At 74.0% G+C, this 57,671-nt stretch carries 47 protein-coding genes and 2 pseudogenes (1 of these 49 cut by a window edge); 33 read left to right on the forward strand and 16 right to left on the reverse strand.

The annotated features are described in order from the left end of the window. Positions 1–140, reverse strand: the 5' end (the start) of a protein-coding gene (locus AMK22_RS17135) for a SpoIIE family protein phosphatase (RefSeq protein WP_079186205.1). 1,927 nt of this gene lie to the left of the window's left edge; only the first 140 of its 2,067 coding nucleotides appear in the window; the start codon lies at positions 138–140; its stop codon lies beyond the left edge, outside the window. A 168-nt stretch (positions 141–308) separates the two neighbouring features. Beyond that, positions 309–1,949 (reverse strand): phosphoglucomutase (alpha-D-glucose-1,6-bisphosphate-dependent), encoded by a 1,641-nt coding sequence (gene pgm, locus AMK22_RS17140; RefSeq protein WP_073785917.1) that lies wholly within the window; start codon positions 1,947–1,949, stop codon positions 309–311. 182 nt (positions 1,950–2,131) lie between these two features. Between pgm and AMK22_RS17145 the strand changes: the two genes are divergently transcribed. Continuing rightward, positions 2,132–2,449 (forward strand): cupin, encoded by a 318-nt coding sequence (locus tag AMK22_RS17145; RefSeq protein ID WP_073785919.1) that lies wholly within the window; start codon positions 2,132–2,134, stop codon positions 2,447–2,449. Here the strand turns inward: AMK22_RS17145 and AMK22_RS17150 are convergent. Continuing rightward, positions 2,439–3,713, reverse strand: a complete 1,275-nt coding sequence (locus AMK22_RS17150) for an MFS transporter (protein ID WP_079186206.1) — start codon at positions 3,711–3,713, stop codon at positions 2,439–2,441. The genes AMK22_RS17145 and AMK22_RS17150 overlap by 11 nt on opposite strands. 79 nt (positions 3,714–3,792) lie before the next feature. Between AMK22_RS17150 and AMK22_RS17155 the strand changes: the two genes are divergently transcribed. The 7 genes and pseudogenes from AMK22_RS17155 (at position 3,793) to AMK22_RS17185 (ending at position 12,009) form a co-directional block, all read left to right on the forward strand. Continuing rightward, on the forward strand, positions 3,793–4,716 hold the full coding sequence (locus tag AMK22_RS17155; RefSeq protein ID WP_073785921.1) for a LysR family transcriptional regulator: 924 nt from the start codon (positions 3,793–3,795) through the stop codon (positions 4,714–4,716). Positions 4,717–4,878: 162 nt separating this feature from the next. Further along, positions 4,879–5,763 carry an ABC transporter substrate-binding protein gene (locus AMK22_RS17160; RefSeq protein ID WP_073785923.1) on the forward strand — a complete coding sequence of 295 codons (885 nt, stop codon included), beginning with the start codon at positions 4,879–4,881 and terminating at the stop codon, positions 5,761–5,763. Between the two features lie 91 nt (positions 5,764–5,854). Beyond that, complete coding sequence (locus AMK22_RS17165; RefSeq protein ID WP_073785925.1) at positions 5,855–6,832, forward strand: carbohydrate kinase family protein; 978 nt, start codon at positions 5,855–5,857, stop codon at positions 6,830–6,832. A gap of 161 nt (positions 6,833–6,993) precedes the next feature. After that, positions 6,994–8,295 (forward strand): beta-ketoacyl-[acyl-carrier-protein] synthase family protein, encoded by a 1,302-nt coding sequence (locus AMK22_RS17170; RefSeq protein ID WP_079186207.1) that lies wholly within the window; start codon positions 6,994–6,996, stop codon positions 8,293–8,295. Between the two features lie 25 nt (positions 8,296–8,320). Next, positions 8,321–10,422 (forward strand): annotated as a pseudogene (locus AMK22_RS17175) (acyl-CoA dehydrogenase family protein). Between the two features lie 88 nt (positions 10,423–10,510). Then, positions 10,511–10,789 (forward strand): acyl carrier protein, encoded by a 279-nt coding sequence (locus AMK22_RS17180; RefSeq protein WP_073785927.1) that lies wholly within the window; start codon positions 10,511–10,513, stop codon positions 10,787–10,789. Further along, positions 10,786–12,009, forward strand: a complete 1,224-nt coding sequence (locus AMK22_RS17185) for a beta-ketoacyl-[acyl-carrier-protein] synthase family protein (protein ID WP_073785928.1) — start codon at positions 10,786–10,788, stop codon at positions 12,007–12,009. The genes AMK22_RS17180 and AMK22_RS17185 overlap by 4 nt, the downstream gene beginning before the upstream one ends. A 255-nt stretch (positions 12,010–12,264) precedes the next feature. Here the strand turns inward: AMK22_RS17185 and AMK22_RS17190 are convergent, their stop codons facing one another. Continuing rightward, complete coding sequence (locus tag AMK22_RS17190) at positions 12,265–13,257, reverse strand: PRC and DUF2382 domain-containing protein (RefSeq protein WP_073785930.1); 993 nt, start codon at positions 13,255–13,257, stop codon at positions 12,265–12,267. A 348-nt stretch (positions 13,258–13,605) separates the two neighbouring features. Between AMK22_RS17190 and AMK22_RS17195 the strand changes: the two genes are divergently transcribed. Together AMK22_RS17195 and AMK22_RS17200 are read left to right on the forward strand one after the other, a co-directional pair. After that, the gene (locus AMK22_RS17195) at positions 13,606–14,400 is read left to right on the forward strand and encodes an adenosylcobinamide amidohydrolase (RefSeq protein ID WP_443333300.1); all 795 of its coding nucleotides are present in this window, start codon (positions 13,606–13,608) and stop codon (positions 14,398–14,400) included. Then, on the forward strand, positions 14,378–15,388 hold the full coding sequence (locus AMK22_RS17200; protein ID WP_079186208.1) for an NAD(P)-dependent oxidoreductase: 1,011 nt from the start codon (positions 14,378–14,380) through the stop codon (positions 15,386–15,388). Before AMK22_RS17195 ends, AMK22_RS17200 begins: the two co-directional genes overlap by 23 nt. Before the next feature lie 146 nt (positions 15,389–15,534). On the opposite strand, the gene AMK22_RS17205 is transcribed toward AMK22_RS17200, so the two are convergent. Next, entirely contained in the window at positions 15,535–16,443 is a 909-nt protein-coding gene (locus tag AMK22_RS17205) for an RNA polymerase sigma factor SigF (protein ID WP_073785932.1), read from the reverse strand. Positions 16,444–16,933: 490 nt separating this feature from the next. Here AMK22_RS17205 and AMK22_RS17210 point away from each other — a divergent pair, with 490 nt between their 5' ends. The 9 genes and pseudogenes from AMK22_RS17210 to AMK22_RS40910 all read left to right on the forward strand — a co-directional run. Next, entirely contained in the window at positions 16,934–17,659 is a 726-nt protein-coding gene (locus AMK22_RS17210) for an HNH endonuclease family protein (protein WP_073785934.1), read from the forward strand. Beyond that, positions 17,656–17,943 (forward strand): hypothetical protein, encoded by a 288-nt coding sequence (locus AMK22_RS17215; RefSeq protein WP_073785936.1) that lies wholly within the window; start codon positions 17,656–17,658, stop codon positions 17,941–17,943. Before AMK22_RS17210 ends, AMK22_RS17215 begins: the two co-directional genes overlap by 4 nt. A 271-nt stretch (positions 17,944–18,214) precedes the next feature. Continuing rightward, entirely contained in the window at positions 18,215–18,622 is a 408-nt protein-coding gene (locus AMK22_RS17220; protein WP_143203570.1) for a hypothetical protein, read from the forward strand. 124 nt (positions 18,623–18,746) lie between these two features. Further along, positions 18,747–19,664 (forward strand): NADP-dependent oxidoreductase, encoded by a 918-nt coding sequence (locus AMK22_RS17225; protein WP_073785940.1) that lies wholly within the window; start codon positions 18,747–18,749, stop codon positions 19,662–19,664. Further along, entirely contained in the window at positions 19,661–20,500 is an 840-nt protein-coding gene (locus tag AMK22_RS17230; RefSeq protein WP_079186209.1) for a GNAT family N-acetyltransferase, read from the forward strand. Before AMK22_RS17225 ends, AMK22_RS17230 begins: the two co-directional genes overlap by 4 nt. 225 nt (positions 20,501–20,725) lie before the next feature. Continuing rightward, complete coding sequence (locus AMK22_RS17235) at positions 20,726–21,382, forward strand: TetR family transcriptional regulator (protein ID WP_073785942.1); 657 nt, start codon at positions 20,726–20,728, stop codon at positions 21,380–21,382. Continuing rightward, positions 21,379–22,152 carry an SDR family NAD(P)-dependent oxidoreductase gene (locus tag AMK22_RS17240; RefSeq protein WP_073785944.1) on the forward strand — a complete coding sequence of 258 codons (774 nt, stop codon included), beginning with the start codon at positions 21,379–21,381 and terminating at the stop codon, positions 22,150–22,152. The genes AMK22_RS17235 and AMK22_RS17240 overlap by 4 nt, the downstream gene beginning before the upstream one ends. Before the next feature lie 67 nt (positions 22,153–22,219). After that, positions 22,220–23,260 (forward strand): NAD(P)-dependent alcohol dehydrogenase, encoded by a 1,041-nt coding sequence (locus tag AMK22_RS17245; protein WP_073785946.1) that lies wholly within the window; start codon positions 22,220–22,222, stop codon positions 23,258–23,260. Between the two features lie 116 nt (positions 23,261–23,376). Beyond that, positions 23,377–23,691 (forward strand): annotated as a pseudogene (locus AMK22_RS40910) (DUF6191 domain-containing protein); the annotation flags it as partial. A gap of 110 nt (positions 23,692–23,801) precedes the next feature. On the opposite strand, the gene AMK22_RS17255 reads toward AMK22_RS40910, so the two are convergent. Then, entirely contained in the window at positions 23,802–24,404 is a 603-nt protein-coding gene (locus AMK22_RS17255) for a phosphatase PAP2 family protein (RefSeq protein ID WP_073785948.1), read from the reverse strand. 437 nt (positions 24,405–24,841) lie between these two features. Between AMK22_RS17255 and AMK22_RS17265 the strand changes: the two genes are divergently transcribed. The 3 genes from AMK22_RS17265 to abc-f all read left to right on the forward strand — a co-directional run bounded on the left by AMK22_RS17265 (position 24,842) and on the right by abc-f (position 28,281). Further along, the gene (locus tag AMK22_RS17265) at positions 24,842–25,234 is read left to right on the forward strand and encodes a BlaI/MecI/CopY family transcriptional regulator (protein WP_073786035.1); all 393 of its coding nucleotides are present in this window, start codon (positions 24,842–24,844) and stop codon (positions 25,232–25,234) included. Further along, positions 25,231–26,172: a M56 family metallopeptidase gene (locus AMK22_RS41790; protein WP_073785952.1), complete on the forward strand. Its 942-nt coding sequence runs from the start codon at positions 25,231–25,233 to the stop codon at positions 26,170–26,172. The genes AMK22_RS17265 and AMK22_RS41790 overlap by 4 nt, the downstream gene beginning before the upstream one ends. Positions 26,173–26,592: 420 nt before the next feature. Further along, positions 26,593–28,281 carry a ribosomal protection-like ABC-F family protein gene (gene abc-f / locus AMK22_RS17275; protein WP_073785954.1) on the forward strand — a complete coding sequence of 563 codons (1,689 nt, stop codon included), beginning with the start codon at positions 26,593–26,595 and terminating at the stop codon, positions 28,279–28,281. 137 nt (positions 28,282–28,418) lie between these two features. On the opposite strand, the gene AMK22_RS17280 is transcribed toward abc-f, so the two are convergent. After that, positions 28,419–28,952: an NUDIX domain-containing protein gene (locus tag AMK22_RS17280; protein WP_073785956.1), complete on the reverse strand. Its 534-nt coding sequence runs from the start codon at positions 28,950–28,952 to the stop codon at positions 28,419–28,421. Between the two features lie 293 nt (positions 28,953–29,245). Here AMK22_RS17280 and AMK22_RS17285 point away from each other — a divergent pair, with 293 nt between their 5' ends. Continuing rightward, entirely contained in the window at positions 29,246–32,695 is a 3,450-nt protein-coding gene (locus AMK22_RS17285) for a phosphodiester glycosidase family protein (RefSeq protein ID WP_073786037.1), read from the forward strand. 72 nt (positions 32,696–32,767) lie between these two features. On the opposite strand, the gene AMK22_RS17290 is transcribed toward AMK22_RS17285, so the two are convergent. The 4 genes from AMK22_RS17290 to AMK22_RS17305 form a co-directional block, all read right to left on the reverse strand. After that, a complete protein-coding gene (locus AMK22_RS17290; RefSeq protein WP_073785958.1) occupies positions 32,768–33,178 on the reverse strand; it encodes a PTS-dependent dihydroxyacetone kinase phosphotransferase subunit DhaM in 411 nt (136 codons plus the stop codon). Continuing rightward, a complete protein-coding gene (gene dhaL / locus AMK22_RS17295) occupies positions 33,175–33,789 on the reverse strand; it encodes a dihydroxyacetone kinase subunit DhaL (RefSeq protein WP_073785960.1) in 615 nt (204 codons plus the stop codon). The genes AMK22_RS17290 and dhaL overlap by 4 nt, the downstream gene beginning before the upstream one ends. Positions 33,790–33,820: 31 nt before the next feature. After that, the gene (gene dhaK / locus AMK22_RS17300) at positions 33,821–34,813 is read right to left on the reverse strand and encodes a dihydroxyacetone kinase subunit DhaK (RefSeq protein WP_073785962.1); all 993 of its coding nucleotides are present in this window, start codon (positions 34,811–34,813) and stop codon (positions 33,821–33,823) included. Between the two features lie 208 nt (positions 34,814–35,021). Then, on the reverse strand, positions 35,022–35,387 hold the full coding sequence (locus AMK22_RS17305; protein WP_073786039.1) for a YybH family protein: 366 nt from the start codon (positions 35,385–35,387) through the stop codon (positions 35,022–35,024). A gap of 135 nt (positions 35,388–35,522) precedes the next feature. On the opposite strand from AMK22_RS17305, the gene AMK22_RS17310 reads away from it, so the two are divergent. The 9 genes from AMK22_RS17310 (at position 35,523) to AMK22_RS17350 (ending at position 50,657) form a co-directional block, all read left to right on the forward strand. Beyond that, positions 35,523–36,692, forward strand: a complete 1,170-nt coding sequence (locus AMK22_RS17310; RefSeq protein WP_073785964.1) for a DUF711 family protein — start codon at positions 35,523–35,525, stop codon at positions 36,690–36,692. 191 nt (positions 36,693–36,883) lie between these two features. After that, a complete protein-coding gene (locus AMK22_RS17315) occupies positions 36,884–37,900 on the forward strand; it encodes an LLM class flavin-dependent oxidoreductase (RefSeq protein WP_073785966.1) in 1,017 nt (338 codons plus the stop codon). 27 nt (positions 37,901–37,927) lie between these two features. After that, positions 37,928–38,116: a tautomerase family protein gene (locus AMK22_RS17320; RefSeq protein WP_073785968.1), complete on the forward strand. Its 189-nt coding sequence runs from the start codon at positions 37,928–37,930 to the stop codon at positions 38,114–38,116. A 21-nt stretch (positions 38,117–38,137) separates the two neighbouring features. Further along, a complete protein-coding gene (locus tag AMK22_RS17325) occupies positions 38,138–44,512 on the forward strand; it encodes a non-ribosomal peptide synthetase (RefSeq protein WP_073785970.1) in 6,375 nt (2,124 codons plus the stop codon). After that, the gene (locus tag AMK22_RS17330; RefSeq protein ID WP_073785972.1) at positions 44,509–46,992 is read left to right on the forward strand and encodes an amino acid adenylation domain-containing protein; all 2,484 of its coding nucleotides are present in this window, start codon (positions 44,509–44,511) and stop codon (positions 46,990–46,992) included. Before AMK22_RS17325 ends, AMK22_RS17330 begins: the two co-directional genes overlap by 4 nt. Then, entirely contained in the window at positions 46,989–47,792 is an 804-nt protein-coding gene (locus tag AMK22_RS17335; RefSeq protein WP_073785974.1) for an alpha/beta fold hydrolase, read from the forward strand. The genes AMK22_RS17330 and AMK22_RS17335 overlap by 4 nt, the downstream gene beginning before the upstream one ends. Positions 47,793–47,833: 41 nt before the next feature. After that, on the forward strand, positions 47,834–48,229 hold the full coding sequence (locus tag AMK22_RS17340; protein ID WP_073785976.1) for a RidA family protein: 396 nt from the start codon (positions 47,834–47,836) through the stop codon (positions 48,227–48,229). A 3-nt stretch (positions 48,230–48,232) separates the two neighbouring features. Further along, positions 48,233–49,600: a SagB family peptide dehydrogenase gene (locus AMK22_RS17345; protein WP_143203571.1), complete on the forward strand. Its 1,368-nt coding sequence runs from the start codon at positions 48,233–48,235 to the stop codon at positions 49,598–49,600. Between the two features lie 22 nt (positions 49,601–49,622). Further along, positions 49,623–50,657 carry a zinc-binding dehydrogenase gene (locus tag AMK22_RS17350; protein ID WP_079186212.1) on the forward strand — a complete coding sequence of 345 codons (1,035 nt, stop codon included), beginning with the start codon at positions 49,623–49,625 and terminating at the stop codon, positions 50,655–50,657. An 81-nt stretch (positions 50,658–50,738) separates the two neighbouring features. Here AMK22_RS17350 and pcaB read toward each other — a convergent pair whose 3' ends face one another. Genes pcaB through AMK22_RS17375 form a run of 5 tightly spaced genes read right to left on the reverse strand, consistent with a single transcriptional unit; the run spans position 50,739 to position 55,824 of the window. After that, positions 50,739–52,178 (reverse strand): 3-carboxy-cis,cis-muconate cycloisomerase, encoded by a 1,440-nt coding sequence (pcaB, locus tag AMK22_RS17355; RefSeq protein ID WP_073785980.1) that lies wholly within the window; start codon positions 52,176–52,178, stop codon positions 50,739–50,741. A 5-nt stretch (positions 52,179–52,183) separates the two neighbouring features. Beyond that, positions 52,184–54,154, reverse strand: a complete 1,971-nt coding sequence (locus AMK22_RS17360) for an FAD/NAD(P)-binding protein (protein WP_073785982.1) — start codon at positions 54,152–54,154, stop codon at positions 52,184–52,186. 3 nt (positions 54,155–54,157) lie between these two features. After that, a complete protein-coding gene (locus AMK22_RS17365) occupies positions 54,158–54,979 on the reverse strand; it encodes a class I SAM-dependent methyltransferase (RefSeq protein WP_073785984.1) in 822 nt (273 codons plus the stop codon). After that, entirely contained in the window at positions 54,976–55,617 is a 642-nt protein-coding gene (locus AMK22_RS17370; RefSeq protein ID WP_073785988.1) for a DUF2461 domain-containing protein, read from the reverse strand. The genes AMK22_RS17365 and AMK22_RS17370 overlap by 4 nt, the downstream gene beginning before the upstream one ends. Positions 55,618–55,623: 6 nt before the next feature. Beyond that, entirely contained in the window at positions 55,624–55,824 is a 201-nt protein-coding gene (locus AMK22_RS17375; RefSeq protein ID WP_107430570.1) for an MbtH family protein, read from the reverse strand. A 185-nt stretch (positions 55,825–56,009) separates the two neighbouring features. Here AMK22_RS17375 and AMK22_RS17380 point away from each other — a divergent pair, with 185 nt between their 5' ends. Next, positions 56,010–57,629 (forward strand): DHA2 family efflux MFS transporter permease subunit, encoded by a 1,620-nt coding sequence (locus AMK22_RS17380; RefSeq protein WP_073785991.1) that lies wholly within the window; start codon positions 56,010–56,012, stop codon positions 57,627–57,629. Positions 57,630–57,671: the final 42 nt, after the last annotated feature.

Genomic DNA, 57,671 nt, shown 5'->3' on the forward strand with positions numbered 1-57,671 from the left:
GTGAAGTGACGCCCCACCAGGTGCCCGGCGGCCCCGGCGCCCGACAGACTGACCGCCCGCACCAGGCGCAGCCGGGTGTCCAGCACGTGCAGCCCCACCGCCGACTGGGCGAACAGGGCGCGCAGGAGCGCCGCTCCCATGGCGTCGGGCCGTGCCGACGCTGGGTCCGGTGCACCGGCATCCGACACGGGTTCACCCCCACGAGACTCCGCCCCCGCGCGGACCGGAGGCTGGTGACCAGCGTCGGTCCGCTTCGCGTGCCTCGCCACCGGCGGGCGGTGTACGGGTGAACCGCCGGGGGCGAGGGCTCAGGCGTCCAGGGCCGCGGAGACCACGGCCCGGGCCTCCTCCTGCACCCGGCCCAGGTGGTCGGGGCCCAGGAACGACTCGGCGTAGATCTTGTAGACGTCCTCGGTGCCCGAGGGACGTGCGGCGAACCAGGCGTTCTCGGTGGTCACCTTGATGCCGCCGATCGGCGCGCCGTTTCCGGGCGCCTCGGTGAGCACGGCCGTCACCGGCTCGCCGGCCAGGGTGCCGGCGCCGACCTGCCGGGGGGAGAGCCGGGCGAGCACGGCCTTCTGCTCGCGGGTGGCCGGGGCGTCCGTCCGCGCGTACGCCGGCTCACCGAACCGGGAGGTCAGCGCCGCGTAGTGCTCCGACGGAGACCTCCCCGTCACCGCGAGGATCTCCGAGGCGAGCAGCGCCAGCAGGATGCCGTCCTTGTCCGTCGTCCACACCGAACCGTCGCGGCGCAGGAACGAGGCCCCCGCCGACTCCTCGCCGCCGAACCCGAGCGAGCCGTCGGCCAGCCCGTCGACGAACCACTTGAAGCCGACCGGCACCTCGACCAGTCGCCGTCCGAGACCGGCGGCGACCCGGTCGATCATCCCCGACGAGACCAGCGTCTTCCCGATGCCCGCGGCGGCCGGCCAGTCCTCGCGGTGCGCGTACAGGTAGTCGATGGCGACGGCCAGGTAGTGGTTCGGGTTCATCAGCCCGCCGTCGGGGGTGACGATGCCGTGCCGGTCGGCGTCGGCGTCGTTCCCGGTGGCGATCTGATACCGGTCGCGCTGGGCGATCAGCGAGGCCATCGCGAAGGGCGACGAGCAGTCCATCCGGATCTTCCCGTCCCAGTCCAGCGTCATGAACCGCCAGGTGGGGTCGGTCAGCGGGTTGACCACGGTCAGGTCGAGCCGGTGTTGCTCGGCGATGCGGCCCCAGTACGCGACCGAGGCGCCGCCCAGCGGGTCGGCGCCGATGCGCACCCCGGCGGCGCGGATCGCGTCCAGGTCGAGCACGGACGGAAGGTCGCCGACGTAGGCGTCGAGGAAGTCGTGCGTCCCGGTGGTCGACGCCGCACGCGCGCGGGCGTACGGCAGTCGGCGCACGTCCTTCATGCCCGCCGCGATGATCTCGTTGGCCCGCTCCTGGATCCAGCCGGTGGCCCCGGAACCGGCCGGTCCGCCGTTCGGCGGGTTGTACTTGAAGCCGCCGTCCCCGGGCGGGTTGTGGGACGGGGTGACCACCACGCCGTCGGCGAGGTGCGAGGTCCGGCCGCGGTTGTGGGCGAGGACGGCGTGCGACACCGCAGGGGTCGGGGTCCAGCCGTCGGCCGGGTCGACGAGCACGGTCACGTCGTTGGCGGCGAACACCTCGACGGCAGTGATCCGGGCCGGTTCCGACAGGGCGTGGGTGTCCGCGCCGAGGAAGAGCGGCCCGTCCGTGCCCCGGCGCGCCCGGTACTCGACGATGGCCTGGCTGGTGGCGGCGATGTGGTCCTCGTTGAACGCGGTGGCCAGGGACGACCCCCGGTGTCCGGAGGTGCCGAACGCCACCCGCTGGTCCGGTACGGCCGGATCCGGGTGCAGCGTGTAGTACGCCGTCACCAGCCGTGCCACATCGGTGAGATCCTCCGGCCGGGCCGGCTGTCCCGCTCGTTCGTGCGGCATCCGTCAGTCCTCCGTATCGGTCGGTCGTCGCGGTCTTCCCCCGTGCCATCTTCCCGGGTCGCGCGCGCCGGGCCGTGGGCACCCCGCCGCAACGGCACGGCGGGACGCGGCACCGCGTGCACGGCGGGCGGGCGGGGACCCGCAGGATCGCGCGGGCCCAGGACCTGCGGCACAGTGGGCACATGGATGACCTGACTGCCCTCGCCGACGAGCACCTGGCCGCGGCCCGCGCCTCCGCGCACGGCCGCAGCGCCCACCGACTGCTGCATCAGGAGCCCCTGCGCCAGACCGTCATCGCCCTCACCGCCGGCACCGCCCTGGACGAGCACAACGCGCCCGCCGCGGCCTCCCTCCAGGTGCTCCGCGGCCGGGTGCGTCTCACCGCGGCCTCGGGGGACGTGGAGGTGGGAGCCGGAGGGCTCCAGCCCGTCCCGAGGGAGCGGCACGGGCTGGTGGCGCTGGAGGACGCCGTGGTGCTGCTGACCACCGTCAACGAGTGACGGCGCCGGGGACGGGACGCGCACCGCCGCCCGTCCTGACCCGCTCCAGCACCCACAGCACCAGGCTCGTCGCGGCCAGCAGTCCGCCGAGCAGGCAGACACCGCCCCAACCCGCCCGCGACCAGACCACCGAGGCGAGTGCGGAGCCGAGCGCGCCGCCCAGGAAGAACAGCGTCATGAATCCGGCGTTGATCCGGTTGCGGGCCTCCGGACGGAGCGCGTAGATCACGTTCTGGCAGCTGTTGAGCCCCGCCTGCTGGGCGATGTTGAGCGAGATCACCCCGACCGCCAGCCACGGCAGGGACGACTCCCCGGCCAGCAGCGGCAGCCACGAGACGGTGAGAAGGGCGCCCGCCGTCCCCGACACCGCCTGCACCCGGCCGCGGTCGCCCAGCCGGGCGGCGACGTTCATGCCCAGGACCCCGATCACCCCCAGCAGTCCGAACAGCCCGATGGCGGCCGCGTTCCAGTCGAACGGCGACCGGGTCAGCAGGAACGTCAGCGCCGTCAGCTGCACGCTGTACGAGGCCATCGAGAACGCGCCGATGGCCGCCCTCCAGCGCAGCAGCGGCTCCTGCCGCAGCAGCGCCAGGGTGGACCGCAGCAGACCGGTGTACGACATCGAGCCCGCCTCGCGCGAGCGCGGCAGCCGGGGCAGGCGCAGCTGCAGCAGCACCGCCATCACGGCCATGAGCAGGGCGTTCACCCAGTACGCGGTGCGCCAGCCGCCCAGCTCGGACAGGGCCCCGGAGGCCAGTCGGCCGAACAGGCCGCCCAGCAGCACCCCGGACATGACGACGCCGACGACCCTGCCGCGTTCCGCCGGAGCCGCGAGGGTTGCCGCGAAGGGAACCACGACCTGTGCCCCCACGGAGGTGAGCGCGACGAGCAGCGTCCCGGCGATCAGCAGCGGGCCGCCCGGGGCGGCGGCCGTCAGCAGCAGGAACAGGGCGGTGAGCGCGAACAGGGACACGGCGAGCCGCCGGCGTTCCAGCACGTCCCCGAGCGGCACGAGCAGGATCAGGCCCAGCGCGTACCCGGCCTGGGCCGCCGTCACGATCAGGCCCGCGGCGGTGGCGCCGATGTGCAGATCCCGCTGGATGACGTCGAGCAGCGGCTGCGCGAAGTAGTTCCCGGAGGCGGAGAGCCCGGCGGCCAGGGCCATCAGCGGCACCGAGCCGCGGGCGAGGGCGGGGAGACCGGCAGGGTCGGGGAGTGGGCGGGGGACGGCCCGGTTTCGGGCCCCCGCTGTGGAATGAGCCATGCGCCCAGCGTCGGGGTTCCTCCATCCATGAGTCCAACACATGTTTTTCATTTCATCGATCGTGATTCACGATGGATGGATGGAACTTCAGCAGATGCGGTACGTCCTCGCGGTGGCGGAACTGGGGAGCTTCACCCGCGCCGCCAAACAGTGCCTGGTCGTCCAGTCCGCTCTCAGCCACCAGATCGCCCGTCTGGAGAAGGAACTCGGTGCCCGGCTCTTCGACCGCACCAGCCGCCGGGTGCGGCTCACCCCGGCGGGCGAGGCGTTCCTGACGCACGCCGGACAGGCGCTGGAAGCGGCGGAACGGGCCCGGAGCGAGGTCGCCGCCGCGGTGGGGGAGGTCCGCGGCCGTCTCGCGGTCGGTGCCATCCCGACCATCGGCTCGGTCGACCTGCCGGCCGCGTTGCGGGCGTTCCGCCTCCGCCATCCGAAGGTGCGCGTCGTCCTGCGCGAGGGGGCCAGCAAGGATCTGGTCCAGGAGGTGCGGGACGGCGCGCTCGACGTGGCCTTCCTGGGGGTGCTGCCGAGCTACCGGCCCGCGGGCGTGAACGACCGGGAACTCGCCACCGGCGAACTGGTCGCCGTCGTCGCCCCGGCCCACCCCCTGGCGGGGGAGACCGAGGTGGGTCTGGACCGGCTGGCGCGCGAGACGTTCGTCGACCACCCCGCCGGTACCGCCGCCCGGGCGCAGTCGGACGAGGCCTTCGCGGCGATGGGTCTCACCCGGGAGGTGGCGTTCGAGGTCGGCAGCACCGACTTCATCGTCCGGCTGGTCCGCAGCGGGCTCGGCGTCGCCTTGCAACCGGCCGCCTTCGCCGAGCAACTGACCGGCGTGCACGTGCTGCGCGTCCGCGAGGCGCCCGCCCGCACGGAACGGCTCGTCTGGAGCCGCTTCCGTCCCACCCCCGCGGCCGCGGCGTTCCTGACCGGACTCGGTGTGGACCCGACGGCCGGGGCCGCCGGGAGCGCCGCTCCCGCCGACCGGGACGCACACAGTTGACGGACTGTCATGTTCGTTCGGGCAGAGGCTACTTCGCGCCAACCCTGCCGAACCGGCCGACGGCAGGGGATGTCGCACTCATTTGCTGGGCAGGTACGGGTGTACGACTCGTGGACGAATGGACGAAGCCGCCCCGGCGACCGGTGCCGCAGGGCGTGCGAGGTGAGGGAGCGGACCGTGTGGGAGTTCACCGACGACCGTGGACACGTGGCGACCGCGGCGCGGCGCCCGGCACGGGTGCTCGCCTATGTGCAGGCCGGAGCGACCCTGTGGGACCACGGGACACGCCCGGCCGCGATGTTCGGCTCCGACCACGACGATCCCGCCGCGCCGGACGAGGCGAAGACGGGATCGCTCCCGGTGGACACGGTCGCCTACGTCGGGGCGGGCAGCTCCCTGGACGCGGACACCCTGCTCGGCGGTGAGCCGGACCTCGTCGTGGCCGTCAGCTACGGCGGCGGACAGGTCTACGCCCTTGCCCCGGAGACCGCCAAGCACCTGGAGGAGCACGTCCCGGTCGTCGTCCTCGACGTGGGACGGGCGCGCTCCTTCGCGGAGGTCACCGAACGGTTCGCGGCACTCGCCCGGTCGCTCGGGGCCGAGGCGCCCACCACGGGGACGCGGGACCTGGAGACCGCCCGGGACCGGCTGCGCACGCTCTGCGCCGGGGCGGGCCGGCCCCGTGTCGTCGCGCTCTCCCCGGCCGGACAGGAGCAGACGCATCTGGCACGCCCCCGCATGTGGCCGGAACTGCGCGTGCTCGCCGAACTCGGCGTGGACCTGGTGGAACCGGCCGACGGGCCGGGCGCGAGCTGGTCGACGGTCGGCTGGGCCGGAGCGGCGGCGCTGCGCCCCGACATCGTCCTCGCCGACATCCGGGTCAACGCCACGCCGCTCGACGACCTGCGGACGAACGAGGAGTGGGCGGCGATCGAACGGGCCGCCCGAGTGGTCCCGTGGAACCCGGAGCCGGTCTGCGGCCCGCGGGCCCACGCGCGCTTCCTGGACCTCGTGGCGGACGCGGTGGAGGGCGCCACCGGCCGGTGACCGCGGCCGGGGCAGGATGGGACCCACCGCGACCGCACGCCGCGCCGTCCGCCGGGGCGCCGCGGCCCCGCACGCCAGGAGACCCCGCCCCATGCCCGACCCCCTCGACCTGCTCGTCATCGGCGAATGCGTCGCCGACATCGTCCGGCTGCCGGACGGGGACGTCCACGTCCACCCGGGCGGCAGCCCCGCCAACGTGGCCCACGGCCTGGCCCGGCTCGGGCACGCCGTCACCCTGCTCACACAACTGGGCCCGGACGACCGCGGGCGCCTGATCAGGAGTCATCTGACCGAGGCAGGGGTCGAGGTGCGCACGGACGGCAGCGCGGCCCCCACCCCGTCGGCCGTCGTGACCCTGGACCGCGAGGGCCGGGCCGCGTACGCCTTCGAGATCGCCTGGACGCTCGCCCCGGTCGCGCCGGAACGGCCGCCCCACCACGTCCACACCGGTTCGATCGCCACCGTGACCGACCCCGGCGCTGCCACCGTCCTCGCCGCCGTCGAGTCGCTGCGCACCTTTGCGACCGTCAGCTACGACCCCAACGTGCGGCCCGCACTGATGGGCGACCACGACGCCGCCGTCCGCAGGGTCGAGCACTGCGTCGCGCTGAGCGACGTGGTCAGGGCCAGCGACGAGGACCTGGAGTGGCTGTACCCCGGCGAGGAGCCGGAGACGGTCGCGCGGCGGTGGCTGGGCCGGGGGCCGGCCGTCGTCCTCGTCACCCGCGGCGGCGACGGCGCCCTGGCCGTCCTGCCCGGCGGGCGGGTCACGGTCGACGCGTTCGCCACCGACGTCGTCGACACCGTGGGGGCGGGCGACGCCTTCATGTCCGGCACCCTGCACGCCCTCGCCGCGCACGGGTTGCTCGGCCCGGACGGCAGGGAGCGGCTGCGCACGGCGGACCGGTCCACTGTCGCCGACGTCCTGCGCCACGCCGCCGCCTGCGCCGCCGTCACCGTGGCACGGGCCGGGGCCAACCCGCCGGACGCGGCCGAACTGCGGGCGGCGCTCGCCCGCGACCGGTCGCGGCGCCGCGACACCCCCGGGCCGGCCGTACGGCACCCGTGACGGGCGGCGCGACCCGGTACGGCGGACGGGTGAACGCGTCACCCGCGCATGGCCCGGACGGCCGAACCATGACCCGTTCGGCTCATTGAGCGCATCCTCCCCGGGGCTACGGCCGTTCGACAACCGGTAGGCGTGATCGATTGCGGAGGAGGGGGCGGAACATGGGGCGGGCCGACACGGGTGTCGCGGTGACCGGCGTGGGGATGGTGACTCCCGCGGGAGCGGACGAACGGACCTTCTGGGCGGGGCTGTGCGCCGGGGTGTCGCTGGCCCGGCGCTGTGAACAACTGGCCGGGCTGCCGGTCGACTTCGCCTGTCCGGTGGACGGGATCGACCTGGACGAGGCCGTCGGCGGGCGTTCGGTGTGGCGGATGGCGCGGTTCGTGAAGATGGCGCTGGTCGCCGCCCGCGCGGCGGTCGCCGACGCCGGGCTGTCACCGCGGCGGTGGGACGGCGGCCGGGTGGGCGTGGTGCTCGGGGTCGGTGTGGGCGGGGTGGCCGTGCTCACCGACAACGCGCGCAGGCTGGAGCACGACGGGCCGGAGGCGGTGTCGCCGCTCCTGGTCCCGATGATGATGCCCAACGCCGCCGCGGGGGAGGTCGCCATCGCGCTGCGGGCGCACGGCCCCAGCCTCGCCCCGGCCACGGCGTGCGCGTCCGGGGCGAGCGCGATCTCCCTGGCCCGCGACCTGCTGACGAGCGGTCGGTGCGACGTGGTGGTGGCGGGCGGCGCGGAGTCGGTGGTGACCCCGCTGGTGGTGAGCGCCTTCGCGGGCATGGGCGCGCTCTCGCTGCGGACCGCCGACCCGGCGGGGGCCTCGCGCCCGTTCGCCGCCGACCGGGACGGATTCGTGATCGGCGAGGGGGCCGCCGTACTGGTGCTGGAGCGCACGCGCGACGCGTACGCCCGCGGCCGGCGTCCGCGCGCCCTGCTGACCGGCACGGGATCCGGCACCGACGCGCACCACCCCACGGCCCCTTCCCCGGACGGGGCCGGTGCCCGCAGGGCGGTGGAGGCGGCGCTGCGCGAGGCCGGGTGGGCCGCCCACGAGGTCGACCACATCAACGCCCACGGCACGTCCACCCGTCTCAACGACGCGATGGAGGGCGGCCTGATCTCCGGCATGTTCCCGCACCGGCCGTCCGTGACCGCGCCGAAGGGCGTGCTCGGACACACCCTCGCGGCGGGAGGCGCGATCGAGGCGGTGGCCACCGTACTGACCCTGGAGCACGGCCTGGTGCCCCCGGTCGCCAACCTGGACTCGCCGCCCGACGGCTCCGACCTCGACTGTGTGGTCGAGGAGCCCCGGGCGCAGGACGTCGAGCGCGCACTCAGCCATTCCTTCGGCTTCGGCGGACACAACGTCGTGCTCGCCTTCCGGCGCGCCGACGAGGACCGTCCGCTGCCCCGGCGAGGGTGTCCCGACGCGGGGCGCGACGGCGTATCGGCCCCGGTGTCCTAGCCGTTGACTGAATCGTTGATGTCTCATGACCGCAACGATCGACAGCCCGTTCACCGAACGGTCCACGGAACTCCTCACCGCAGTGCTCCTCGGAGAGGACCACCACCGCGAACACGGTTTCTGGCGACGGCTGATCGCCACAGAACCGTTCCGGCGACCGGACCGCCCCACCACCGGGCAGCGTCTGCGCCTCGCGTACGACCGCCTGCGCGCGCTCAACGACGGCCTCGTCCACGGCCTCGACGACGACGTCGACGACGGCCTCGCCACCGGCCCCGACGGCGGCGCGCGGCTCGCCGCCGACCCGCGCGCCCTCGCGGCCCTGCACGAATGGCTCGGCCCGGTCGACCCGGCGCTCACGACCGTGGCCGGCATCCACTACAACCTCTTCCTCGGCAGTCTCCTCGACCACGACGGCCTCGGCCGCCACGACCTGTCGGACTTCCTCCGGCTGCGCAGCACCGGCACCTTCCTGTGCACGGAGGTGGCGCACGGCAACGACGCGGCGGCCATCGAGACCATCGCCCGCTACGACCGCGCCCGCGACGGGTTCGTGCTGCACACCCCGCACGCCGGAGCCCAGAAGTTCATGCCCAACACCAGTCCGGCGGGCGGCCCCAAGGCGGGGCTCGTGGCCGCCCGGCTGCTCGTCGACGGCGCCGATCACGGGGTCTTCCTCTTCCTCGTACCACTCACCGACGCCGAACGCCCCCTGCCCGGTGTCCGGGTGCGCAGGCTTCCCGCGCGCATGGGGAGCCCGGTGGACCACTGCCTGACCTCCTTCGACCGGGTCCTCGTGGGGCGTGACGCGCTGCTCGCCGGGGACCACGGGCGGATCGGCGACGACGGTGTGTTCAGCAGCGCGATCGGCAACCGCAGACGGCGCCTCCTCGCGTCGATCGGGAGGGTGACGGCCGGAAAGATCTCGATGAGCGCCTGTGCGGTCGGCTCGGCGCGGGCCACGCTCGCCGTCGCCGTCCGCTACGGCGGCCACCGCCACGTCTCCGGGCCCCGCGGCACGGGACAGGTGCCGGTGATGGCCCACCGCAGCCACCACGGGCCGCTCGTCCGCGCCATGGCCACCGTCTTCGCGATGAGTCTGCTGCACCGCAGGGCCCTGGACCACTGGGAGGCGGCACGGGGGGACGCGGCGGAGGCCTGCCGGGAGGACGCGGAGCGGCTGGTCGCCGTCGCCAAGGGGTGGATCACCTGGCAGGCCAGGTCGGTGATCGTGGAATGCCGCGAACGCTGCGGCGCGCAGGCGCTCCTGGAGAACAACGGCATGAGCGCGCTGCTCACGGGGGTGGAGGGTGCCATCACCGCGGAGGGCGACAATCTGGCGATCCACGCCAAGGCGGCCGCGGAGATGCTCCTGGCCGCGGAACCGGCCGGGCGCGCGGCCCCTTCCGGCGGCGAACCGGGCGAAATCGCCGATCCGCGGTTCCTCGTCGGGCTGCTGGCGGCCCTGGAGCGGATCTGGTTCGACCGCGCCGGGCGGCGCATGGGAAGCGCTCCGCACGGCGATCCGCTGGCGCGGTGGAACGCCGCCTCCGGGCCCGCGCTGCGAGGCGTCGAGGCCCACGCCGGCCGACAGGCGGCCGAGGCGTTCACGGACGCGGTGCAGCGACTGCCGCACGGCCGCGCCCGCGAACAACTCACATGGCTGCAACGGCTGTTCGCGCTGGACCGGATCGCCCTCGGCAGTGGCGACCTGCTGGCCTTCGGGTATATGACACCTCGTCAGGTCGATGAACTGCCGGACGCGACGGACCGGTTGATCGCCGCCCTCGTCGACCGGCTCCCCGAACTCGCCGACGCCTTCGCCCTGCCTGCCGAACTCCTCGCGGACTGGCCCATCGCCGGGGACGGCTACATCGACGCCTACGACGACCCGGCGGCCGCCTGGCACCGGAACGGAGGAGGGGACCCGGCCACGGTCGCGGACGAGCGGCGGGAGCGGTGAACGACACGGGGACCACCGGCCGCGGCCATCGGGTCAGGGAGGCGGCCGGTGTCCTCGTGGTCCGTGTCGTGCTGCTGTTCTTCTGGGCGACGCCGGCCGTTCTGGTCCGCTGGCACGTGTCGCCGCCGACCGGCCCTGCCGAATCGGTTCGCCATAAGGCGTAACTGGATCGACGTCACTCAGTTGATCCGGCGTCGGGACGATGTCGTCCCACTGCGCCGACAGTCGTACCGAATGATGGAGAGGAAGCCCATGAGTACGATTCATCCGCGGATCACCGAGGTCCTGACCCATACCTTCAAGGTGCCGCCCTGCGAGATCCACCCGGATTCCACGATGGACAGCCTGGAGATGGACTCCCTCGCCGTCGCCGAGTTCGCCGTCCTGCTCAGGGAGACGACGGGTGGCGAAACGGACCTGGACAGGATCCCCAAGGACGCCACGCTGGCCGAGATCTCGCGCTTCATCGACCCGCCGCGCGGCTGCGCGACGCCGGCCCGCCCCGAGGCACACCTGAGCAACGCCCGATGAACAAGCCGGACATCGCCGTCACGGGCCTGGGAATGATCACCCCGGTCGGCAACGACACGGAATCCACCTGGAAGGGCGTGTGCGCCGGAGTCTCGCCGGTGCGCACCGTCCCGGAACTCGACGGCTGCGCGATCGACTTCGCCTGCACGGTCGACGGGATCGACCTCGACGCCGCGATCGGCGGCCGTACGTCCTTCCGGATGGGGAAGTACGTCAAGCTCGCCGTCGTCGCGGCCCGGGAGGCCGTCGCCGACTCCGGACTGGACCCGCAGCGGTGGGAGGGCGACCGGGTGGCGGTCGTCGTCGGCACCAGCAGCGGGGGTTCCGCGGCACTGACCGAGCAGGCCGTGGTGCTCGACCGGCACGGGCCCGACGCCACGTCGCCCTCGGGGATCCTGCTCACCATCCCGAACATGCCCGCGGCCGAGATCGCGATCCAGTTCCGGGCCACCGGTCCCAGCCTGGCACCGTGCACCGCCTGCTCGTCCGGGGCCACCGCCCTGTCCGTCGCCCGCGACCTGCTGGCCACCGGGCAGTGCGACGTCGCGATCGCCGGGGCCACCGAGTCGATCGTCTACCCGGTCGCCATGACCGGATTCGCCCGGTCCGGTGCCGCGGCCCGGGCGGTCGGCGACCCGGCCCGGCTGTGCCGTCCCTTCGCGGCCGACCGGGCCGGACTGGTCATGGGCGAGGGCGCCGCCGTCATGGTGCTGGAACGCGCGGACGACGCGGCGGCCCGGGGCGCCGCGCCGAGGGCCCTGCTCGCCGGCACCGGTGCCACCACCGACGCCCACCACCCCACCAGCCCGCATCCGTCCGGCGCGGTGGCCCAGGCCGCCGTCGAGGCCGCGCTGCGGGACGCGGGCTGGGCGCCCGACGACGTCGACCACGTCAACGCGCACGGCACGGCCACACCGAGCAACGACGCCACCGAGGCCGCCCTCATCGGCCGGGTCTACCCGCACCGGCCGCCGGTCACCGCGCCGAAGGGCGTACTCGGCCACTGCATGGGGGCGGCCGGGGCGATCGAGGCCGGGCTGACCGTCCTGACGCTCCAGCGCGGCGTCGTGCCCCCGATCGCCAACCTGGACGCCCCGGCGCCCGAGTTCGACATCAACTGCGTCGTCGGGCAGCCGCTGCGGCGGCCCGTCCGGCGGGCCGTGAGCCACTCCTTCGGTTTCGGCGGGCACAATGCCGTGCTCGCCCTCCAGCGGCCGTAGACCGCGGCCGACACCACCGTGGCCGACCGTGCGGCGGCGCACACCGGGGCCGGGGCGTGCCGGACCCGGCCACGACCACCCGGCCACCACCCCGGTGCCCGGCACCGGCGCGGATCCGCCCGTGCCGGTCACCTCACGCTCCGGCCCCGCGGGGCGGCAGTCCCCGGACGCGGAAGGAGCGGACCCGTGACACGCCCGGGTCCGCACCCCTCGCTCCCCGTCCCCCGGCACGGCGGCCGGGTGCGCCGGACCGGCTCAGCGGTGACGTCCCCGGCCGGGCTCGCCGCCGGGGCCCTCGCGGCCGATGTTCTCGCCGCCCGTGTAGTCGATCTGTTCCTTGCGGAGTTCGGCGGAGATCTCCTTCTGCTCGGTCACCCGCTCGGTCTCCAGGCGCACCCGCTCGACGGGCACGGTCTCCTTGCGCGTGGTGGCGCGCTCGGCGTGCAGGGTGACCTCGACGTCCTGCTCGCGGATGTTCGTGGGTCCCGTCGTCCTCTCGCCGGGCTGCAGCGGCTCGCGGACCACCCGTACCTCTTCGTGCGTCAGCGGCACCGTCCTGGTGACGTTCTCCGTGACGACGTACTTGTGCAGGTGGGCCCTGCCGCTCTCGTACTCCTCGGTGCTGACGCGCAACTGCTCCTCGGAGCGGATCAACTCCTCCTTGCCGCGGAGTTCGGCGGACCGCTCGGTGCCCGCTCCGGCGCCGACCAGCGGTCGGTCGGCCGTTCCGGCGTCACGGCGCCTGCCCGTGCCCGCTCCGGCCCCGGCCATGCCGGGCGTGCGCGGCGTGGTGCGGGAGGTGTCCGTGCCCGGGGCGGAGGTGCCGGGCGTGGCCGCTGTCCCGCGCCCGGTTCCGGCCGCGCCCATGGCCCCGGTCCCGGTCGTGGTTCCGGTGCCCGCCGGGCCGCCGAGCCTGCCCGTGGTGTTCCTGGCGAGGCCGTAGTGACGGTAGAGCTCCTCCTCCTCCGCCACGGACAGATGCGCGTCCGCGTCCACCCGCGGGGCTTCCTTGACGCGGTCCTTCGGATGTGAAATGTGCAGGTCGGAGCCCACGCGGCGGGCTCCGGCAAGGGGCACGAAACTCTCCTTCATACCGAACAGGCCGGTTTTCACCGTGATCCAGTCCGGGCGGCCCGTGTTGTCGTCGACATACACCCGTCCCACACTGCCGACCTTCTCGCCCGCGGTGTCGTACACCGTCAGACCGTCGAGTTCTCCGGAATCCGTGAATCCGTCAGCGGCTCCCATGACCGATTCCTCCTCACCCGGGCGCGTCCTGTGGCTGGGTCCATCAGGGGAGGCGCGTCCGATTCCCATCGCGCCTCACCCGGATGGACGCTGCAACCGCCCGGTCCCCGGAGGCCGGCCGCCGCACGCGTGCGGCGTCGGCGGTTGCGGCGTGGCACGGCGATGGGCGGGCCGCACCTTCGTTAGGCCAATCGGGTGAGGGTGGCTTCCGGCGGGTCCCACGGCGTGGCGCACCGGCGCGCTGCGGCGATGCGGCACGGGCCGGGCCCGGGGACGCCACGGGCCCGGCCCGTATGATCGTCCGGCCGTCCGTCGGCCTCGTTCCGCCGTACCACTCGGGGGTGTCCCATCAGTTCCGTACGCATCCGGCTGCCCCAGCAGCGCGGTGAGCTGCTCGCCCGACGCGAGGACGGGCTGGACTTCCACCACCTGGTGTGGCGGCTGGGGCCGGGGTGGCGGGTGTGCAGCAGCGCCGTGCTCGGCGGAGGCATCGGCCCGCGCGCGTGGATACTCAACGCCCAGGTCCCCGGCGGCTACCCGCGCATGGACCCGGACCGCCACCTCGCCGAGATCGCTGCCGCGGAGCGCCTCACCGGGCCCGGGGCGGGTCTGATGACGGCGGCCGACGTCACCGCGTACGCCCTCGCCACCGACGAGGGAGTGACGGCCACCGCCACCTGCGGCCTCGGCGTGCGCGGCTGGGCCGCGGCCCCCGCCCGGGAGACCGGTGCCGCCGACGGGGACACCGGGGGACCGCCGCGGCCGGGCACGGTCAACATCGTGGTCACCCTGCCGGTGGCGCTCTCCGACGCGGCACTCGTCAACGCGGTCGCCACGGCCACCGAGGCCAAGGTGCAGGCGCTCCTGGACGCGGGACTCGACTGCTCGGGCACCCCCACCGACGCCGTCTGCGTCGCCGCGCCCTGCCCGGGAAGCACCCCGGGCGAACCCTTCGCGGGACCGCGTTCCCGCTGGGGCGCGCGACTCGCCAGGGCCGTGCACGTGGCCGTCCGCGAAGGCGCGCTCCGGCAATCCTGGGGGTCCACCGTGCCGCGGGCCGATCGGAGCGCGACGGACGAACCCACTCCGAACGCGGCAGACGAAAGGGAGTGCCCTCCTCATGCCCCCGAACACCCCCGCTGACCCCGGCGCCACCGGGGCCGGTGCCGCCGCGCCCGATGCCACCGCTGCCGCGAACACCACCCGGTCCGCAGCCGGGCCCGATGCCGCGGCGCGGCCCGCCCCCACGCTCCGCGTGGCCGTCCTGGGCACCGGGATCATGGGCTCCGCCATGGCCCGGAGCCTGCTCCGGGCAGGTCTCGACGTCCATGCCTGGAACCGCACGCGGGCCAGGGCGGTCCCGCTCGCCGCCGACGGCGCCACGGTCGCAGAGACGGCGGCGGACGCCGTGCGCGGCGCGGACGTCGTCCTCACCATGCTGGTCGACGGCCCCTCGGTCGCCGCGGCACTCGCCGCCGCCGCGCCGGGGCTGAGCCCCGGCCAGGTGCTGCTCCAGAGCTCGACCGTGGGACCGGACGCCGCCGTCGAGCTGTCCCGCGTCGCGGCGGACCTGGGACTCGTCCACCTCGACGCACCGGTCTCCGGCACCAGGGAGCCCGCCGAGCGGGGCGCGTTGACGGTCCTCGTCTCCGGTCCGTCCACCGTCCGGCCTACGGTGGAGCCCGTGCTCGACGCGATCGGGCGGCGCACGGTCTGGATCGACGAGGAGCCCGGCTCGGCCTCGCGCCTGAAGCTCGTGCTCAACACCTGGGTCATCACGATGGTCAACAACATCGCGGAATGCCTCGAACTGGCGGAGGGTCTCGGGGTCGATCCGCGGACCTTCCTCGACACGGTCAAGGGCGGCCCGCTGGACTCCGTCTACCTCCAGGACAAGTCCGCGGCCGTGCTCTCCGGCGACCTCACCCCCGGCTTCGCCCTGTCCACCGCGCTGAAGGACGCCCGGCTGATCCTGGACGCGGCGGGAAGTTCGGGGGTGCGGCTGGATCTGCTCGCCGCGTCGGCCGACCGCTTCGCGCGTGCCGAGGCGGCCGGACACGGCGGCGAGGACATGATCGCCACGTACTACGGGGGACGGACCCCGGAGAACGGCACCGACGGCCCGGCGTAGGACCCCGGCGCGAAGAACGCGGAAGCCGTCGGCGCGAGGGGCATGGAAGGAGCGCGGAGGGGCGGCGAGGAGGACACGGGGGAGGACGCCGGGTACGGTCCCCGGAGGCACGCGGGCCGCGGCCGGCGTTCCTTTGCGTCGTCGGGTCACTCCTCCACGCACATCCCGCTGCGCAGTTTCCGCAGAATCCGGCTGATCAGCCGTGACACGTGCATCTGCGAGACGCCGAGCTCCGCCCCGATCTGGGACTGCGTCATCTCCTGGCCGAAACGCATGTCGACGATGCGGCGCTCGCGGTCGTCGAGGCCGCCCAGCAGCGGCGCGAGCGCGTGCAGGTTCTCCACCGTCTCGATGGCGGGATCGGGGCCGCCCAGGACATCGGCGAAAGTGCGTCCCGGACCGCGGTGCCGGCGCGTGCCCACCGGTTCGGCCGGCATGTCCAGCGAACCCGCCGTGTACCCGTTGGCCGCCACGAGCCCCTCGCCGACCTCGTCCTCGCCCAGCCCCAGCCGTTCGGCGAGCTCGCGGACGGTGGGTTCGCGATCGAGTTCCGCGGCCAGCGACTCCGTGGCCCTGGCGATGCCGGCCCGCAGCTCCTGGAGTCGGCGCGGCACATGGACGGCCCAGCCGGTGTCGCGGAAGAAGCGCTTGATCTCCCCGGTGATGTAGGGGACCGCGAAGGAGGTGAACTCGACCTCCCGGGAGAGGTCGAAGCGGTCGATGGCCTTGATGAGCCCGATCGTGCCGACCTGGACGACGTCCTCCATGTCGCCGCCGCCCCGGTTCCGGAACCGCCCCGAGGCGAACCGGACGAGGGAGAGGTTCATCTCGATGAGGGTGTTGCGCGCGTACTGATGGGCCGGGGTGCCCTCCTCCAGGTCCCGGAGGCGGTCGAAGAACAGCCGGGACAGTTCCCGCGCGTCCGACGGGGCGAGCCTGCCCGCGTTCTCGATCCACGGCAGCTCGCCGTCGTCGGCGGCGCTCTGCGGGCCGCTCTCGATCCTCCCGGCTCCCGCACCGTCCGTACGGCCGGTCCGCGCGGTGTGCGCCGTCATCTCGTCACACTCCCCTGGTCGTAGGTGAGGTGTGAGCGCCTGCCCCCGAAAGCGGGCGCTCATGCGGAGGAGCGGCGGCCGGGCGGCGGGAGCGGCGGTCAATGGCCGGGAACCGTCGTGACGGCCGGTCAGGAGCACGGGGGCGGACCGCGCCACGCGCGGGCGCCGTCGGCCGCGCCGGGCACCGGAACCGCCCCACCGGTACGGGGGAGCCCGGTGGGGCGGCCGTCTCCAGACTGCCACAGCCGACGGCCCGCCGGGGCCGATCTCCGTACATTCGCTGGTAGTTGAGTCGAAATCGACGGTGGCCGAACCCCGCCCGCCGGTTCGGGGCCCGGTCGCGCGGACGGCCGTAACGGGGGTGCCGCCGGAGAACCGGAATAATCCGTTCGAGTGGCCGGGAGTTGCGCGAGCCGACCGGCGTGCCGGAGCCGATAGGGTGTGCAGGAACGTTTCTTGGCTGCGAGTTCTCGAGGGGTGCGTCCAGGTCATGGTGGGTCAGCGGCGTTGGTGGGGGCGGGGCTTGGCGACCGTGGCCGTTCTCGCGGTGGCAGGGTGCTCGTTGGTCGACGAGGCGACGTCACCCGCCACGACGGACGGCAAGCCGGCCGCCACGGCCTCGACCGGTTCGGGCGGTGGCCGGGCCGACGGGCCCGCCTCGACCCTGCCGGGCGTGCCGACCGCCGAGCGGGCGCGGCAGGACCTGGCAGGACTGAAGGTGGCCGCACACGGCTCGATGTCCGGCTACAGCCGCTCCAAGTTCCCCCACTGGGCCTCGCAGGGCGAGTCCTGCGACACCCGGGAGACGGTGCTGGGGCGTGACGGGACCGGTGTCGAACGGGACGACAAGTGCCGGGCGGTGTCCGGGAAGTGGGTCAGCGTCTACGACGACGAGACGTTCACCAACGCCTCGGACCTGGACATCGACCACATGGTGCCGCTGGCCAACGCCTGGCGCTCCGGGGCCCATGCCTGGACGCAGGACCGGCGCAAGGCGTTCGCGAACGATCTGACCCACCCGCAGCTGCTGGCCGTCTCGGCGGCCTCCAACCGCTCCAAGGGCGACCAGGGGCCGGACGCGTGGCAGCCGCCGTCCAAGACGTACTGGTGCACCTACGCCCGCTCCTGGGTCTCGGTGAAGGCGACGTACGAGCTGTCGGTGACCGCGGCGGAGAAGGACAGGCTGGGCGAGATGCTGGACACCTGCGGCTCATGAACGCGCACGAACCGGCACGCCCGGGGCGGCTCGTGGACGATGTCGTGGCGGGCCCCGGCGGGGCGATGACCGACGAGGTCGGTGTCATCACCGGGGAGTTGACCGTCGCGACCGTCCCACGGCCCGACGGGCGCGCCGACATCGCCGTCCAGTACACCGAGGCCGACGAGTGGTACACCCTCACCGGCAGTCCCGTGCCGCTGCCGCCCGAGGGACCGGAAGCCCTGCACCGGGACGTCCTCGCCCGGATCCGCCAGGGGGGCGGCGCGCGGGCCACGCCCTGAACCGGCCGTCCGCCGGCCGGCATCGGCCCACGGTTCCCGCCGATCCTCCGGCTCCTTCGCCGGGCGGCGGGGACGGCTCTCCCGTGCGATCGGCCGCGGCCCGCCGGGGCGGCCGCCGTGCCCGGACGCGCCACGAGGCGCGGAGATGCCCAGGGGGAGAGGACATGGCCGCCGACACGCGTCCCGGCACGACCGACCGTGCGGGCGCGGAATTCGGCGCCGCCGGGGCGAGGAATCCCAAGGGCGCGGCGGACCCGGAGTGCTCCGCCGCGTGATCCGGCGAGCGCGGCCGCGCGCACGAGGCGGTGACCGACGCGCCGACGGTGGGGGAGGAGGAGCGGCGGGCGGCGGTCGTGCACCGCTCGACGGCGCACCTGTTGCCGGACACCGGCGCCGGATCGCCGGTCCGTCGATCGCCGCGCCGCACGGCCGTACCGTCGCCGTCGTCGGCGGCGACGACGGGACCGTCCGCGTACGGGATCTGCGAACGCCCCGTCGGATCGGCGGGCCGACGCACTTCGCGTACCGGGCGCACACCCCGGCCCCGGTCGCCGACGGCGTTCCGCTCATCGGCTTCGGCGACGAACCCGCACTGCTCGTTGCCCGCCCCGCCGGACGCCGACCGATGCCGGAACGCCGCGGTCCGGACAGGGGCCTCCCGATCGTTGCGCCCTCGTGAACATTCGCCCGGTCCGGGAATACGGGCGCCGGGAACGGCCTTCCCGCTGCTGGGGCGAGCGGTGGCCGGGCCGGCCGGGAGCACCGCGGACCCGTGACCACCAGGAGCAGGAGAGAGGGAACCCATGCCCAAGGCTTACGTGTTCACCCGTAACGGCGGTCCGGAGGTGGAGGCACTGGTCGACCGGGACGTGCCCGTACCCGGTCCCGGTGAGCTGCTCGTCGCCGTCCGGGCGGCCGGGGTCAACCCGGTCGACTGGAAGCTGCGCACGGGCTACGTGAGGCCCGGCAGCGAGCGGCAGCCGTTCCCCACCGTGCTCGGCAGCGAGGCGGCCGGAGTCGTGGAGGGCGTGGGGCCGGGCGTCGAGGGGTTCGCAGTCGGTGACGAGGTCTTCGGCAACCCGGTGACCGGCGGGTACGCCGAGTACACCGTCCTGCCCGTCGCCGTGACCGCGCACAAGCCGGCCGCGCTGTCGTTCACCGACGCGGCCGTGCTGCCCGTCGCGGCGGCCACCGCCTACGACGGCGTGCGCCAGATCGGTCCGGCCCCCGGCTCGACGCTGCTGGTCACCGGGGCCGGGGGCGGCGTCGGATCGGCCGCCGTACAGCTCGCCCGGCACGCGGGTGCCCGGGTGATCGGCACCGCGAGCGCGGACAAGAAGGACTACGTCGAATCGCTCGGCGCGGTGCACGTCGAGTCCGGCGACGGGATCGCCGACCGGGTACGGGCCGCGGCCCCGGACGGCATCGACGCGATCTTCGACCTGGTCGGCGGCGACACCCTGCGGGCCGTGGCGCCGCTGGTCGACCCGGCCCGGCTGGTCAGCGCCGGGGACAAGCCGCTGGCGGCGGAACTGGGCGGGGCGGCCGTCGCCCGGGCCCGCGACGCGGTGGTCCTCGAGGCGGTGGGGGACCTCGTCGTGCGCGGAGTGCTGCGCACCCACGTGACCCGGACGTTCCCGCTCGCCGAGGCCGGGGCGGCCCTGCGCGCGGTGGAGAGCGGACACACCCGCGGCAAGATCGTGATCGAGGTGGTCGGGTGACCGCCCCCGACGCCACGCACCCGCTGGACCGTCCGGTGCACGCCGCGCTGACCGGTCCGCACGCCTCCTTCGCCGAACGGCGCGGCCGTGTTCTGCGCTACCCGGCGGACGTGGCCGCCTGGTGCGCACTGCCGCAGGCGCCGGAGGCGGAGGACTGGGCGGACGCCGCGGCCCTCGCCGGACCCGGCGGGGTCGTGTCCCTCATGGCCTTCCGCGAGCCGCCGCCCGAGGACTGGGAGGTCGTCTTCCACGCCGAGGGCGTCCAGCTCGTCGACGCGGGCGTGGAGGCCGCGCCGTTCCCCGAGGCCGTACGGCTCGGGCCCGCCGACGTACCCGAGATGCTCGACCTGGTCGCCCGCACCCGCCCGGGACCCTTCCTGCCCCGCACGGTGGAGCTCGGCAGCTACCTCGGGGTGCGGCGCGACGGGGTGCTCGTCGCCATGGCGGGAGAACGCCTGCGTCCGCCCGGCTGGAGCGAGATCAGCGGCGTGTGCACGGACGAGTCCGTACGGGGCCAGGGGCTCGGGGGCAGGCTCGTCCGGGCCGTCGCCCACGAGATCGCACGACGCGGCGAGACGCCGTTCCTGCACGCCGCCGCCTCCAACACCGGGGCCGTCCGCCTGTACGAGTCGCTGGGATTCGTGCTGCGCCGCCGCACGTCGTTCCTGGCGGCGCTCGTGCCGGGGCACCCGCCGACGCGCCTGCCGGACCCCGACGGCGCCCGCGCGGGCGGTGGGCGCGGCGCCGTCCGCGAGAGGTCCTCGACGCCCTCCGCGGCGATCTGGAGAACTTCTCCGAGGGCGTCCGCCGCGACGACATCGCCGTGCTCGCGCTGAGCCGTACACCGGCCGGAAGGCGGCACCGCCCGCCGCCCGCGGGACAGGGCGCCCGGCGGGCGGCGGAGACCTTCGGCGCGCCGGGGGCGTAGCCGCCGCTCGCGCGGACCCGGATCGCTCCTGCGGCCGGCGAACAACCGGCGTCGGCAGGAGGCGGAATCGGTGATCCGATGTCCCGGCGGGACTCCTGTCGCGTCGGGACATTTGCGGGTGTACGGTGCAGTCATGAATCCGGAACGGGAGCCTCCGGAACGGCGGAGCCGCAAGGCGCGCAGGACCCGGGACGCACTGGCGCAGGCCGCGGTCGAGCTCGTGCTCGACCGGGGGCTGAAGGAGGTGACGGTCGAGGAGATCGCGGAACGCGCGGACGTCGACCGGCGCACCTTCAGCCGCTACTTCACCGGCAAGGAAGCCGCTGTCCTGGACTCGCTCCGGGACGACGGCGACCGGATCAACGCCGCCCTGCGCACGCGGCCCGCCGAGGAGCCCCCGCTCGTCGCCTACCGCCGCGCCGTCCTCGACTGGCTCGACGACCTCCGGGCGCGGGCGTTCCACCGCCAGGAGCGGATCTTCGCCCTGCTGGTGCTCGCCGAGCGGGAGCCCACCCTCTACGCGGCGTTCCACCACATCCGGGTAGACGCGCAGGAGGACTCGATCGCCATCGTCGCCGACCGGCTCGGCGTCGACCCGCGGCTGGACCTCCGCCCGGCCGTCACGGTCGCCGCCGGTGCCGGAGCGCTCCTCGCGGCCGAGGCCGCCTGGGTGCGCGGCGGACATCCGGACGACCTGCCCCGACTGGTGGGACAGGCATTCGACGCCCTCTCCGGCGAGCTGTTCACCGGTCCGGCGCCGCACCGCATCACGGAAGGAACCACTCCATGAGCACCCCTCCCACCCCCGCCGACCAGGAGTTCGCGGGCCGGACCGCCCTCGTCACCGGTGGCGCCTCCGGCATCGGACTGGCCCTCGCCCGCCGACTGGCCGCAGGCGGCGCGTCCGTCGTCGTCGCCGACCACGACGAGGCGGGCGCCCGCAAGGCGGCCGCCGACCTGGAGAACGCCGGGGCCGAGGCCGCCGCCGTCGCCGTCGACGTCACCGACCCCGAGTCCGTCGAAGCCGGTGTCCGCTTCGCCGTCGACACGTTCGGCGCCCTGCACCTCGCCGTCAACAACGCGGGCATAGCCGGCCCGAGCAGCCCCACGGACCGGTACGCGGTCGAGGACTGGAACCGGGTCGTCGCCACCAATCTCAGCGGCGTCTTCTACTGCCTGCGTCACGAACTCCCCGCCATCGTCGAGGCGGGCGGCGGCGCCGTCGTCAACATGTCGTCGATCCTCGGCACCAACGGCTTCGCCGGATCCCCGGCCTATGTGGCCGCCAAGCACGGCGTCGTCGGCCTGACCAAGACCGCCGCCCTCGAATACGCGGCGCGGAACGTCCGGATCAACGCCGTCGGCCCCGGCTTCATCGACACCCCCCTGCTGCGCGACGCGGACGCGGCGGCCCGCGAGCACCTCATCTCGCTGCACCCGGCCGGACGCCTCGGCACGGCGGAGGAGGTCGCCGAACTCGCCGCGTTCCTCCTCTCCGACCGCGCCTCCTTCGTCCACGGCAGCTACCACCTGGTGGACGGCGGCTACTCCGCCCCCTGACCGGCGCCGGCGGGCGACGCGGGGGAAAACGGGGGCGACAAGGAACACCGAGAGCGAGGAGAAGTCCATGAAAGCCGTCCAGTACCGCGCGATCGGCGCGGCGCCCGAGGTCGTCACCGTGCCCGACCCGGAGCCCGGACCCGGGCAGGTGCTGCTGGAGGTCACCGCGGCGGGCGTCTGCCACTCCGACATGGCCGTGATGAGCATGCCGGCCGAGCAGATACCGTTCCCGCTGCCCCTCACCCTCGGCCACGAGGGCGTCGGCACCGTTGCCGCCCTCGGCGACGGAGTGAGAGGCCTCACGACGGGCGAGTCCGTCGCGGTCTACGGCCCCTGGGGCTGCGGAACGTGCGTCAAGTGCGCCGAGGGCAAGGAGAACTACTGCCTGCGCGCCAGGCAGCTGGGCATCGCCCCGCCCGGACTCGGCGCGCCCGGCGCCATGGCCGAGTACATGATCGTCGACGACCCCCGCCACCTCGTGCCGCTCGACGGCCTCGACCCGGTGCGGGCCGTGCCGCTGACCGACGCGGGCCTGACCCCGTACCACGCGATCAAGCGGTCCCTGCCCAAGCTGGTGCCCGGAGCCACCGCCGTCGTCATCGGCACCGGCGGCCTCGGCCACGTCGCGATCCAGCTGCTGCGCGCCATGACGGCCGTCCGCGTCATCGCCCTGGACGTCTCGCAGGACAAGCTCGCTCTGGCCCGTGCCGTCGGCGCCCACGAGACCGTGCTATCCGACGAGCACGCCGCGGCCGAGGTCCGGGAACTGACCGGAGGCGTAGGCGCGCAGGTCGTCCTCGACTTCGTCGGCGCGCCCCCGACCGTCACCACGGCCGGGGCCTCGGCCGCCGTCGACTCCGACATCACGATCGTGGGCCTCGGGGGCGGCGCACTGCCGGTCGGCTTCGGCTCCCTGCCGTACAACACGACGGTGACCTCCCCGTACTGGGGATCGCGCTCCGAACTCGCCGAGGTGCTCGATCTCGCCCGCGCCGGATCCGTCGAGGTCCATGTCGAGACGTACACGCTGGACGAGGCACCGCTGGCGTACGAACGGCTGCACGCCGGGAAGATCAACGGCCGCGCGGTGATCCTCCCCAACGGCTGACCGGTCGAGGGCGAGGCCCGGGACAGGGCGGTCCGTCGCCCGGCGCGGCGGACCGCCCCGTCGGCGTCCTCCTCCGGACCGATGCGGCCGTACCGGACAGTGGTCGGACCGGGCGGGTGGAATTCGCCGCGATGACGACGCTGCCCGCACTCGTGATCGGGCCGACCGCCGTCGCCCTTCTCGACCAGCTGATGCTGCGCGCGGGGCGGGCCGGACCGCTGCCCTGGCGCAACGGCGCACGCCGGGGGCGGATCCCGGCGACCGGGTTCGAGCAGTCGCACGCGACCTTCTCGCCCGGGAAGCAGAGCGAGCTGAAGGAGCGTCAGAGCGCCCTTCCGCAGCGCGACGACGAGGAGGACGGTGCCCCGCCGCACCGCTCCACCGTCGACCTCGATGGCGGCGTCGCCGTCATCCGCCTGCCCCGGCACGGGGACCGAGCGCCGCTGCGGAGTCCGGGCCGGCCCTCCGACGAACGGGCCGGCCCGCTCGTCGGAACTCCCCGGGACCTGCAGCCCAGGGGGGAACGCGGGTGCCCGCGTTCTCAACGGGCCGCCACCAGCGGACGCAGCGGTGAATCCCGCAGCCGGACCACCACCGGCCCGCAGCGTTGCGCCGCCACCGTCAGCACCCAGGCCACCAGGCCGCCGGTGACCAGCCCGATCAGCACGTCGTGCGGGTAGTGGACGCCGATCCACACCCGGGACGCCGCCATCAGCAGCGCGGCGGGAACGGCGATCGCGCCGAGTCTGCGGTCCGTCAGCCAGATCGCCGTCGCCGCTGCCGCCGCGATCGCCGCGTGGTTGCTGGGGAAGGACCAGTCCCCGAGCGGGGGACACGCCTCCACCGTCACGACGTGCAGGGTCCGGCACGGCCGCTGCTCGTGGAAGAGCGACTTCACCAGGTCGTTGACGACGAACGCGGCCACCACCGCGAGCGGGGCGCAGAGCGCCGCGGCGGTACGGGAGGGCGCCGCGGCGCGCGAGCGCCACCAGGACGCGAGCATCAGCAGGGCGAACAGCGCCGACCCGTAGTCCGACCAGAGACGGACGGCCGAGTCGAGGGCGTCGGGGGAGCGCCGGGCCAGCTCGGTGACCCAGACGTACAGGCCGCCGTCGAGCGAGGCGGCGGTGGAGGCGAGCGGCATCAGCGGGTGTCTCCTTCGGCGGTGTGCGTGCCGCGCGGGCGTGGCGGTTCGGTGCCGGGCGGGAAGAGGGGGACCGCGAGCGCGACCGCGACGACCGGCGGCCTGCGGACGACCCGTGACCCGTGGGCGACCGGCAGCGGGCGGGCGACCGGCGACGGACCGCGGTCCGCGCGGGGCGCCGGGTGCCCCGGTCCGTTCCCGGGGAGGGCCGGGGGCGCGGACGCCGGTGAGGAATCGGACACGACGGAGGGCCTCCCATAATGGTGAGCGGGCGACCTCGCGGCACGCCCGGACTGACTACAGTGATGTAGACGGTCTACTTCACTGTAGACGCCCGGAACGGGAGGAGAGTTCCCATGACCCAGGTGAAGGGGATATCCGACGAAGAGCCCGGCCGTCGGCCGGACCGCGGAGCCGACGGGGAGCCGTCGCCCGCGATCGCTCCGGAGCGCCCCTCGCGGTCCCGTACCGGGTCGGAGCGGCGCCCGTCCGGTGAGCTGGAGTCCACGATCCTGGCGGCCCTGTGGGCGGCCGGCACCGCGCTGACGCCCGGCCAGGTGCAGGCCGCGATCGGGCCGGAGCTCGCCCGCACCACCGTCACCACGATCCTGTCGCGGCTCCACGAGAAGGGCGCGGTCACCCGCACCCGTGCCGGGCGCGGCTTCGCGTACACCCCCACCGAGGACGCCCCCGGGCTGACGGCCCGCCGAATGCACAGCGAACTGCGCAAGGAACCGGACCGCGGCACCGTGCTCGCCCGCTTCGTGTCCCAGCTCAGCGACGAGGACGAGCGTTTGCTGAGGGACCTCCTCGACGGGGACCCGCGTTGATCTACGCCGTATGGGTGCCGCTGCTGACGCCCTTCGTCGCGGTGCCCGCCGCCCGCCGTCTGGCGGACGCCCTGTCGCCGGTACGGGCCGTGCGGCTGCTCGCCGCGACGGGGGTCGGCCTGGCCCTGTGCGGCCTGCTCGCGCTCGCCCTGCTCGTGGTGCCCGGTGCGACCCGGTTCCCCGCCGTCTCCTCCTTCGGTGAACTCGTCAGGCCGCTGTCCGCGATCGCTCCCGCGGCGGCCGTGCCCCTCGCCGCCGCGGCGCTGGCCCTGCTCGTGGGGTGCGCCGTCGCCGTCGCCCGTGCCGCCCGCTGCCACTGGGCGCAGCTGCACCGGCCCGCGCGGCCCGGACGGACCGAGGGCGAACTCGCCGTGGTGCGCGACAGCCGTCCCGACGCCTACGCCCTGCCCGGACGCCCCGGCACCTCCGGCCGGATCGTCGTCACCACGGGCATGCTGCGCGCCCTGGACCCGGACGAGCGCGACGCGCTGCTGGCCCATGAACGCGCCCACCTCGCGGGCCGCCACCATCTCTACCTCGCCGCCGTCGAGCTGGCGGCACTCTGCCACCCCGCGCTGCGGTCCCTGCGCGCTCCCATGGGCTACGCCCTGGAGCGCTGCGCCGACGAGGCCGCCGCAGCGGCCGTCGGCGACCGGCGGATCGCCGCCCGGGCCATCGGCCGCGCCGCCCTCGCCGCACGCGCCGCCGAGGGGGAGGAACGCCCCCGGCCCCGGGTGGCGCTCGGCGCCGCCGTCGGGCCCGTACCGCGTCGCGTCGCCGCGTTGCTCGGCCGCGGCACCCCGCGCCCCCGCGTCGGCCGGGCGGCCGCCGCGGCGCTGCTGGTCTGCCTCGTCGTCTCCGGAGCCGCGGCCCTCGACGCCACGAGCGATCTCCACAGCAGCATCGAAGCGGCCCAGGGCGAGGCCCCGCACCACTGACCTGGCGCCACCGCCCCGGCTGTTGCACGCCCCGGCCGTTCCGGTGATCCCGCCGTTCCCGCGCCTTCGCCGTTCCGGCGAGGACGACCGTCCGCCTCGTACTCGCACGCACCGGACGCCGCACGGCCCGGCCTCCGGCCGCACGACGGCACTTCGAGGACACGGCCCGGGACGGGCCGGAAGGCGAACGGGCGGGAAAACCGCAGGCCCGCCCGAGCCGCCGCCTCTACACTGCGTCCCATGGGTTCGCGTCACTACTACTTCCGCTGAGTCCGGGCACGGACGCGCCACGCGACACCGGGTGACCCGAGGGCTGCCCCCCCCGCGTGCGACGCGCCGTTCCGCCCGTCCGACAACCCCGCCCCGCCGCGCACGTGTGCACGTGCGCCGCCGCGGCATGTCATCTCAGGGAATGCGACCATGAACCACGAACACCCCCGTGCCCAACTCGCCCTCAAGGACGTCTCCAAGCGCTACGGGGACCGTCCGGTCCTCGACCAGGTGACGTTCACCGTCCGCCCCGGCGACAAGGTCGCGGTGATCGGCGAGAACGGCTCCGGGAAGTCCACCCTCCTCCGCCTGATCTCCGGAACGGAAGCACCGGACGGCGGAGAGATCACCGTCCGCTTCCCCGGCGGCACCGGCCATCTGCCCCAGACCCTCGCCCTCGACCCCGACCGCACCGTCCAGGACGTCGTCGACCTCGCCCTGGCCGAACTGCGCGCCCTGGAGCGCGAGATCCGCGCCGCCGAGGAAGCGCTCGGCGACCCGGGAACCCCTGACCCGTCCCGGCTCGCCGCCTACGGCGAACTGCTGACGGCGTACGAGGAACGCGACGGCTACCGCGCCGACAGCCGCGTGGACGCCGCGCTGCACGGCCTCGGGATCGGCCACCTCACCCGCGGACGACTCCTCGGCACCCTGTCCGGCGGTGAACAGTCCCGGCTCGCGCTCGGCTGCGTGCTGGCATCCGCCCCCGAACTCCTGCTGCTCGACGAACCCACCAACCACCTCGACCTCCGCGCCACCACCTGGCTGGAGGACCACCTGCGCGCCCACCGCGGCACCGTCGTCGTCATCACCCACGACCGGGCCTTCCTGGAGCGGACCACCCGCGTGGTCCTGGAGGTCGACCGCGACCTGCGCCGGGTCGTCCGGTACGGCGGCGGCTGGGACGGCTACCGCACCGCGAAGGCCGCCGCCCGCCGTCGCCGGGTCCAGGACCACCAGGAATGGCTGGACGAGCTGGCCCGTGCGGAAGAACTCGTGAACGCGGCGGGGCAGCGCCTCGCCAGGACGGGGAAGGACCCGCGGCAGGGCTTCGGCAAGCACCGGCGGTCGCACGAGGCCAAGCTGTCGGGCCGGGTCGGGGCCGCCGCGAGACGGCTGGACGAACTGCGCGGGAATCCCGTGCCGGCCCCGCCCGAACCACTGCGCTTCCACGCCGACATCGCCGTCGCCGCCGGGAAGGAGACGGCGGCTCCCGGCCCGCTCGCCGAACTCGACTCCGTCGTCGTCGGCGACCGGCTCCACCTGCCCGCGCTGCGCGTGGACCCCGGGCAGCGCCTCCTGGTCACCGGTCCCAACGGCGCCGGGAAGTCGACACTGTTGCGGGTCCTGGCGGGCGAACTCGCCCCCGACGCGGGCACGGTGCGCCACCGTGGCCGCATCGGGTACCTGCCGCAGGAACTCCCCGCCCGGCCGACCCGCCGCACCCTGCTGGCGGCGTTCGCGCAGGGACGGCCCGGCCACCCCGACGAGCACGCCGAGAACCTCCTCGCCCTGGGCCTGTTCCGCCCCGAGGACCTGGCGGTGCCGGTCGCCGCGCTCTCGGCCGGGCAGCAACGCAGGCTCGCGCTGGCCCGCCTGGTCACCCGCCCGGCCGATCTGCTGGTGCTGGACGAGCCGACGAACCACATCGCCCTCGGTCTGGTGGAGGAGGTGGAGGCGGCGCTCGCGCGGTACCGGGGAGCGGTGGTGGTCGTCTCGCACGACCGTGCCTTCCGCGGCCGGTTCACCGGCGACCGGATGGAACTGCGCGACGGCCGCCCCGTCGTGGCGGGCGCCGACGTGCACGGAAGCGTCGGAAACCGGGAGCACGGCGGCTGAACCGACGCCACCGCGGCACCGGCGGGAACGCGCCACCGCGGCACTGGCTGAACCGACGCCGCCGCGGTCGGCGGCATCGCGAAGGAGGCCGGCCCGACGAGGACCGGCGCCCGCCCGGGGACCGTCCCGGGCGGGCGTCACCCGCAGCCGCGCAGGTGCTCGCGCAGCCGGTCGAGGAACACCCGCTGCCCCGCCACGAGCCGCCGCTCCGCCTCCCGGGGAGCGCACCAGGCGAACCGGTCCACCTCCGGGAACTCCCGCAGCACACCGGAGCCCCTCGGCCACTCCATGGTGAACGTCCCCGGCACGGCCGCCGCCGGATCCACGTCCGCCTCCACCGCCCACACCACCACGGTCTTGCCGCCGGACTGCCGGACCTCGCCGAGCGCCACCCACGCACCGTCCGGCACCGCGTGACCGAACTCCTCCTCGAACTCCCGGCGGGCGGCGTCCCGCGGCTCCTCCTCCGGGCCGTACTCGCCCTTGGGGACCGACCAAGCGGCGTCCTCGCGTCCCGCCCAGAACGGGCCGCCCATGTGCGCGAGCAGCACCTCGAAACCGGCGCGGTCGTCCGTGGCCCGCACGCCCTCGGTCCGGTCGTCCGCGGTCCCGTCCGGACGGCGGAACAGGAGGAGGCCCGCACTGCGCCGGGCGCGTTTCGGAGATGGCATGCCGTCAAGTCTGCGCCGCCCTGCGGCGGGCGGTCGCGGGCAGTGCCGCCGTCCAGGTGATCGTTCCCGTCACGGAGCCGACCCGACGTGTTCTCCCCGTGGTTCCCGAGTCCCTCTGGTGCGCGGCCCCCGGCGCGGGCCAGGCTGGCGGCCGACAGTGCCCCGCCCGTGGCCCGGGCCGGGCAACCGACGCAACCGCAGGAGGACTTGTGGCCCTTGGCACAGCCGGCAGGAGCACCGCATCACCCGGGGGAGCGGCACGGCGGCGCGGAAGGGCGACGCGTTCGCTCGTGCTGCTCGCGACCGTGTCCGCGCTGACGGCCGGCGCGATCACGCCCGCCCTGGCCGACACGACCCCCGACCCCCGCCCCCGTACCGCGGCCGAGATCCTCAGACCCGTCGCCCCGCCGCCCGCGAGCGGCCCGGCGGGAAGGCCCCGCTCGGTCGTGGACGGCGACGGCATCGAGACCGCGCGCACCTCGCGCCCGATAGCCCCGGGCGTCCGCCTGGACTCGTACGACCGGCTCGAATCCGACAAGTGGCTGCGGGTCGACTCGCTCTCCGTCGACCTCGACGGCGACGGCGTGCGCGCCGACTACCTCTCCTCCGGCAAGGTCTCGCAACGGCGCACGGTCTCCGAGCTCGCCGCCGGGCACGACCCGGGCCGGGGCCGCCGCACCGTCGCCGCGATCAACGCCGACTTCTTCGACATCAACCAGACCGGGGCCCCGCAGGGCATCGGCATCAAGGACGGAGCCGTCGTCCAGTCACCGGCACCCGGCGTCGACCGGGCCGTCGGCATCGGCCCCGGCGGCGCGGGCCGTATCCTGAACCTCTACTTCGAGGGGACGCTCACCCTGCCCTCGGGCAAGCGCCCGCTCACCGCCTACAACGCCGCCGATGTGCCCGCCGGGGGAGTGGGCGCCTACACCTCCGCCTGGGGAAGCGCCGACCGCGCGCTGACCGTGGACGACGCCGCTCCCGTCGCCGAGGCCGTCGTACGGGACGGCACGGTGGTCTCCGTGTCGGACACCCCCGGATCGGGAGACATCCCGGGCGACACCACCGTGCTGACCGGCCGTGAGGCCGGGGCCGCCGCACTGCGCGCCCTGAAACCCGGCGATCCGGTGTCCCTGACCTACCGGGCCCGCAGCGACGGCGGATCCGTGCCGCGCACCGCCGTCGGCGGCCGGGAACTCCTCGTCGTCGACGGGGTCGCCCAGAACCACGAGGGCGAGGGCAACAACACTGCCGCACCCCGCACCGCCGTCGGATTCTCCAGGGACGGCCGGACCATGCAGATCATCACCGTCGACGGCCGACAGGCCGACAGCGGCGGCGTCACCCTCACCGAACTCGGGCTGATGATGCGCCGCGCCGGCTCGTACAGCGCGCTCAACCTCGACGGCGGCGGCTCCTCGACCCTCGTCGCACGGGAACCCGGGAGCGACGCGCTCCGCGTCGAGAACAGCCCGTCCGACGGCAGCGAACGCACCGTCCCCAACGGCCTCGCCCTCACCGCCCCCGACGGCAGCGGCCGGCTCAAGGGCTTCTGGGTCCAACCCCGCACCGCCGCCGCCGTCGCGCCGGGCGTCGACCCGGTCAGGGGCGGTCACCCCGACCGGGTCTTCCCCGGGCTGACCCGCCGCCTCACCGCGAGCGGATACGACGAGACGTACGGCCCCGCCGACGGCACCCCGCGCTGGCGGTCCGTACGCGGCTCGGTCGGCACCGTGGACCGGGGCGGCCTGTTCACCGCGCGGCACGGCGGCACCACCGAGATACGCGCCGAGAAGGGCGCCGCGCGCGGCGGCACCACCCTCACCGTCCTCGACGAACTGGCCCGCATCGAGCCGACCGCCCGGCGCATCGGCCTCGCCGACGCGAACGCCACCGGCACGTTCGGGATCGTCGGGCTCGACGCCCACGGCACCTCTGCCCCCGTCGAACCGCGCGACGTCTCCCTCGACTACGACCGGACGCTCCTGGACGTCCGGGACGACGGCCGGGGCTCCTTCACCGTCACCTCGCGCACCGGGAGCGGCGCCGGGCGGATCAGGGCCACCGTCGCCGGCACCACCACCGTCCTCGCCGTCACCGTCGGCCTCGCCGAACAGGCCGTCTCCTCCTTCGACGACGCGGACTCCTGGACCTTCAGCCAGGCCCGGGCGAGCGGTTCCCTCTCCGCCACCCCCGACGGCCGCACCGGCACCGGGCTGAGACTCTCCTACGACTTCACGCAGTCCACCGCCACCCGCGCCGCCTACGCCGCCCCGCCCCGGCCGGTCACCGTACCCGGGCAGCCCCAGTCGTTCACGCTGTGGATCAAGGGCGACGGCAACGGCGCCTGGCCGACCCTGCACCTCAAGGACGCCGCCGGCTCCGACCAGTTGCTGCGCGGGCCGTACATCACCTGGACCGGCTGGCGGCAGGTCGCCTTCGCCGTGCCGCAAGGGGCCGCCACGCCGCTCACCGTGTCCCGCTTCTACCTCGCCGAGACGGCCGCCACCAAGCAGTACACGGGCGAGATCGTCGTCGACGACCTCACCGCCCAGGTCCCGCCCGCCGTCGACCTCCCCGAACAGGCCGCACCGGCCGACCCGCTGATCGACCCGGCGGCCGTGACCGGGCGGCGCGACTGGCGGTTCGCGGTGATGTCCGACGCCCAGTTCGTCGCGCGGGCCCCGGACAGCGACATCGTCGCCCAGGCACGGCGCACCCTGCGCGAGATCAAGGCGGCCCGCCCCGACTTCCTGGTCATCGACGGGGACCTCGTCGACGAGGGCTCGCCCGCGGACCTGGCGTTCGCCCGCCGCGTCCTCACCGAGGAACTCGGCGACGCACTGCCCTGGTACTACGTCCCGGGCAACCACGAGGTGATGGGCGGGAGCATCGACGACTTCGTCGACGAGTTCGGGCCCGCCCGGCGGACGTTCGACCACAAGGGCACCCGGGTGATCACCCTCGACACCTCCAGCCTCGGTCTGCGCGGCGGCGGCTTCGACCAGATCAAGGAGTTCCGCGCCCAGCTGGACGCGGCGGCGAAGGACCGGAACGTCGGCTCGGTCGTGCTGATCGAGCACGTGCCGCCGCGCGACCCGACCGTGCAGAAGGGCAGCCAGCTCGGCGACCGCAAGGAGGCGGCCCTCGTCGAGCAGTGGCTCGCCGACTTCCGCCGCACGACGGGCAAGGGCGCGGCGTTCGTCGGCGGTCACGTCGGGGTGTTCCACGCCTCGCACGTCGACGGAGTGCCGTATCTGATCAACGGCAACTCCGGCAAGGCACCGGCCGGTCCCGCGGGCGAGGGCGGCTTCACCGGCTGGTCGCTGATCGGCGTGGATCGCGTCACCCCCGGTGAACAGGCCGCCGCCCGGCAGCGGCCGTGGCGGGGCGGCCCGGACTGGGTCTCCGTCCAGACCCGGGCCCATGTCGACGGGCTGTCGCTCGATGTGCCGACGGTCGTCGGGGCCGGGAGCCGTACGAAGGTCACGGCGACCGTCACCCAGGGCTCCCGCGAGGTGCCCGTCGGCTTCCCGCTGTCCGCCGACTGGACCGGATCCCCGAACGTCCACATCGGCCGCGCGGACGACGCCCGCCACCGCCACACCGCGGTCCTCGACCCGTCGACCGGCACCCTCACCGCGCTCCGGCCCGGCACCGTCACGCTGGCCGTGACCGTCAACGGCACGACACGCAAGGCCGTGATCAGGATCGCGGCGGCCGAAGCCGCCCCGGCGGCCTGACCGGCCGGGCAACGTCCGGCCCGGGGCCGTCCCGCACCCGCCACGGGGGCGGGACGGCCCCGGGCCACCCGCCTACACCTTGCGGTACGCGTACGCCTCCGAGGCCGCGGTCTCCACCGCGTCGACGTCCCCGCCCGCCGACGCGGTCACCACGGCGGCCACCGCACCCTCCAGGAACGGCGCGTCCACCAGCCGCGCGCCCTCGGGCAGTTCGTCGCCCTCGGCCAGCATCGACTTGACCGTCAGCACGGCACTGCCCAGATCGACCAGCAGCACCACGCCGACCCCCGAGTCCACCGAAGCGGCGGCCCCGGCGATCAGCTCCGCACTCGTGCCGAGCCCGCCCTCGGCGGCTCCGCCGGCGGCGGCGACCGGAGCGGTCGCGCCACCGGCCGCGAGCCCCTTGGCCAGCTCGGCGACCGACTCGGCCACCGGGCCGCTGTGCGAGACCAGCACGATCCCGACCTGGTTCACGCCGCTCACGCCCCGCCTCCGTCCGCCCCGGCCGTCTCGGCGAGCGCGGCGATCAGCAGGGCGGAGGACGTCGCCCCCGGATCCTGGTGCCCGATGCTGCGCTCGCCCAGATAGCTCGCCCTGCCCTTGCGCGCCTGCAGCGGCACCGTCGCCAGCGCCCCCTCCTCGGCGGCCTTCCGGGCCTCCTCGAACGATGTCCTGAGCGCGTCGGCCGCCGGCAGCAGCGCGTCGAGCATCGTCTTGTCCCCGGCCTGTGCCCCGCCGAGCTGGGCCACGGCCGCGACGCCCACCCCGAGCGCCTCCGCCAGCTGCTGCGGCGTCACCTCGGGCTCGTCGCCCAGGGCCTTTCCGGTGCGACGCAGCAGCGTCCCGTACAACGGCCCCGAGGCCCCGCCGACCGTCGACACCAGCTGCCGCCCGGCGAGCATCAGCACGGCTCCCGGGGTCGCGGGCGCCTCCCTGCCCAGGACCGCGGTCACGGCGGTGAACCCGCGCCGCATGTTGGTGCCGTGATCGGCGTCCCCGATCGCCGAGTCGAGTTCGGTGAGACGGTCCGCCTCGCGGTCCACGGCATTCGCGGCCGTGGTCATCCAACGGTGGAAGAAACCGGCGTCGAGCACATGATCTCCTTGTCGTCGGGTTGTCGTCGGGTCAACGGCCCCAGCGCAGCGCGGGCGTCTCCACCGGCGCGTCCCAGAGGCGCAGCAACTCCTCGTCCACCTGGCAGACCGTCACCGAACAGCCCGCCATGTCGAGCGAGGTCACATAGTTCCCCACGAGCGTACGAGCCACCACGACCCCCCGCCCGGACAGCGCCCGTTGCACCTCGGCATTGAACCCGTACAGCTCCAGCAGCGGTGTCGCGCCCATGCCGTTGACCAGGACGATCACCGGCGCCGTCGGCCGCAGGTCGTCGAGCACCGCGTCCACCGAGAAGTCCGCGATCTCGCGGGACGTCATCATGGGACGCCGCTCCCGTCCCGGCTCGCCGTGGATCCCGATGCCCAGCTCCAGCTCGCCCGGCGGCAGGTCGAAGGTGGGGGATCCCTTGGCGGGTGTGGTGACGGCACCGAGCGCCACGCCGAAACTCCGTGAGGAATCGTTCACTCGGCGGGCCACGGCCGCCACCTGTTCCAGCGGCGCCCCCTCGTCGGCCGCCGCCCCGGCGATCTTCTCCACGAACAGGGTGGCGCCGGTGCCCCGGCGCCCCGCCGTGTAGAGGCTGTCGGTCACCGCGACGTCGTCGTCGACGACCACCTGCGTGACCCGCACCCCCTCGTCCTCGGCGAGCTCGGCGGCCATCTCGAAGTTCAGCACGTCACCGGTGTAGTTCTTGACGACGAACAGCACCCCCGCGCCGCCGTCCACCGCGGCGGCGGCCCGTACCATCTGGTCCGGCACCGGAGAGGTGAACACCTCGCCCGGGCAGGCGGCGGACAGCATGCCGGGGCCGACGAACCCGGCGTGCAACGGCTCGTGACCGGAGCCGCCCCCGGAGACGAGCGCCACCTTCCCGGCCACGGGCGCGTCCCGCCGCACGACGACGCGGTTCCCGACGTCGACGGCCAGCCCGGGATGAGCGGCGGCCATACCGCGCAGCGCGTCCGCGACGACGGTTTCCGGGGCATTGATCAGCATTCTCAACGGAGCCTCCTAGCGAGGGTGGCGGGCTGTCGCTGAACCGCAGCCGACTCTACTGAGGGAGGGTCACATTGCGGGGGAGGTCGACGGACGGATGTTTGACCCGATGCCGAGGGAGCCCCCGCGCACGGGGAACGGGGGAGCCCCGGCCCACGAGGAACGGGGCTGCCCCGACGTGCGGCGGACGAACAAGGGGAATCGTCCGTTCCGGTCAGCCCAGGACGCTGGGCCGGTCGATCACCCACAGCCATGTGCCGTCGGACTGGCGGCGGGCCACCTCGACCGTGGCGTCCTTCCCGTCGGCCAACTGCACCGAAGTGAGCGCCAAGTCGCCGTGATGCAGCGTACGTTGCTGTTCACCATGCTGGACGACGGGCCGGTCGGCCGTGAATCCCTCGTAGGCCCTGCGGATCTCCCGCTCGCCGGTCGCCACCGTGCCGTCGGGGAGGGCCAGGACCGCGCCGGGTTCGTACAGCGCGACGAGGCCGTCGACGTCGCCCGTGTTGAGTCTCTCGACCACGAAACGGCTGAGGTCCTCGGGCTCGACGGCCCGCTCGCGCGACCTGTCACCGCTCATGTCCCGCATCTCCCTGTCAGGTCCGTCCGGCCCGGGAACAGCACCCGGCCCCGTGATCCTGGCAGGTGGCGCGCCCCGCTCCCGGCAGCCGACACCCACGTTCATTCGAACGCGTGAACTCGCGAGGAGAAGATCATGTACAGGCCACTGATACGCACCGTCACGCTCGGGGTCGCCGAGCCCCATCCGATTCCGGAGGCGGTCGTCGAGGAGAAGGCCCTGCTCCTCCGACGGGCGGAAGCGGCCTTCCGTGCGGCCGGGTACGAGGTCCAGACCGTACGGCTGTCGACCCGGTCCGTCTTCGCCGACCTCGCGGGACGGACGCCGTCGGACATCGTCTCCTACGCCCACCGCCTGCAGACCGTCCTCGACGGAGTCGGGATCGGCTACTGCTCGCTGGGTCCGGCGGACGCGGCCGATCCCGCCTTCCCGCTGCACACCCTCGACACCGTCGGGGACCTGCTGATCGGCGCGGAGGCGCTGAGCTGCACCGTGAGCACGGGAACGCTGCGGCACGGGGTCCGCTGCGAGGCGTCCGAACCCGTGGCGCGGATCGTCCGCAGGCTCGCCGAGGAGACGGACCAGGGGCTGGGGAACTTCCGCTTCGCCATGGTGGCCTGTGTCGATCCCGGCGGGCCCTTCTTTCCCGCGGCCCACCACGAAGGGCCTTCGTCCCTCACGGTCGGCCTGCAGGGCGCGGGAATCGTCGCGGAGGCGCTGCGGGAGGTCGGCCGTCTCGATCCCGCCGCCATCACGCGCCGGGTCGGGCGGGCGCTGAGCGAACACGCCGCGCCCGTGGTGGACATCGCCGAGCGGATCTGCGAGGAGACGGGCCCGGCGTACGGCGGCATCGACCTGTCGCCCGCGCCCGCGGGCGACGACAGCATCGCCGCGGCCATGGAGCTCTGCCTGCCCGGACCGCTGGGCGGCCCCGGAACGATGGCCGTCACCGCGGCACTCACCGAGGCGATCCGGAGCACGGGCCTGACCACCTGCGGCTACAACGGGGTGATGCTCCCGGTCATGGAGGACACCCGGCTCGCGCAGCGCTGGCACGAGGGCACGGTCGACGCCCAGCGGCTGCTGGCCTGTTCGGCGGTGTGCGGCACCGGACTCGACACCGTTCCCCTGCCCGGCGACACCCCCGAGGAGGAGATCGCGGGGCTTCTGACCGACGTGGCCGCCATGGCCGTACGCCTCGGGAAACCGCTGTCGGCCCGTCTCTTTCCCGTACCCGGCAAGAAGGCCGGCGACCGGACGACGTTCTCCTCCCCCTATCTGGTGAACACCACTCTCAGGCGCTGAGCACCGTCCCGCAATACCCGGCGGACCGGTGATCCCGGACGAAGACAATCCCCACCAGCTTGTTCTGTCCCGCCGGCGGGACAGAACAAGCAACATGGTTGACGGCTCCCGGACGACAGTGCAGGGTCGGCGGCGACGAGTTCGACGCGATGCGATGTTCTTTTCCGCAGAGACGCGTTCCGGAGGCGGGCATGAAGTTCGGAATCGGAATCGGGCGCACCCTCACGGCCCGCGAATCGGCGAAACTGGCACGACAGGCCGACGAATTGGGGTATGAACACTGCACATTCATTGATTCACAGAACCTCTGCCGCGACTCGACCGCGATGATGGCCCTGGCCGCGGCGGCGACGACCCGAATACGCATAGGTCAGGCGGTCACCAACCCGTACACCCGGCACGCCTCCGTGCTGGCCAATGTGATCGCGACCCTGGACGAGATCTCGGAGGGTCGGATATTCCTCGGCATCGGCGCCGGAGGAAGTGCCGTCGCCATGGTCGGAAAGAAGCCGCGGCCGCTCACGGAACTCGCCGAATACGTCCAGTTCTTCCGGGACTTCACCGGCGGAAAGGAAACCGAATGGCAGGGCCTGCCCATGCGTTCGGAGTGGGCCGAGCGCGAGATACCGGTCCTCATCGGCACCCACGGCGCCAAGAGCTGCCGGCTCGCCGGAAGAATCGCGGACGGGGTGTTCCTGCCCGGCCTCTCACCCGAGATCACCACATGGAAACGGGCACGCGTCGCCGAGGGCGCGCGGAGCGCCGGGCGTGAACTCGCCGATCTCGACGTGTGGTCACGCGGCACGGTGTTCGTGCACGACGACGTGGACGAGGCGCGCGAATACCTGCGCTCCTACGCCGCCACCTCGGCGTACTTCCTCTGGCGCTCGGTGCTCAGCCGCACCACCCCCGAGTCCGAGGAACTGGCCGCCATGCTCCCCGACGCGGTGCTGTCGGACATGGCCGCCCTGGCCGAGCGCTACGACTGGTACCAGCACGAGGTCGTGGGCGCCCCGCACGCCGCCGAACTCTCGGACCGCCTCATCGACTGCTTCGCGATCTACGGTCCGCCCTCCCGGTGCGTCGACCGGCTCCAGGAACTGCGCGAGACCGGAGCCGATCAGGTCTCCCTGGTGCTCTACGGGGTCCCGGACCAGACGGCCATGATCAGCCGCTTCGTCGAGGACGTCGCCGCCCGTCTCGGGTGACGCGCGACGCCGAGTGGAAGGAACCCCATGCCGTTCATCACCGTGCTCGCGCTCAAGGGGCGCACGCTGGAACAGCGGCGCCTGTTCGCCGACGAGATCACCCGGCTCGCCGTGAAATGCCTGGACGCCAAGCCCGAAGAGGTGCGTGTCCGGTTCGTCGAGATGGACGCGACCGAATTCGCCCGGGGCGGGCGACTGTTCGCGGACCAGTCCTGAGACCCCTGGGGTGTTGCGAACATGACTCAGTCGGCCACCACTCTGTCGCCCGGCCAGGAACGCGTATGGCTCCTCGACGAGCTGCGCCCGCAGGACCGGACCCTCACCGTCGGTGAACTGATGCTCGTCACCGGCCCGTTGGAAGCGGACACGGTCCGGGACGCGCTGGCGGAGCTGACCGCCCGCCACCCCGCGCTGCGCACCGTCTTCCGGACGGGGCCGGGCCGCCCCGAGGCGGTGGTCCTCCCCGCCGGGGAGATCGCGCCGCCGCTCGTGCGCGAGACCGGCACGACGGCATCCGACGACCGGATCCGCCGGGTCCAGGACTGGGCGAAGGACCTCTGCGCCCGGCCGTTCGACAAGGAACGGGGCCCGCTGTGGCGGGCGGGGCTGCTCTCGCTCGGCACGGGCGAGCACGCCCTGCTGCTCTGCGCGCACCAACTGGTGGCGGACCGGCGCTCCCTCGCGGTCCTCTTCGAGGAACTGGGCGAACTCTGCGCCGGGCCGACGCCGGGCCACGACCGCGCCCGGCCGCCTGCGGAGCACCACGCCGGTCCACCCGCCGCCCCCCGACACCGGCTCGAATCCCGCGCCGAGGCCCTGGCCGGCCTGCCGGTCGGCGTCGAACTGCCCGCCGACCGGATACGCCCGCACGCCCTGGCCCTGACCGGCGCGCACACCTCGCTGCGTCTTCCCGGGGCGACGGCCCGGGCACTCGCGGAGTACGCCCGCGCCCAGGACACCGACACCGGGACGCTGCTGCTCACCGCGTTCGCCGTCCTCGTCCACCGCTACACCGGTGTGACCGACATCGCCCTCGGTACTCCGCACCGCGCCCCCGCACACACCGTGGGGCCCCTGACGAACCTGCTGGTCGTACGCGCCGCGCTCGACGGGGACCCCTCGTTCTCCGAGGCGCTGGAGCGGATGCGGCACGCCTGCGCCGAGGCACGGGCGTACGCCGACGTACCGTTCGCGCAACTCGTCGAACGGCTCGACCCCGAGCGCGACCCGAGCCGCCGCCCGGTCTGCCAGGTCGGCTTCGAGATCCGGCCGGAGCCCGTCTGCGCGCTGCCGGGCACCACCGCCGCACCGCTGCCCCTCGATGCGGGGACGGCCGACTTCGACCTGGCCCTCGTCGTGTCGCCCGGGGACCACGGAACCCGGCTGACCCTCGCCCACGACACCGAACTCTTCGAGGAGGAGACGGTCCGCCGCCTCGCCGGGAACTTCGCCACCCTCCTGGCCGGGCTGCTGGCCAAGCCGGGCGAGAGCATCGGCCGCCAGTGGCTGCTCGCCCCCGAGGAGGAACGCCGGGTGCTGCACGACGGCAACGACACCCGCGTCGACTTCCCGCACGACCGACTGATCCACCGGCTCGTCGCCGACCAGGCGGCCCACCGCCCCGAGGCGGTCGCCCTCGTCGGCGGCGGGGAGCGGGTGACCTTCGGCGAGCTCGACCGGCGCGCCAACCAGGTCGCGAACCATCTGCGCGAGCTGGGCGTGGGCCCCGAGGTCCCGGTCGGCATCTGCCTGCGCCGCTCGGTCGACATGGTCGTCGGCGTCCTCGGCATCCTCAAGGCCGCGGGCGCCGCGGTCCTGCTCGACCCCTCGCAGCCGACCCGCCGCCTGGCGTCCATGCTCGACGACGCGCGGACCACCGTGCTGCTCACCTCCGAAGCCCACCTCGCCCACCTGCCCACCGAGTTCGGCGGGCACGTCCGCTGCCTCGACCGGGACCGCGCGCTCTTCGACGCCGCCTCCCCGGCGGCCCCGCCCGAGCGGGCGCACCGGCTGGGCCTGTGCCAGATCGCGTACACCTCGGGCTCGACCGGCGAGCCGCGCGGCGTCGCCTTCCACCACGGGGCGGTGCTGCTCGTCTCCCAGGGCACCCAGCGGGCGTACTCACTGACCGAGAAGGACCGCGGCACCTGGATCTCCGCCCCCGGCTTCGGGATCTCCTACGTCAACGAGCTGTGGCCCTTCCTCAGCGCGGGCGCTGCCGTGCACATCGCGGACGAGACCACCACCGCCACGCCCTTCCGACTCCGCGACTGGCTGATCGACGCCGGGATCACCGTCACCGTCCTGGCCAAGGCACTCGCCGAGCGCGTGTGCGCGGTCGACTGGCCGGGCGAGGTGCCGCTGCGCGTCCTGATGGTGTCCGGCGAACGCGTCGGCTGGCTCCCCTCGACGGTGCCGTTCGAGATCGTCACCATCTACGGCTCCACCGAGACCACGAACGCCACCACCTGCCTCAACGAGGCCGACGGGGTGCGCATCACGCCGAAGACCGTGCCGCCCGCCGCGCGGCACGGCTCCAGCACCCCCGTGGGCCTGCCCGTGCCCAACGCCCGCGTGTACCTGCTCGACGACGCCCTCCAGCCCGTGCCGCTGGGCGTGGCCGGACAGATCCACGTGGGCGGCGACCTGATCCAGAGCGGATACCTGCACCGGCCGGAGCGCACGGCCGAGAAGTGGATCCCCGACCCCTTCGCGGCGCGGCCCGGCGCGCGCATGGTCGCCACCGGCGACATCGGCCGCCGGCTGCCCGACGGAGCGATCGTCGTGCTGGGCCGCGCCGACGAACAGGTCAGCCTCAACGGCTACCGCATCGAGCTCGGCGAGGTCACCACCCGGCTGCTGGAACACCCCGCGATCCGGCAGGCCGTCGTCACGGTCAGGGAGGACCGGCCCGGCGAACGCCGCATGATCGCCCACCTCGTGACGGACACCCACCGGCGCCCGACCGGCGGGGAACTGCGCGATCTGCTCAAGGAACAGCTGCCCGCCTACATGGTCCCCACCGCGTTCGTGGTGGTCGACGCCCTTCCGCTGCTCCCCAACGGCAAGGTCGACCGCCGTGCCCTGCCCGCGCCCGACGCGCCCCGCGGCGGTACGGGCCCCACCGTCGCCCCCCGCACCGACACCGAGAAGACCCTGGCCCGGGTGTGGTGCGAGGTCCTGCACCAGGAACGGGTGGGCGTCCGCGACAACTACTTCGAACTGGGCGGCGACTCGCTCACCGGCATGGAACTCATGGCGTCCATCGGCCGCGTCCTCGGGGTGGACCTTCCGTTGCGCGTCCTGTTCGAGGCGCCGACCGTCGAGGAGATGGCCGCGGTCGTCGAGGGCGCGGGCCGGGGGACACCGGGCGCGGGACCCGCCCCGGCGGGCGCGCCTTCGATCACACCCCGGCCGGACCAGCGGTACGAGCCCTTCCCGCTCACGGACATCCAGCACGCCTACTGGATCGGCCGCAGCGGCGGCATCGAACTCGGCGACGTGGGCTGCCACGGATACCAGGAGTGGGACGTTCCCGGACTCGACCCCGAGCGACTGCGACGCGCCGTCGACCTGCTGGTCGCACGGCACGACATGCTCCGCGCGGTCGTGACCCCCGACGGACGCCAACGCGTCCTGGAGGAGGTGGCGCCCTACGACCTGCGGGTGGCGGACCTGCGCGGGCTCCCGGCCGCCGAACGCGACGGACGCCTCGCCGAGATCCGCGAGCAACTGTCCCACGAACTCCTCCCGGTCGACCGCTGGCCGCTCTTCGACCTGCGGGTCACCCGCGTCGACGAGACCGTCTCCCGCGTGCACGTCAGCTTCGACCTGCTGATCTTCGACGCCCGCAGCGCGCGGATCTTCACCCAGGAACTGTCCCGGCTGTACGAGGACCCGGACCTGGAACTGCCCACGCTCGAACTGTCCTTCCGCGACTACGTCCTCGCCGAACGAGCCGCCCAGGACAGCTCCCCGCTCCACGCAGCGTCGCGCGCCTACTGGCAAGGCCGCCTGGACGACCTCCCGCCCGCCCCCGAACTGCCCTATCTGCGGAGCCTGGCATCGGTGCGCCGGCCGCGCTTCGTACGGTGTCCGGGGCGGCTGGAGCCGGACGTCTGGCAGGCCCTGCGCCAGGCCGGGGCGGCGGCCGGCATCACCCCGTCGGCCCTGCTCCTCGCGGCCTTCGCCGAGGTGCTGGGCACCTGGAGCGCCACCCCCCGGTTCACCGTCAACCTCACCCTCTTCAACCGGCCCCCGCTGCACCCGCGGCTCAACGACCTGCTCGGCGACTTCACCTCCGGGCTGCTGCACGCGGTGGAGGGCGACGGCGCCACCTTCCTGGACCGGGCCCGGCAGGTCCAGGACCGGCTCTGGAGCGACCTGGAGCACCGCCACACCAGCAGCGTCCAGGTCATGCGCGACCTGGCCCGGCGTCAGGGCGGCGGGCTGCCGCGGGCGGCGATGCCGGTGGTCTTCTCCAGCCTGGTCGGCGTCCCGCGCATGGAGTGGGGCAGCCTCGGCACGTACGCGTACGGCGTCACCCAGACACCGCAGGTCGCCCTCGACCACCAGGTGATGGAGGTGGACGGCGGCCTCGACTACTGCTGGGACGCCGTGGCCGAGCTCTTCCCCGACGGCCTGCTCGACGACATGGCCGCCGCCTACGGAAGCCTGCTGCGGGACCTTGCCGCACGGCGGGGGACCTGGTCCCGGGAGCGGCCCGCGCAGCCGCCCGCCGACCAGCTCGAACGGCGCACCCGGACCAACGCCACGGGCACACCGGCGACGGCACAGGCGCCGGACACCGGCCTGCTGCACGAGCCGTTCCTGCGCCGGGCCGCCGAGAACCCCGGGGCGCCCGCCGTCGTCCAGGGCGGACGCACCCTGAGCTACCGGGACCTCGACACGGCATCGGCCGGGATCGCGAACCGGCTCCTCGAACTCGGCACCCGGCCCGGCCGACTGGTCGCGGTCGTGATGAACAAGGGTTGGGAACAGATCGCCGCCGTGCTGGGCGTGCTGCGCGCCGGAGCGGCCTACCTCCCGGTCGACCCCGCGCTGCCCGCCGCGCGGATCCGCTACCTCCTGGAGAACGGCCAGGTGGAGACGGTCCTCACGCAGCCCGCCGTGGACCGGGAGCGCACCTGGCCGCCGGACGTCACCGCCGTCCCGGTCACGCAGACCTCTCCGGCGCCGCCGGCCGGGCGGCCGTGCCCCGCCCCGGTCGGCCCGGAGGACCTGGCGTACGTCATCTACACCTCGGGCTCCACGGGCGAACCCAAGGGCGTCATGATCGAGCACGGGGCGGCCCGCAACACCGTCCTCGACATCAACCGGCGCTTTCGCGTCGGACCCGACGACCGGGTCCTCGCGATCAGCTCCCTCAGCTTCGACCTCTCGGTCTGGGACGTCTTCGGCACCCTGGGCGCGGGCGGCACGCTGATCGTCCCCGAACCGTCCGAGAACCCGGACCCGGCGGCCTGGGCGGAACTCCTGCGCCACCACCGCGTCACCGTCTGGAACTCCGTCCCCGCGCTCCTGCAGATCCTCCTGGAGTACACCCGGGGCAGGGGCGAACGCCTGCCGGACGAGCTGCGGACCGTACTGCTCAGCGGGGACTGGATTCCCGTCGCGACCTACGGGCAGCTGCGCGACGTGGCCCCCGGGGCCCGGCTGATCTCCCTCGGCGGCGCGACCGAGGCGTCCATCTGGTCCATCGCGCACGAGGCGGGCCCGCCCGGCCCGGAATGGGCGAGCGTGCCCTACGGCAGACCGCTGGCCAACCAGCGCTGGCACGTCCTCGACGACCGGATGAGGCCCCGCCCCGACTGGGTGACCGGCGGGCTGTACATCGCCGGGAGCGGCCTGGCGCGCGGCTACTGGGGCGACCCGGAGAAGACCGCCGCCCGGTTCGTGACCGACCCGCACACCGGCGAACGCCTCTACCGCACCGGCGACCTCGGCCGCTGGCGGCCCTCGGGCGACATCGAGATCCTCGGCCGTGAGGACTTCCAGGTGAAGATCCTCGGCCACCGGGTGGAACTCGGCGAGATCGAGGCGGCGCTCCAGGACCATCCGGGGGTGGCGGGCGCTTGCGTCGTCGCGCTCGGCGACCCCGGCGCGGCCCGGCGCCTCGTGGCGCACGTCGTGCCCGAACCGGACACCACGGCGCCGGAGGCGGACGAACTGCGCGAGTTCCTGGCGCAGCGGATCCTGGGCGACATCGTGCCGTCGCTCTTCCACTTCCCGCCCGCCCTGCCGCTCACCTCCAACGGCAAGGTCGACCGCACCGCACTGGCGGCGCTCGGCGAACCCGCCGTACCCGGCGCGGAGTCCGAGCCGCCCGCCACCCCGACCGAGGAACTGCTGCTGCGCATCGAGGCGGACGTCCTCGGCGCCGACCGACTGGGCCCCGGGGACGACTTCTTCACCTCGGGCGGCGACTCGCTCCGTGCCATCGCGGTGATCAACGAGGCCGCCGACGCGGGCCTCGACATCCCGGTCGAGCTCTTCTTCCAGCACCGCACGGTGCGCGAACTCGCGGCCCGGCTCGACGGGCGGAGCACTCAGGACGGCCCGACGATCCTCGACATGAGGGACGACACATGACGCTGCTGATCCACCAGCTGATCGCCGAGCAGGCGGCGCGGAGGCCGGACAAGCCCGCCGTGGTCCTTGCCGCCGCCACCCTGACGTACGGCGAACTCGACCGGAGGGCGAACCGGCTCGCCGCCCACCTGCGCACCCTGGGAGCCGCCCCCGAGGTCCGCGTCGGCGTCTGCCTGCCGCGCTCCGCCGACGCCGTCGTCGCCCTGCTCGGTGTCGTCAAGTCCGGGGCCGCGCCCGTCCTCCTCGACCCGGCCGCCCCCGGCAACAGGATCGCGCTGATGCTCCGCGACTCGGGCGCGCGGGCCCTCGTCACCACCACGGCAACGGTCCCCGGGGCGATCCTCCGCGAGGCGGCGGACGACGGCGTCCGCCCGGTGCTGCTCGACCGCGACAGGGCCGCCGTCGACGCCCACCCGTCGACGGATCCGGGGACGGCCGGTCTCACCCCGGACAGCGCCGCCCACGTCGTCTACACCTCCGGCTCCAGCGGGGAACCCAAGGGCGTCGTCGCCCGCCACGCGACGGTGCTGCACTGCGCCCGCTGGACGCACCAGGAGTTCGCCGTCACCGCCGACGACCGCTCGACCTGGGTGTCGTCACCGGGCTTCGGGGTGTCCCTCGTCAACGAACTGTGGCCGTTCCTCTCCGCCGGGTGCACCGTGCACCTGCCCGACGAGGAAACCCTGCTCTTCCCCGAGCGGCTGCGGGACTGGCTGACCGCGCACCGGATCACGGTCGTCCAGCTGGTGGCGACGCTCGCGGCCGGACTGTGCGCGACCGCTTGGCCCGACGGCCCCGCGCCGCGGCTGCTCCTCGTCACGGGGGAGCGGTTCGAACCGGCGGCGGACGGCCCGCCCTTCGACGTGGCCGTCACCTATGGTTCCACGGAGACCACCCACATCACCTCCCGCGGTCGCGCCGTCCCGCACACCCGCGTGCACCTCCTCGACGAGAACCTCGCCGAGGTGCCGCCCGGCACGGAGGGCGAGATCCACGTCGCGGGCCCCGGGCTGGCGCGCGGCTACGCGGGAGACCCCGCCCTGACCGCGCTGCGCTGGCTGCCCGACCCCTTCGCCCCCGAGCCCGGTGCCCGCATGTACCGCACCGGCGACGTCGGCCGGCTCCTCGACGACGGCACCCTCGACATCGTCGGCCGCACCGACCGGCAGGTGAAGATCCGCGGCAAGCGCGTCCACCTCGACGAGGTCGAACGGAGCATCCTGCGCGGCGGGGAGGCCGCCGAAGCAGCCGTGGTGGCCCGCGACGAGGGGGACCGGCGGCGCCTGGTCGCCTACGTCACCGGCGTCGCCCCGGACCGGGTGCCGCACCTGCACTCCGGGCTGCGGCGCGAACTGCCCGACCACATGCTGCCGTCCGACTTCGTGCTCCTGGACTCCCTGCCCCGCACCCTGCACGGGAAGCTCGACCGGCAGGCGCTGCCGGAACCCAGGCGCGACCGCTCGGCGTCCGCCGCCCCCATGAAGGAGGCACGCGACGACCTGGAACGCGAACTGACACGGATGTGGTGCGAATTGCTCGGCCTCGACCGGGTCGGCACCGCGGACGACTTCTTCGACCTCGGCGGACACTCGCTGCTCGCCGTACAGTTGGTCGGCGCCGTCGAGGACCGCTTCGGAGCCTACGTCGATCTGCCCGCCTTCTACGAACGGCCGACGGTCGCGGACCTCGCGGAACTGATCACCGCCGCCGCCCCCGGCCCGTCCGGCGCCTGCCTGGTCCGGACCGGCACCGGGCCCGGTGCCGTCCTGCGCCTCGTCTGTTTCCCCTTCGCCGGCGGCGGCCCGTCCGCGTACCAGAGCTGGACGGACGCCCTGCCGCCGGAGATCGAACTGGTCCGTGTGCAGCCGCCGGGCCGGGGGGAACGCCTGGCCGAGACGCCCCTGGAGCGCGTCGACGAGCTGGTGACCGAGGTGGGCAAGGCCCTCGCCGAGCTGGACCCGCTGCCCACCGCCTTCTTCGGGCACAGCTCCGGGGCCGTGGTCGCCCACGAACTGGCGCTCTGGCAACGACGGCACGGCCACACCCCGCCGGTGCACCTCTTCGCCTCCGGCTCCGCGGCCCCGCACGTCCCGGTGACCACCCGGGTCCACCGCATGACCGACGACGAACTGCGCGAACACCTGCGAGGGCTCGGCGGCACCCCGCCCGAACTGCTCGACGACCCGAGGCTCCTCCAGGTCATGCTGCCGACGCTGCGCGCCGACTTCGCCCTGCACGAGACCTACACGCATCGGCCCGAACCGCCGCTGGACTGCCCGATCACCGTATTCGGCGGTACCGAGGACACCGAGGTCGACCCGGCGGAACTCCCGCTGTGGCGGACCCTGACCCGGGCCGCCTTCGAAACCCTCCTGGTGACGGGCGGCCACTTCTACCTGGACACGGCACGCGACGCGCTCCTCTCCCGGATGCTCGACGCACTCGCCGCGCCGCTCGCCCGCCCGCGGGGCGAGAGATGACGGCCGTCGTGGCGCAGGAGCAGGAGATCGTCGAATCGGCCGACGGCGTACCGATCGCCTGCTGGCGCTCGGGCACCGGCCCCCCGCTGGTCCTCGTCCACGGCAGCGGCGAGGACCACACGCGCTGGCGGCCGGTACTGGCCCGGCTGAGCGACCGGTTCACCGTGTACGCCGTCGACCGCCGGGGCCGCGCGGCCAGCGGCGACGCGGACCCCTACGACCTGCGCGACGAGGCACGCGACATCGCCGCCGTGATCGACCGGACCGGTCCCGGAACATGTCTGCTCGCCCACTCCTACGGCGCGATCTGCGCGCTGGAGGCGGCGACGCTCACCTCCGGGATCGGCCGGATGGTCCTCTACGAGCCCCCGATCCCGGTCGGCGGGAGCGGAGAGCCGTCCGGGCTGGGCGCGCGTCTTTGCGCGCTGATCGACGCGGGCGAGGAACTGCGCGCCCTCGGCCTGTTCCTCGTCGAGGTGGCGGGCGTGAGCCCGCGCGAGGTGGACGTGCTGCTGCGCATCCCCGGCTTCCGCGAACGGGCACCGCTCGCCCGGACGCTGGCCCGCGAGATCGAGGGCGCGCGGCGCTACGTCATCGAACCGGACAGGTTTTGTGACCTGACGGTCCCCGCCCTGCTGCTGGCCGGTGGCGACAGTCCACCGGAGCTGCGGCGGGCGGTCGACGCGGTGGACGGGATGCTCGCGGACTCCCGGGTCGCCGTCCTCCCGGGCCAGACGCACCGGGCCATGGACACCGGCCCCCGGCTCTTTCTCGACACCGTGCTCGGCTTTCTCCAGTGACACTCCGTCAACCACTCAGGACAGGAAAGGAATCCGGAATCATGAAGCGTTCCGCCGTGAACCCGTGGGAATGGTCGCTCAAGTTCGGCTTCAACCAGGGCGAGGTCGTCGAGGAGCACACCCGGATGCTCGTCTGCGCCGGGCAGACGTCGCTCGACGACGACGGCGAGGTGGCGTACCCCGGCGACATGGCGCGGCAGATCGGCCAGGCGCTCGACAACGTGGAGGCGGTGCTCGCCGAGGCCGGCATGGACCTCACCCACGTCGTCCGGCTCAACATGTACACCACCGACATGCAGCTGTTCCTGGAACACGTGAGCGTCATGGGCAAGCGCCTCGAAGCGGTCCAGGCGGCCCCGCCCGGATCGCTGCTCCAGGTCTCCGGGCTGGCGTTCCCGGAGCTGCTGGTGGAGCTCGAGGCCACGGCTGTGGGCTGACGGATGAGCAGGCAGGAGCAACGGGCCGTGCCGCTCCGGCAGATCTTCCGGCTGCACCCGGGACCCCGCTCCGGGGCGGAACCGCAGGCGGGGCGGCACGCCGGGGAAGGCACGCGGCCGGGCCACGGTCGTACCGCGGACCCGGCCGCCGGGCACGCCCCGGCCCCGGAGGGAAGCGGGAGGCCGGGGCCGGAACGCGGCCCGGTGGCGCGGCTGTGGGCGGCGGGCCGCCTCTCGATGACGGTCCTCCTCGACGACAAGGAGCCGCTGTACACGCTCCTGCCCCGCACCCGCCCCCCGGCCCGGCCGGACACGGCCCCGCCCGGCGCCCTCGCGCTGTCGCGGTTCGCCGTGATCCGGTGGCACGGGGACGCGTTCGTCATCGAGTCCCCGCGCGCCTGGTGCGACGTCCGGCTGCGCGATCCGGCGCTGCTCGGCGTGCTGACCGGAGCCGGGGAACGGGGCCGCGACGGCCTTCCGGACGCGGTCGTGGAGCGGCTGGGACGGGATCTGTGGTGGGCGGGCCTGGCCGTCCCTCCGGCGGACGACACCGAGGGCACGGAGCCGTCGCTGCGTCAATGGGCCCCGCACGAGCTGTGGTTCCACAGCCGCACCAGGATGTCGGGACGGCAGCCGGACGAGGGCTTCGGGAAGACCGACTGGGCACGGGGCGCCTTCGCCCCGCTCCCCGCCCGGCGCCCGTCGTTCCCCGGCCCCGGCATCGGGCTTTGCCGTCCCGACCTGGGCCTGCTCCGCACCACCGACCCGTCCCTGACCACCGTCATGGAGACCCGCAGGACGATCCGTGCCCACGACGACGCGGCCCCGCTCACCCACGACCAGCTCGGGGAGTTCCTCTTCCGCTGCTGCCGCAACCGGTGGAAGGCGGAGCTGCGCGGGGTCGAATACGTCAGCCGCCCCTATCCGGCGGGCGGTTCCGGGTACGAGCTGGAGATCTACCCGGTGGTCGCGAACGTCGCCGGCCTCGCCCCGGCGCTGTACCACTACGACCCGCAGGACCACCGGCTGGAGCGGGTGTGCGGGCGGACGCCCGACGTGCGACGCCTGCTCGCGCTGGCGGCCCGGCTCGCCGACCAGGAGCGGCCGCCTCAGGTCCTGCTGGTGGTGGCGGCCCGCTTCGGCCGCCTGATGTGGTCCTACCAGGGCATGCCGTACGCGCTGATCATGAAGCACACCGGGGTGCTGTTCCAGACGATGTACACCGTCGCGACGGCGATGGGACTGGCACCGTGCGCGCTGGGGACCGGGGACTCCGACGCGTTCGCACGGGCCACGGGCCTCGACCCGTACGCCGAGGCGAGCGTCGGGGAGTTCATGCTCGGCAGCCGGCCGACGACCGGATCCATGTGAGCGCCGATCAGGAGAGAGCCGTATGCAGACACCGTTGATCATGAGTGAGGGCCGGTGCGCGGTGTGGGAGGAGCCGATCGGTCCCGCGGGCGTGCGCATCCGCGAGCGCGCCGTGTCGGACCCGCTGCCCGGTCAGGTGACCGTCAGGGTCAGGGCCGCCGGACTCAACCACCTCGACCTGTGGGTGGTCACCGGGGCCCAGCGCGTCGAACCGCCCCGGGTCATCTCCGCGGACGGCGCGGGTGTGGTGGAGGCCAGCGGCTGCGACGAGTGGGCGGTGGGCGACGAGGTCCTGTTCTACCCCGTGTCGGCCTGCTGGCGGTGCGAGCACTGCCGGGGTGGGCAGCAGGTGCGGTGCAGCAGGTTCGCCGTCCTCGGGGAGCACTCCGACGGCGCGGCCTGCGAGCTGGTCCGGCTCCCCGGCCACGCCCTGCGGCGCAAGCCGGCGGGCCTCGGCTGGGAGGAGGCCGCCGCCATGCCGCTGGCGTATCTGACGGCATGGCGGATGATCGTCACCCGCGCACGGCTCAAGGCCGGTGAGACGATGCTGGTCACCGGGGGCAGCGGCGCGGTGGGCACCGCGGCCGTGCTGATCGGGAAGCACCTCGGGGCGCGGGTGCTCGCCACGACCCGGTCGAAGGAGAAGGAACCGCAGCTCAGGGCGGTCGGTGCCGACGGCGTGTTCAGCTCGTCGGGCTTCTCCCGTTCCGTCCTCGACGTCACCGACGGGCACGGCGCCGACGTGGTCTTCGAACACGTCGGCGCGGCCACCTTCGACGAGTCCCTGCGCTCGGCCGCCTTCGGCGGGCGCGTGGTGACCTGCGGGGCCACCAGCGGCCTCGTCACCCCGGTCAACCTGCCGCGGGTGTTCGTGCGCCAGCTGGAGATCCTGGGGTCGACGGCGGGCAACGCCGAGGAGTTCACGGATCTGGTACGGGCCGCGGACGAGGGGCTGAGGCCCGTCGTGGCCCGGACGTACCCCTTCGCCGAGGTGAGCGACGCGCTGGCGTTCCTCGACAAGTCCGACCAGGTGGGCAAGGTGGTCCTCACCATGTGACGCGTCCTCGTGGGGCGGGGCGTCCCCACACGGCGGGGCGGCGGGTCCGGTGCGCGACCGGACCCGCCTCCGCGCACGGCCTCACCCGGTGCCGGCCTCCGGCCCGGGGCCCGCCGCGGGCCCGTCGACGTGCCGCAGCGCGCGGTCGACGAGCACGCCCGCCATCCCGAGGTAGCGGCGCGGGTCGAGCAGGTCCTCCAGCGGGTGCGCGGCCAGCAGCGTGCCCAGCTCGGGGTCGAGCGCCACCGCCTCGGCGAACGGCACGCCGTCCGCGGACGCCTTGTGCGCGATGCGGGTGACGCACCGCTTGGCACGGACCCGGCCCAGCTCGGCCGTGAGCCGGACGGCCAGCCGCTCGGCCAGGATCCGCCCCTCGGTCGCCCCGGTGTTGGCCCACATCCGGTCCGGCAACGGCACCAGCCCCTCGGCCAGTTCGGCCGCCGTCCGCGCGGACCCCCCGGCCAGCCGCAGCACCTCGCGCAACGGCTGCCACTCCGCCTGCCAGGTGCCGCCCGGCCGCTCGTCCTCCGCGAGCATGCACCGGGCCAGCACCGAGACGTAGGCCGGGACCTGGAGCGCGGCCGACACCAGCAGCGAGGCGAGAACCGGATTGCGCTTCTGCGGCATGGCGGACGAGGCGCCCCGGCCCTCGCCGCCCGGTTCGAGACCCTCGCCGACCTCGGTGCGCGTCATGTTCTGGACGTCGAGCCCGAACTTCCCCAAGGCACCCACCACGATGGCGAGTTCATTGCCCAGCGCCACGAACGGTGCCCGCGAGGTGTGCCAGGGCAGTAGCGGTTCGGCCAGCCCCGTCTCGTCCGCGAAGGCCCGGACGAGGGCCAGCGCCGCGGGCGTGCCCCCCTGCACGGGGACCCCGTCGGCCAGGGCGAACTCGTGATAGGCCGACAACGTCCCTGCCGCACCGCCCAGTTGGGCCGGCAGCGCCGACGCCGCCGCGGCCAGCCGCCGATCGGCGTCGTCGACGGCGCACATCCAGCCCGCGGCCTTCAGCCCGAAGGTGGTCGGCACGGCGTGCTGGGTGAGCGTACGGGCCGGCATCACGGTGTCGCGGTGCTCGGCGGCGAGAGAGGCGAGCGCCGCGACCACCCGGCGCAGATCCGCCCGGACGAGGGCGGCCGCACGCCCGGCGACCAGCATCGCCGCGGTGTCCATGATGTCCTGGCTGGTGCTGCCGCGGTGCACGTGGTCGGCCGCCTCGGGCGCGTACGCCGCCACCCGCTCGGTCAGGTCCGCCACCAGCGCCACCACGGGATTCGCCGCGTTCCGCGCCCGCCGGGCCAGCGACACCGGATCCAGCCGGGCGTCCCGGGTGACCTCGGTGATCGCCTCGGCCGCGCTCCCCGGGACGAACCCGAGCCGGGCCTGGGCCCGCGCGAGGGCGGCCTCGGCGTCCAGCATGGCCTGGAGCCACGCCTCGTCCGAGACCGCGGCCTCGACCGGGGCACCGGCCCGGACCGTGGACAGCAGACCGGTGTCGGTTCCCGGCGGATGCTCGGACATGACGGTCAGTTCCTCTCGTGAGCGGCGTAGGAGCGGGCGGATCCGGCGGCCTCGGACCCCGGCCGGGCGCCCGCGCGGAGCGCGGCCCTGGCCATGGCGTCGGAGTCGCCGAGGATCACGGAGTTCACCCCCGGACGGACCCCGGCGGCCGTGACCCAGTGGACGTGCTCGGTCGGCACGCCGTACGCGAAGCGGGCGGGATGGGGGAGACCGGCGGCATCCACCACGTGGTACGGAGCCCGGCTCACCGCGAGGCCGCCCGTCGGGTACCCGGCCCCGTCCGGGTCGGGGACGACGTACGGGCGGCACTGCCCGCGGGCGAGCATGGACCTCATGAGCGGATCGCGGGTGCGCCGGACGTCCGGCTCCGGAAGCCGGGCCTCGACCAGCGCGTCCACCAGCAGCGGGCGGTCGCCGGTCAGGTCCGACGTGACGGCGAAGCGGCCGGTGCCGGGGTCCGGGGCCACTGACATGCCGGGGCCCACGAGCCGCAGGACGCCCGCCTCCATGAGGGCGATCATCTCCTGGATCCGGCGCACCGGCGGCCCGATGGACAGGAAGGCGTTCATGGGGGTGTACCAGCCGTCGAGGTCGTCCCGGTACGAAGCGCCGCCTATCCCGCCGTGGTCGACCACGAGCCGTATCTCGTTGCGCAGATCGCGCAGCACGTCGAGCGCGCTCTTGACGGGGTCGGTGACATTGCCGCGCACCGCGTGCGCCACGTCCCGCTCCAGATGGCCGAGCAGCCAGGCGTTGAACCCGGCGACCCCCTCCAGCGCGCCGGGCGGGCAGGGCCGGTTCACCGTGTCCCAGTCCCACCGGTCGCCGGGGCCGATCCCGTACTCGCCCAGCAGCCTGTCCTCGTCGCTCCCTCCGCCCCCGGCCAGGACGGTCTTGACGTACCGGGGGAGGAAGTCGGCGGCCGCCTCGGGGCCGCGGCGCTCCGCGAGCAGCGCCGCGTAGTACACGCTCTCGATCTCCTTGGTCACCAGCGGCCACACCTGCCGCCGGAATCCGGCCGGCGCGCCCGCGTCCGCCGCCGCGCGCAGGGACGAGAGGACGTCGGGGGTCAGGAACAGCGGCTCGTGGCGCTCGGACACGCCCTTCTCGTTCTCGCCCCGGGCGTGGTACGGGACGCCGCGGCGCGAGCCCGCCAGCAGCCGCGGTTCCTCGCCCGACGGCTCGTACACGAACCCGCCGTCGCGGGGACGGAAGCGGCCCCCGCGTCCGGAGGTGAACAGGGCCATGTAGTCGAAGAAGTTGAGGCCCAGCCCGCACAGGGCGACGAGGTCCCCCGCGCCGATCGCGGAGAGGTCGACGTCGGCCGGGTTGGCCGGCGGGACATGGACGCGCCCGTGCGCGCGGGCGTGCCCGGCCAGCGCCCGTGTCCCGTCGCCCGGGTCCGTGTCGCAGTGGCCCTGCGCCAGGACGACCGCGTCGACGCCGCCGACCGTCGTGCCGTCGTCCAGCACGACGTCCTGACGGCCGTCCGCGCGGTCGTCGACGGCCACCGCGGTCGCCCGCCGGACGTCGACCACGACGCCGCAGGGAGCGGTGCGGCAGACGAACCGGAACGCCCAGCAAAGGTAGTGGCCGTAGAAGGCCCGGGTCGGATAGGTGTCGGGTCCCAGGCTCGCGGCCTCCCGCAGGACCTCGGCGGGCAGGCCGTCGTCGAGCCCGTCGGCCAGGGGGAGGAGGCCCGCCCACGCGTGGAGGCTGGGCCCCTCCACGATCGGCCCCGCGCAGCTCACACCGGGGTCGGTGAAGATCGTGATCTGGGACGCCACGGTGTTCATGAGCAGTTGGCCGGACTGGTCCGTGCGCCAGACCCGGCCGGCGCCCGGCGGATACGGATCGATCACATGGATGACGCAGTTTCTCTTTCCGGCGACGACGGGCGCGTTGGCGCAGAGCCTCTCCACCACGGAGAGCCCGCGAGGCCCCGCGCCGATCACGGCGACGGATATCCCGGCCATGGATCATTCGGCCTTGACGAGGACGGCCTCGAGGTACTCGACCGGGGCGACGAGGCAGCCGTCGGTCGCCCGGTTCCGTTCGTGCCACATGGCGACGAGATCGCGTTCGAGCGCCGCCGCCCGGTTCTTCGAGAGCACCGAGAACGTCATCCGGGTCGGCCCGAAGTTGGACCGGAAATGCTCCATCCAGTGTTCCGGCGAGCGATAACGGAAGACGAAGTCACGGGGGACGGAACGGATTTCGACGACGCCGTCGCCGAACAGCGCGCGCAGCGATTCCGGGTCGCCCCAGTCGGTGGGGTTCGGCACACCGGGAGTGGGCGGGATGTACGTGGACATGATCCGGAAGAGTTCGCCGAGCGCGCCGTTTCCCGTCCAGCAGGCGAGTCCGATCCGGCCGCCCGGACGGCAGACCCGCAGCAGTTCGGCCGCCGTCCTCTTCTGGTCGGGCGCGAACATCGCCCCGAAGGCGGAGACCACGACGTCGAACTCGCCGTCGTCGAAGGGGAGACGCTCCACGTCGCCCTCCACCAGCGCGGCGTCGACGCGCTCCACCTCCAGACGCCGCCGTGCCGCCTCCAGCATGGCGGGGGAGAAGTCGAGCCCCGTCACCTGTGCGAACCGGCGGGCGGCGGCGATGGTCGCGTTGCCGCTGCCGCAGGCGGCGTCCAGGACCCGCGAGCCGGGCCGCAGGTCGAGCGTCTCCATGAGCTGCTCGCTCGCGATGACCGTCGACCCGGCGACCGACGTGTAGTCGCCGTCCGACCATCCGGCCTTCTGGAAGTCCTTGAGCGAGGTCGCGCGAGGCGCGGGAACTGAGGTCATGTCGGGCTCCAGCCGGATTGGTGGTGCGTCAGCCAGTTTCTCAGGGGTGCCGCCCGGTCCCACGCACCGGTGATCAGGTCCAGTACGCCGGGGCCGCCGAGCCAGGCGGAGGCGGGCCAGGTCCGATCGGCGGTGAGACTCCGGTGCCGAAGGAGCCTGATGTGCGGATGGTCGGCGGGCACCCCCCTCGGGGCCGTTCGCAGCCGCTGGCCGCCGATGGTGAAGCCCCGGGCCTCCAGGTCCTCCACGATCGCCAGCAGCGCCCCGCCGGCCGGGCCGTCCACCGCCCGGCGGAAGCGCTCCACCCACTGCCGGTCCGCCCGGTGGATCCCGACGGACACCGTCAGTTCGGTCGCCGATGCGGAGACGTAGTGGTGACAGCCGGAGTCGTCGAACTCGATGCCGATCCGGGTGTGATAAGGCCGCCGGTCGGCGGAGAACCGGAGATCCCGGTCGAGCCGGAACATGCGCCCCGCACCGTAACGCGGCTCCAGGGCGGCGACGAGAGCCTCGGCCGGCTCGCGGACGGCCCGCCGGAAGAGCTCCCGGTGCGCTTCGAAGTAGTCCTTGCTGTTGTCACGTCCGAGGCCGTCGAAGAATTTCTTGAATTCATCGTCCCAGCCCGTGAATTCGGCCACGGGAGGTCACTCCCCCATGGCCCGCCGCAGACTCAGCGGCCGCATGTCCGTCCACACCTCATGAATGTGGGAGAGGCATTCCTCTTTCGATCCGGAAACACCGGTCGTGTGCCAGCCGGCGGGAATCTCCTGATCGGAACGCCAGATCGAGAACTGTTCCTCGTCGTTTTTCACCACGCTGTAGGTGGCGCTTCCGCTTTCCTGCACGATGAGTTCCTTCCAGTGCTCAACCGGACCTGGGGAGCGATGCTCCCGCCTCTCACATGGGGAGTCAAGAACATGTCCGAATCAGGGTACTTGGCCATTGCGGAGGGTATAGCATGAGCCGCCGTTCGCCGTCGACGGGGGAGCGGACATCGATTCGGTTCACGAATAACAGCGAGGAGCGACAGATGAATACGGGTGGGAACGCACGGGTGGCGACTCGGTACGGGCCCTGGCCCGCGCTGGTGGTAATCGCCCTCGGATACTTCATGAACGTGCTCGACAGCACGGTTGTCAATGTAGCGATTCCGCAAATCGTCACCGGGGTCGGTGCGACGACCGAACAGATCCTGTGGGTCGTCAACGGCTATTTGCTGCCGTACGCGATGTTACTGCTCGTCGCGGGCCGCCTGGGAGACATCAGAGGACACCGCAACGTCTTCGCCGCCGGCCTGCTCGTCTTCACCGCCGCCTCCCTGGTCTGCGGGCTCGCGCAGAACCCGGAGCAGCTGATCGCCGCCCGCGTCCTCCAGGGAATCGGTGCCGCGGCCGCGGCACCCCAGGCACTCGCCATCACCTCGGCCGTCTTCCCGCCCGCCAAGCTGGGGACGGCCTTCGGCGTACTGGCCGCGGTGATCGGTTCCGCCGCCGCAGCGGGGCCGCTCCTCGGGGGCCTCATCTCGGACACGCTGGGCTGGCGCTGGATCTTCTTCATCAACATCCCGCTCGGCCTGATCGGGCTCGTCTGCACCTTCGTGTACGTGCCCGCCACCCGCAACTGGGCCCGTCAGAAACTGGGCGTCGTCCCCGTGCTCCTCGCATCGGCCGGCCTGTTCGTCGTGCTGTACGCCCTGATCGAGGGCGAACGGTTCGACTGGGGCACGGTCCGGGGCTGGATCGGGATCCCCCACTTCCTCGTGCTGGGCGTGCTGATCCTGGTCGGTTTCACGCTCTGGGAGCGCCGCAGGGCCGACGGACTGCTGCCCCGCGCCCTGTTCACGAGCCGCAACTACGCGCTGATGGTGTGGGCCTCGGCGGCCACGTACTTCGGCATCTTCGGCTCGCAGCTCGTCATGACCATCTACCTCCAGACGGCGCTCGGCGCCGGGCCGCTGGAGGCCGGACTGGTGCTGTCGCCGATGTGGCTGGCCTCGTCCCTGACCGCACCGATCGGAGGTCGCCTCTCCGGCCGGGTACGGCGCAGCCGGCTGCTGGCCGTCGGCTTCGCCGTCTTCTGCCTCGGCGTCGCCGTCACCGCCCCGTTCGCCGACGCCGACGCGGCCTGGTGGGAGTTCGTGGCGCCGCTGGTCCTGGCCGGGGCCGGGGCCGGACTCACCTTCGCACCGCTGACCACGGTGGCGATGGGCGAGGTCGAGCCGCAGGCGGCGGGCGGTGCCTCCGGGCTCATCGAGATGTCCCGCATGATCGGCAGCGCGGTCTGCACGGCCGTCGTCGGCGCGATCCTGGCGACCGTATGGGCGTCCTCGCTGCGGGACGGCGCGGCCGACGCGGGCGGCCGGCTGTCCGGGGAGGACCGGGCGTCCCTGGTCGACGGCGCCCGGCAGGCCGCCGACAGCGGGCTGAACTCGGGCACCGAAGCGGTGGTGCCGTCCTCGCTCCCCTCGGGCCTGGTGCGCGTGTTCGAGGACCTGTCCGCGCAGAGTCTGGCCTCGGCCGCCCGGCCCGCACTGCTCATCACCGCGGCGGTGATCGCGCTGGCCGCCGTCACGTCCCTGTTCCTCAAGGAGTCCGGGCCCGCCGGGGCCCCGGCCCCGAAGGAGGCTCCGGTGGCGGACCGGACGGCCTGACCCCTTCCGCGTACCGCGGCGGCCCGTCCCGGTCGGTGGGGC

It is taken from the genome of Streptomyces sp. CB01580 (genome assembly GCF_001905795.1).
GTDB lineage: Bacteria > Actinomycetota > Actinomycetes > Streptomycetales > Streptomycetaceae > Streptomyces.

Coding starts and splice junctions, on each gene's coding strand:
- AMK22_RS17200 (WP_079186208.1), top strand. CDS start 14,378: ATGCCCCCGAACACCCCCGCTGACCCCGGCGCCACCGGGGCCGGTGCC.
- AMK22_RS17350 (WP_079186212.1), top strand. CDS start 49,623: ATGCAGACACCGTTGATCATGAGTGAGGGCCGGTGCGCGGTGTGGGAG.
- AMK22_RS17240 (WP_073785944.1), top strand. CDS start 21,379: ATGAGCACCCCTCCCACCCCCGCCGACCAGGAGTTCGCGGGCCGGACC.
- AMK22_RS17360 (WP_073785982.1), bottom strand. CDS start 54,154: ATGGCCGGGATATCCGTCGCCGTGATCGGCGCGGGGCCTCGCGGGCTC.
- AMK22_RS17345 (WP_143203571.1), top strand. CDS start 48,233: ATGAGCAGGCAGGAGCAACGGGCCGTGCCGCTCCGGCAGATCTTCCGG.
- AMK22_RS17155 (WP_073785921.1), top strand. CDS start 3,793: ATGGAACTTCAGCAGATGCGGTACGTCCTCGCGGTGGCGGAACTGGGG.
- AMK22_RS17315 (WP_073785966.1), top strand. CDS start 36,884: ATGAAGTTCGGAATCGGAATCGGGCGCACCCTCACGGCCCGCGAATCG.
- AMK22_RS17165 (WP_073785925.1), top strand. CDS start 5,855: ATGCCCGACCCCCTCGACCTGCTCGTCATCGGCGAATGCGTCGCCGAC.
- pgm (WP_073785917.1), bottom strand. CDS start 1,949: ATGCCGCACGAACGAGCGGGACAGCCGGCCCGGCCGGAGGATCTCACC.
- AMK22_RS17145 (WP_073785919.1), top strand. CDS start 2,132: ATGGATGACCTGACTGCCCTCGCCGACGAGCACCTGGCCGCGGCCCGC.
- AMK22_RS17150 (WP_079186206.1), bottom strand. CDS start 3,713: ATGGCTCATTCCACAGCGGGGGCCCGAAACCGGGCCGTCCCCCGCCCA.
- AMK22_RS17335 (WP_073785974.1), top strand. CDS start 46,989: ATGACGGCCGTCGTGGCGCAGGAGCAGGAGATCGTCGAATCGGCCGAC.
- AMK22_RS17340 (WP_073785976.1), top strand. CDS start 47,834: ATGAAGCGTTCCGCCGTGAACCCGTGGGAATGGTCGCTCAAGTTCGGC.
- AMK22_RS17365 (WP_073785984.1), bottom strand. CDS start 54,979: ATGACCTCAGTTCCCGCGCCTCGCGCGACCTCGCTCAAGGACTTCCAG.
- AMK22_RS17210 (WP_073785934.1), top strand. CDS start 16,934: ATGGTGGGTCAGCGGCGTTGGTGGGGGCGGGGCTTGGCGACCGTGGCC.
- AMK22_RS17225 (WP_073785940.1), top strand. CDS start 18,747: ATGCCCAAGGCTTACGTGTTCACCCGTAACGGCGGTCCGGAGGTGGAG.
- AMK22_RS17215 (WP_073785936.1), top strand. CDS start 17,656: ATGAACGCGCACGAACCGGCACGCCCGGGGCGGCTCGTGGACGATGTC.
- pcaB (WP_073785980.1), bottom strand. CDS start 52,178: ATGTCCGAGCATCCGCCGGGAACCGACACCGGTCTGCTGTCCACGGTC.
- AMK22_RS17185 (WP_073785928.1), top strand. CDS start 10,786: ATGAACAAGCCGGACATCGCCGTCACGGGCCTGGGAATGATCACCCCG.
- AMK22_RS17280 (WP_073785956.1), bottom strand. CDS start 28,952: ATGCCATCTCCGAAACGCGCCCGGCGCAGTGCGGGCCTCCTCCTGTTC.
- AMK22_RS17180 (WP_073785927.1), top strand. CDS start 10,511: ATGAGTACGATTCATCCGCGGATCACCGAGGTCCTGACCCATACCTTC.
- AMK22_RS17310 (WP_073785964.1), top strand. CDS start 35,523: ATGTACAGGCCACTGATACGCACCGTCACGCTCGGGGTCGCCGAGCCC.
- AMK22_RS17330 (WP_073785972.1), top strand. CDS start 44,509: ATGACGCTGCTGATCCACCAGCTGATCGCCGAGCAGGCGGCGCGGAGG.
- abc-f (WP_073785954.1), top strand. CDS start 26,593: ATGAACCACGAACACCCCCGTGCCCAACTCGCCCTCAAGGACGTCTCC.
- AMK22_RS17205 (WP_073785932.1), bottom strand. CDS start 16,443: ATGACGGCGCACACCGCGCGGACCGGCCGTACGGACGGTGCGGGAGCC.
- AMK22_RS17305 (WP_073786039.1), bottom strand. CDS start 35,387: ATGAGCGGTGACAGGTCGCGCGAGCGGGCCGTCGAGCCCGAGGACCTC.
- AMK22_RS17245 (WP_073785946.1), top strand. CDS start 22,220: ATGAAAGCCGTCCAGTACCGCGCGATCGGCGCGGCGCCCGAGGTCGTC.
- AMK22_RS17190 (WP_073785930.1), bottom strand. CDS start 13,257: ATGGGAGCCGCTGACGGATTCACGGATTCCGGAGAACTCGACGGTCTG.
- AMK22_RS17320 (WP_073785968.1), top strand. CDS start 37,928: ATGCCGTTCATCACCGTGCTCGCGCTCAAGGGGCGCACGCTGGAACAG.
- AMK22_RS17255 (WP_073785948.1), bottom strand. CDS start 24,404: ATGCCGCTCGCCTCCACCGCCGCCTCGCTCGACGGCGGCCTGTACGTC.
- AMK22_RS17325 (WP_073785970.1), top strand. CDS start 38,138: ATGACTCAGTCGGCCACCACTCTGTCGCCCGGCCAGGAACGCGTATGG.
- AMK22_RS17170 (WP_079186207.1), top strand. CDS start 6,994: ATGGGGCGGGCCGACACGGGTGTCGCGGTGACCGGCGTGGGGATGGTG.
- AMK22_RS17235 (WP_073785942.1), top strand. CDS start 20,726: ATGAATCCGGAACGGGAGCCTCCGGAACGGCGGAGCCGCAAGGCGCGC.
- AMK22_RS17380 (WP_073785991.1), top strand. CDS start 56,010: ATGAATACGGGTGGGAACGCACGGGTGGCGACTCGGTACGGGCCCTGG.